Origin of the sequence: Streptomyces sp. NPDC048142 (assembly GCF_043202835.1) — a bacterium.
GTDB lineage: Bacteria > Actinomycetota > Actinomycetes > Streptomycetales > Streptomycetaceae > Streptomyces.
In genome coordinates, this window is the sequence record NZ_JBIDBC010000009.1 from 222054 (window position 1) to 269854 (window position 47801).

Below are 47801 nucleotides of genomic sequence, written 5' to 3' on the forward strand. Positions count from 1 at the left end.
ACACCGAGATTCCTGCGGCAGCACGGGAAACCGCGACTCCTGCGGCAGCACAGGAAACCGCAGCTCCTGCGGCAGCACAGGACACCCCGCTCCTACAGCAGCAGGAACACCACGACCACGGCGAACGTCACCACCAGCACCCCGTAGAGGCCGGTCTTCCATTTCGGGATCTCATACGTCTCACCGACCCGGGCCGCTGCCCTGATCTTCTCCAGCTCCGGCCTGATGGCCACGAAGAACAGAGCCACAGAGAGGAGGGAGGCGGAGAACATGATCAGCGCCTCCACTTCCGAGTGGCCGCGTGCACTGCTGGCACCCAGGACGCTGATCCCTCCGGCGGCGGGCGCGATCAAGGAGTAGAGCGTGGCCTTGCCGTTCCTCAAGGTGAAGTGGACCGCCCCGAGGAACACCGCCGAGGTGGCCAGGGCCACGATCCACCACTGGCCTGCCGTCAAAGTCTCTGCCTGCACGCTACTTCTCCCACCCTGTTTCGGTACCCGGGGCGGGTGGTCGGCACCGCGTTCGGCGCCGCCGCCCACCCGCTGGAGTCATCGCCCGGTCAACTCCAGTTCAGCCAGCCGATGGCCGCTGTCGAAGTGTCCTCCAGGAAGCCGGACACCTTCATGCCGACCTCGTCCGCGATGCCCGACAGGCTGCCCCCGACCTTCTTGGACACCGCCGCCACCGCTCGGCCCTTGCCGAAGAACAGGGCGCTCACCGCGAACGTGCCCAGATTCTTCTTGAAGTCGTCCGTCCCCCAGCTCGCGATGACGTTCACGCCACCCGCCAGCAGGGATACCCCTCCTGCGGCAAGAGAGAGAACGCCGAGACCCGCAGCCAGGCCCTGACCGACGACCGGGATCCAGCCGACCGCCAGCGCCGCTCCGCCGGCGACGGCCGAGACCGTACCGGCGATGGTGCTGACACGGCCCGAGTAGGTGATCCACTCGTCCTGGGTCAGGCCGAGGAACTCACCGTCCTCCTGGGCCTTGTTCTTGTCGTTGTCAGCGTCCTCGGCGGGGTTGGCGCCGTTCTGGGCGTCTTCCCTCGCCTTGCGTTCCGCTTCGGCCGCCGCGGCGGCGATCTCCTGCTGCCGCTTCTCCCGCGAGATGCGCTGGGCGTCGGAGGCGACCGCCGCGGCCTCCGAGGCGTCCTTGCCCGCCTGCTCGGCGGAGGCGCGGGCGCTCGCCGCGGACCGGGCGGCGGAGGCGGCGGACGCCTGGGCCCGGCCGGCGGAGGCGTAGGCCTGGTTCATGGAGTAGTTCGCGGCCCGCGAGGCGGACCGTGCCACCACGGCGGCGCTCTCGGCCCGCTGTGCGGAGGCGGCGGCCCTGGCGGCCGAGGCGTCCGCCGCCTCGGCGTTGTCACGGGCCTTGGTGGCCGCGTCCTCCGCGGCCTTGGCGTAGCCCTTGGCCTTGTCCGCCCAGTCCGCCGCGTCGTCGGCCGCCTGCCGTGCGTCCGCCGCAGCCTTGGAGGCGCGAGCGGCGTCCTCCAGGGCCCGCTGCGCGATCTGGGCGGCGTGGGCGATGGCGGCCCGGATCGCGGCGACGTGGGACTCGGCGTCGTGATCGAGGCGGGCGACGTTGAACTGGTCGTGCGCGACGAACGACCGCCGCATGAGGGCGGACCCCTCCAGCACGACCTTCGCGGCCGACCGGAGGTAGGCCCCGCCCTCGTTGAGGATCTTGAAGACCTCGACGGTGTCGTCTTCCTTGACCGCCTCGACGTACTCCGTGCTCAGGAAGCGGAACAGCGCCGTCGGACTGCCGTCGGCGAGGGCCGCCTCCGCCTTCGCCCTGACCGCAGGGCCGGGCTTCTGGCCGAGGATCGTGAAGACCTTGACGCGGTTCTCCTCGGCGGACGTGTCGGTCACGCCCTGCTGGAGGAACTGGCTCGCCGCGTCGGGATCCTCGCTCTTCAGCGCCACATGAGCGCCTGCCGCGACGTCCGGCGCCGCCATCTCGGCCAGGGCCAGAACCGTCTCGCGGTCGTCCTGCCGCTGGGCCGCCGGGTGGTCGACGTCGATCCAGTTGAGGATCTCGTAGTCGCCGGCGGCGAGGGCGAACTCCGCCGCCTGGCGCGTCCACGTCCCGTGGCTGCCGAGGAGCTTGACCGCCGCCTCGCGCCCCGAGGACACGGCCGCTGCCTCGTTCCCGGCGGTGAGGGCCTCCTTCGCCCGCGCGACGAGGTCGCGGATCTCCTGCGCCGTCTGGTCGCTCTGGGTGCGCTGGGTGGCGATCCGCTCCAGGGCCTCCTGCTCCTGGGCGGCCTTGAGCCGGGCCACGATGATGCCGACCTCGGTGTCCTGCTCGATGCGGGTGGTCTCGGCCTCCCGGGCCGCCGCCTCGACGTCCGTCGCCTCCTTGACGGCGTCGGCGGCGGTGTTGGCGGCCTTCACGGCCTCCTCGGCGAAGATCCGGGAGCGCTTCGCGAACTCGATCGCCTCTCCGGCGTGCTTGGCCGCGTCCTCGGCTGCGTCGGCGGCCTTCTCGGCGTGCGCGGCGGCGGAGTTGGCCGCCTTGTGCGCGGCGGAGGCGGCTGCGGCGGCCTTGCCCGCCAGTTGCCGGGAGAGGTTGGCCGCACTGGTGGCACGGGCTGCCTGCGCGCCGGCGTCGGCGGCGGCCTCACGGGCCTTGCGGGCCTCGGCGGTAGCGGCGCCGGCGGCGTTGGCCGCGTCGGCGGAGGCGTTGGCGGCGGCTGCGGCGTTGCCGGCCGCGGAGGCCGCGGCGGCACCCGCGGCGGAGGCCTGCGTGGACGCGACGGAGGCCTGGTCGGCCGCCTTCGCGGCGGTACGCGCCTTTGCGGCGGCGTCGCGGGCGCCCTTGGCCGCCGAGAGCGCGGCGGAGGCCTTGGAGGCGTCGCCGGAGGCGGCGATGGCCGCGTTGTAGGCACGGGAGGCGGCCCGGCCGGCCACCGCCGCGGCCGCCGCGGCGGCCTGTGCGGCGTTCGCCGCCCGCTGCGAGGCGGACTGCGCGGCCCGCGAGGCGCTGATCGCGGTCTGCGCCGCACGGGCCGCACCGCGTGCCGCTTCGGACGCCTTGTTGGCGGCCGCCGCCGACTTGCGTACGTCGTTCTGCGCGGCCTTGGCCTCCTTGGCTGCCGTGAGAGCGGCTTCCTTGGCCTGGAGCGCCGCCTCCTTCGCCTGCTCGGAAGCGGCGACGGCCTTGTCCGTCTTGAGCCGTGCCTGCTTGCCCTCGCGTTCGACGATCGACACGAGCTGGTCGATCGTGGCCGTTTCCTCGTCACGGGCGCGGGCGATGTGCTGACCGGTGTTGAGGAACCACTGGATCGCCTTCGCGGACCCGTCCTGGAGCGCGCGCTCCGCGTACTCCTTCACCTGGGGCGAGGCGGAGGAGAGGATCTTGAAGACCTCGACCTGCTCGTCCTCCTCCTGGCCGTCGAAGCGACTGTCCAGGAGGAAGTTCTCCAACGCCTCCTGGGTGTCCGCGTCCAGGGCGGTGTTCGCACGGCGGCGAAGGCCCGGTCCGCCGCTCTCCATGGCACGGAAGACCTCGGCCCGGAGATCGGTCTTGAGCGGCGCCAGATACCCGTCCTTGAGGTACGCGGCGATGGCGTCGTCGCCGCCGGACAGTGCCCGGCTCGCCGCGGTCTGGACGGACCTGCCCGCCCAGGCGAGGCCCTGGAACACGGCCACTCGGTTGTCCTCGGCCCTGGCCGGGGCGAGTTCGCCGGACAGGAACGCCGACACCTGGGCGTCGCTGCCGACCAGTGCGGCGGCGGCTGCCGCCCGTACGGAACGGCCACCGGTCAGGTAGGCCCACAGGACCTGGCCGCGGTCGGTGTCCGGGACCCCGCCCGGCGGCTCGGTGTTGCCGTCCGCGGCCCACGCCGGGGTCCCGGAGAGAACGAGCGATCCGGGCACGGCGGCGACGGCGGTCATCGCGGACAGGGTGGTGAGGATGCGGCGTCTGCTCCACATGGTGGGTGGCACGACGGAATTCCTTTCGGTTCGGTGTGAGAACGCTGGATGCGCTCCGCGGTGCGAAAGCTGGATGCGCTGCGCGGTGCGAAGGCTGGATGCGCTGCGCGGTGCGAAGGCTGGATGCGCTCCGCGGTGCGAAGGCTGGATGCGCTCCGCGGTGCGAAGGCTGGATGCGCTCCGCGGTGAGAACGCCGGGTGCGCTGCGCGGTGCGAATGCTCGGAGGGCCGCTGCGCGGAAGTCGCTGTTCGGGGGCGGCTGCTTGGAGGTCGCTACCGGGAGGCTGCTGTTCGGGCCGCTACTCGGAGGTGACGATCTCCACGCGTACGTGCTCGCGGCCCTCCGGGTCGGCCGTCTCGCCCACCGAGGCCCAGGAGTCGGCCGCCACGTCGTGCTGGGCGAAATCCTCCACGGCGTGGCCCGGACCCTCGTCCGCCACCGGACGGAGCGTCAACTCCTGCTGTGCCGGAGCCGTTCGTCCCGTCACCAGCGGCGCTGCCACGACGACGCCGGGACAGTGCACCCGCCGCCGGCACGGACTTCAGTACGCGCTTTCCCAAGGCCCCTCCTCCACCTCGCCGTGGAAGGCGCCCCGAGCCTCCTGCTCGTACCCCGCTGCCGCCTTCCAGGAAGGCTCAGCCCAACAGGTGCCGTAGCTGAAGGCAAGCAAGTTACGTACGGCATGGGCGACATGAGAAATAGGGGAGCGTGAGCTTCGCCACAACATCGAAAAGGTTGTATGAAGATCGGCGTCGATCGCGTCACGAAGTTCTCAAGAGGCCCGGAATCCGCCTTCCGGCCTTAGGGTGCCGCTATGTGCGGAATCGTGGGTTATGTCGGTGGGCAGTCGGCGCAGGACGTCGTCGTCGCAGGACTCAAGCGCCTCGAATACCGGGGCTACGACTCGGCGGGCGTCGCCGTGCTCGCGGACGGCGGGCTCGCCGCCGCGAAGAAGGCGGGCAAGCTCGTCAACCTGGAGAAGGAGCTGGGGGACCGGCCGCTGCCGGCCGGGCGGACCGGCATCGGGCACACCCGCTGGGCGACGCACGGGGCGCCCAACGACGTGAACGCCCATCCCCACCTGGACAACGCGGGCCGGGTCGCCGTCGTGCACAACGGGATCATCGAGAACTTCGCGGCCCTGCGCCGCGAACTGACCGGGCGCGGGCACGCCCTGGAGTCGGAGACGGACACCGAGGTCGTCGCGCATCTGCTGGCCGAGGCGTTCTCGGCGGGCGGGGACCTCGCGGACGCGATGCGGCAGGTGTGCCGGCGGCTGGAGGGGGCGTTCACCCTCGTCGCCGTGCACGCGGACCAGCCGGACGTGGTGGTCGGCGCCCGGCGCAACTCACCGCTCGTCGTGGGCGTGGGGCAGGACGAGTGGTTCCTCGCCTCCGATGTCGCCGCGTTCATCGCGCACACCCGGTCCGCCGTCGAGCTGGGTCAGGACCAGGTCGTCGAGCTGAGCCGGGAGGGCGTCACCGTCACCGGGTTCGACGGGGAACTCGCCGAGGTGCGCGCGTACCACGTCGACTGGGACGCGTCCGCCGCCGAGAAGGGCGGGTACGCCTCCTTCATGCTCAAGGAGATCGCCGACCAGCCCCAGGCCGTCGCCGACACCCTCCTCGGCCGGATCGACGGGGAGGGCGCGCTCCACCTCGACGAGGTGCGCATCCCGGACACCGAACTGCGGGAGGTCGACAAGGTCGTCATCGTCGCCTGCGGAACCGCGTTCCACGCCGGGATGATCGCCAAGTACGCCATCGAGCACTGGACCCGGCTGCCCTGCGAGACGGAACTGGCCAGCGAGTTCCGCTACCGGGACCCGATCCTGGACCAGCGCACCCTCGTCGTCGCCATCTCGCAGTCCGGCGAGACCATGGACACCCTGATGGCACTGCGGCACGCCCGCGAGCAGGGCGCGAAGGTGCTGGCCATCTGCAACACGAACGGCTCGACGATCCCGCGCGAGTCCGACGCCGTCCTCTACACGCACGCCGGGCCCGAGGTCGCCGTCGCCTCCACCAAGGCCTTCCTCACCCAGCTCGTCGCCTGCTACCTCGTGGCGCTCTACCTCGGCCAGGTGCGCGGCACCAAATGGGGCGACGAGATCCGTACGGTGGTGCGCCAGCTCTCCGCCGTCTCCGGCGCGGTCGACCGCGTCCTGGCGACGATGGAGCCCGTGCGCGAACTGGCCCGGTCCCTCGCCCACCACGACACCGTGCTGTTCGTCGGCCGGCACGTGGGCTACCCGGTCGCCCTCGAAGGTGCGCTCAAGCTCAAGGAACTCGCCTACATGCACGCCGAGGGCTTCGCGGCCGGCGAGCTGAAGCACGGGCCGATCGCGCTCATCGAGGAGGGCCTGCCGGTCGTCGTCATCGTCCCCTCGCCGCGCGGGCGTTCCGTCCTCCACGACAAGATCGTGTCCAACATCCAGGAGATCCGGGCCCGGGGCGCGCGCACCATCGTCGTCGCCGAGGAGGGCGACGAGGCCGTCGTCCCGTACGCCGACCACCTCATCACGGTCCCCGCAACGCCTACGCTGCTTCAGCCGCTGGTCTCCACCGTGCCGCTCCAGGTCTTCGCCTGCGAGCTCGCGACGGCCCGCGGCAACGAAGTGGACCAGCCGCGCAATCTGGCGAAGTCCGTGACCGTGGAGTGAGTGAGCGACCCCGGCGTCCTGGGGCGCGAGGACGACAGGAACAGCGAGGGTGGGGCCGTGATCATTGGGGTCGGCATCGATGTGGCCGAGATCGAGCGGTTCGGGGCGGCGCTGGAGCGTACGCCCCAGTTGGCCGACCGGCTCTTCGTCGGCAGCGAGCTGACACTGCCCAGCGGCGAGCGGCGCGGCACCGCCTCGCTCGCCGCCCGGTTCGCCGCGAAGGAGGCCCTCGCCAAGGCGCTCGGCGCACCCGGCGGGCTGCTCTGGAGCGACGCGGAGGTCTGGGTCGAGGAGAGCGGCCAGCCCCGGCTGCGGGTACGCGGCACGGTCGCCGCCCGCGCCGCCGAACTGGGCGTGCGCGGCTGGCACGTCTCGCTCAGCCATGACGCGGGGGTGGCGTCGGCGGTGGTCATCGCGGAGGGGTGAGTACCGGGGCTGCGGGGTGGTCTTCGTGGAGGGGCGAGTTCCCGGGGGCTGTGGGCCGGACTTCGTGGAGGAGTGAGCGACGGGGGCCGTGGGGTGGTGGTCTTCGTGGAGGGGCGAGTTCCCGGGGGCTGTGGGGTGGCCTCCGCGGAAGAGTGAATGCCGGGGGCCGCTCGGTGGACGTACGCGGGTGTGGGCGTACGGGGGTGGCGTCGGTCCGCTTGATCGCGGAGGGTTGGACCCATGCGACGTGCCTACAGCGTGGAGACCGTACGGGCCGCCGAGGCCGCCCTCATGCAGCGGCTGCCGGAGGGCGCCCTGATGCAGCGCGCCGCCGCCGGGCTCGCCGTGGCCTGCGGCGATCTGCTGCGGCGCAACGGCCGGGTGTACGGGGCCCGGGTCCTGCTTCTGGTCGGCAGCGGCGACAACGGCGGCGACGCGCTGTACGCGGGCGCCCGGCTGGCCCGCCGGGGCGCCGGTGTGCGGGCCCTGCTGCTCGCCCCCGACCGGGCCCACCCCGGCGGCCTCGCCGCGCTGCTGACGGCCGGGGGACAGGTCGTCGACGGGCCGGACGGGCTCGGCGTCCTCGACCTCGTCGTGGACGGCATCACCGGCATCGGCGGGCGCGGCGGGCTCCGCGAGGACGCCATCGAGCTGCTGCACACGGTGACCCGGGACCGTACCCCGGTCATCTCCGTCGACCTGCCGAGCGGGGTGGAGGCCGACACCGGGGAGGTGCGCGGCGACGCGGTCCGGGCGGACGCGACGGTCACCTTCGGCGCCTACAAGCCCGGCCTCCTCGTCGACCCGGCCGCCGAACACGCCGGGGCCCTGCGGCTGGTGGACATCGGGCTCGGCCCGGAGCTGCCCGAACCGCCGGACCTGGAGGCGCTCCAGTACGCGGACGTCGCGGCCCTGCTGCCGGTGCCCGGCGCGGAGAGCGACAAATACCGGCGCGGGGTCGTCGGCGTCGTCGCCGGATCCGAGCGCTACCCGGGCGCCGCCGTCCTCGCCGTCGCGGGCGCGCTGCGCGGCGGGGCCGGGGCCGTGCGGTACGTCGGACCGGGCGCGGACGCGGTGATCGCCCGCTACCCCGAGACGCTGGTGCACGCCGGGCCGCCCTCGAAGGCCGGGCGGGTGCAGGCCTGGGTGGTCGGCCCCGGGCTCGGCGACGGCCGGAACGCGGCGGCGGCCGTCGCCGACGTGCTGGCCGCCGACGTCCCCGTACTCGTCGACGCGGACGGGCTGCGGTTGCTGGACGCGGAGACCGTGCGGACCCGGACGGCCCCGACCGTCCTCACCCCGCACGCGGGGGAGGCCGCCGCCCTGCTCGGCACGGCCCGCGAGGACGTCGAGGCCGGGCGGCTCGCCGCGGCGCGCGAACTGGCCACCCGCTACCGCGCCACCGTGCTCCTCAAGGGCTCCACGACCCTGATCGCGGAGGCCCGCGACACCCCCGTGCGGGTCAACCCGACCGGGACGTCCTGGCTCGCCACGGCGGGCAGCGGCGACGTTCTCTCCGGCCTTGCGGGGTCCCTGCTCGCGGCCGGGCTCGCCCCGCGCGACGCCGCGTCCGTGGGCGCGTACCTGCACGGGCTCGCCGCCCGGCGCGGCTCGGACGGCGCCCCGGTCTCCGCGCAGGACGTCGCGGACGGCATCCCGGCGGCCTGGCGCGACGTGCGGGCCGGCTGAGCCGGGGAGACGGTGGAGGCCTGGGAGCGGAAGGGCGGTCGGCAGAGGTGAGCGGCAGCGAACCCGTACGCGTACGCAGGGTCTACGACCCGCCGGAGGACGGCGACGGCACCCGCGTCCTCGTCGACCGGCTCTGGCCCCGGGGCGTCCCCAAGGAGCGGGCCGCGATCGACGTATGGCTGAAAGACGTCACGCCCTCGGACGAACTGCGCTCCTGGTACCACCAGGACCGCTCCGGCGCACGCCACGACACGTTCGTCGAGCGCTACCGCACCGAGCTCGACGACTCCGCCCACACGGAGGCCGTCGAGCGGCTCGTCGGTCTCGTGCGTGCGGGCGGTCCCGTCACGCTGATCACCGCCGTCAAGGACGTGGCCGACAGCCATGTCCCGGTCCTGGCCGACCACCTGAAGCATGTGATGAACCGTACATAAGCTCATATACCGGCGTGCACTGCCGGGGAGGTGGCCGACGCCTCTGAGAGACTGGGCGCGATGAACGAGACAGCGTCCCTGAGAGCCCGTGCCGAGATCGACCTCGCCGCGCTGCGCGCCAATGTGCGCGTCCTGCGTGAGCGTGCGGCCGGTGCGCAGCTCATGGCCGTGGTGAAGTCCGACGCTTACGGGCACGGGGCCGTGCCCTGCGCGCGCGCCGCCCGCGAGGCCGGGGCGACCTGGCTGGGCACCGCGACCCCGCACGAGGCCCTCGCCCTGCGTGCGGCCGGTCTCGACGGCCGGATCATGTGCTGGCTGTGGACGCCCGGGGGGCCCTGGCGCGAGGCGATCGAGGCCGACATCGACGTGTCGGTCAGCGGCATGTGGGCGCTGCGCGAGGCCGTCGCGGCCGCCGCCGAGGCCGGCCGCCCGGCCAGGATCCAGCTCAAGGCCGACACCGGCCTGGGCCGGGGCGGCTGCCGGCCCGCCGACTGGCCCGAACTGGTCACCGAGGCCCTCGCCGCCGAGCGGACCGGGCGCGTCCGGATCACCGGCCTGTGGTCCCACTTCGCCTGCGCCGACGAGCCCGGCCACCCCTCGATCGCCGCCCAGCTCGGCGTCTACCGCTACCTGGTCGCGTACGCCGAGAAGGAGGGCGTGCACCCCGAGGTGCGGCACATGGCCAACTCCCCGGCCACGCTCACGATCCCCGAGGCGCACTTCGACCTCGTCCGGACCGGCATCGCGATGTACGGCATCTCGCCCGCCCCCGAGCTGGGCACGCCCGCCGACTTCGGACTGCGCCCGGTGATGACGCTCGCCGCGTCCCTCGCCCTGGTCAAGGACGCCCCGGCCGGACACGGCGTCAGCTACGGCCACCACTACACGACGTCCACGGATACGACCCTCGGCCTGATCCCCGTCGGCTACGCGGACGGTATCCCGCGCCACGCGTCGGGCCGGGGCCCCGTCCTGGTCGGCGGGAGGACGCGCACGGTCGCGGGCCGCGTCGCCATGGACCAGTTCGTCGTCGACCTCGACGGCGACCGGCCGGAGGCGGGCGCGGAAGCGGTGCTGTTCGGGCCGGGCGACCGGGGCGAGCCGACCGCGCAGGACTGGGCGGAGGCCGCCGACACCATCGCGTACGAGATCGTCACCCGCATCGGGGCCCGGGTGCCCAGGGTGTACGTGAACGGGACGGCCGGTGCGGGCAGTGCGGCTGGTGCGACCGACGTGGCTGGTGGGGCCGACACGGCTGGTGGGGCCGGTGCGGCCGACGCGGTCGGTCCGAGCGGTGCGGCCCGTCCGGCCGGGGGTGTGCCGCGGTGAGCGGGAGCGGCGCGGGGGGCGTGGTGGCCGCGACCGCCGCCACGGCGGCCGGCTGGCGCCGGGCGGGGATCGCCGGAGCCGCGATAGGGGTGCTCGCCGCGGGCGCGGCGGCCGGGGTCGCCGTCGAGCGGCTCACCGTCGGGCGCGGCATGCGAAAGAAGGCGCGCCTCGCACTGGACGCCACCGGGCCCTACGGCTCGCTGCGCGGCACACCGGGCCGGGCCGTCGCCGACGACGGCACCGAGCTGTACTACGAGATCGACGAGGTGGAGACCGAGGCACCCGACGTTTCCGATGGAAACGCCACCGGCACCCGCCCCCGTCGCCTCTTCGGGCGCAAGGCCCCCGTCCCGGTCACCGTCGTCTTCAGTCACGGCTACTGCCTCGGCCAGGACTCCTGGCACTTCCAGCGGGCCGCCCTGCGCGGCCTCGTCCGCGCCGTCTACTGGGACCAGCGCAGCCACGGCCGCTCCGGGCGGGGCCGGGCCCAGGCGGACGGGGTGCCGGTCGGCATCGACCAGCTGGGCCGTGACCTGAAGGCGGTCATCGACGCGGCGGCCCCCGAGGGCCCGCTGGTGCTGGCCGGGCACTCCATGGGCGGCATGACGATGATGGCGCTGGCCGACCAGTACCCGGCCCTGATCCGCGACCGGGTCGCCGCCGTCGCGCTGGTCGGCACCTCCGGCGGCAGGCTCGGCGAGGTGAACTTCGGGCTGCCGGTGGCGGGCGTGAACGCGGTGCGCCGGGTGCTGCCCGGTGTGCTGAAGGCGCTCGGTTCGCAGGCGGAGCTGGTGGAGAAGGGGCGGCGGGCCACGGCGGACCTCTTCGCCGGGCTGATCAAGCGGTATTCGTTCGGCTCCCGGGACGTGGACCCGGCGGTCTCCCGGTTCGCGGAACGGCTGATCGAATCCACCCCGATCGATGTGGTCGCCGAGTTCTACCCGGCCTTCACCGAACACGACAAGAGCGGCGCGCTGCCCGCGTTCCGGGACGTGCCCGTGCTGATCCTGGCCGGGGAAAAGGACCTGGTCACGCCCAGCTCGCACAGCGAGGCCATCGCGGACGTCCTGCCCGACGCCGAGCTGGTGATCGTGCCGGACGCCGGGCACCTGGTGATGCTGGAACACCCGGAGACGGTCACCGACCGGCTGGCCGACCTGCTCGTACGCAGCGGCACGGTGCCGGCCGCTAACGTTGACGGACATGGAAGCACCGCACAACAGCCCGGCCACTGAGGCCGCTCCCGAGTCCGTGGGGACGACCGCTCCGGAGTCCGCCGGGGCCGTTCCCGTACCTGGATCCGTACCCGTAACCGCGCCCGTACCCGCACCTGTGTCCGTACCCGAAGCCGTCACGGTCACGCTCACCGTCACCTCCCCCGAACAGATGCAGGACCTGGGCCGCCGCCTCGCCCGGGTCCTGGCCCCCGGTGACCTGGTGATGCTCACGGGCGAGCTGGGCGCCGGGAAGACGACCCTGACCCGGGGCCTCGGCGAGGGCCTCGGCGTGCGCGGCGCGGTCACCTCGCCCACCTTCGTCATCGCCCGTGTCCACCCCTCGCTGGTCGGGGGCCCGGCGCTCGTCCACGTCGACGCGTACCGCCTGGGCGGCGGGCTCGACGAGATGGAGGACCTGGACCTCGATGTGTCGCTGCCGGAGTCGGTGGTGGTCGTGGAGTGGGGGGACGGCAAGGTCGAGGAGCTGGCCGACGACCGGCTGCGGGTCCTCATCGACCGTGCGACCGGCGACACCGACGACGAGCGGCGCGAGGTGACCCTGGTCGGCATCGGGGCGCGCTGGGCGGGGCTGCGGGCGGACCTGGCGTAGCGCGGCGGCCTCTTCCCGACAGGATGTCGGTACATTGTTGCGCGGGGGACCGTGGTCGTGGTCACATGGATACGAGACGTGGTTAGGTCTACCTAACCACGCCCTCCACCGGAGCACCCAGGAGGCATCCATGCCGACGCCCGAGCGCGCAGCGCGGCCGCAGCCGCGACCGACTCCGTCCGCCCTGTCGATGAAAGACCTGCTGGCCGCGTGCGCCGCGGCCACCGCGGTCTCCACCCCGCCGAGCGACGCGGCGGACGAGCCGGAGGAAGCGGAGGGCGGCGGCGCCCGCGGCGCCGTTCCCCCGCCGGCCAGGCGCGACGCCGCGTAGATAAAGACGTGGTTCAGGCGCGACGCCGCGTAGATGAAGACGTCGTTCAGGCGCGACGCCGCGCGGGAAGACGGGCGGGCCCTACGGGACGCCGCGCAGAAGGACGACCGGGTCCTACGGGACGCCGACGGCCTCCGCGTCCTACGGGACGCCGACGATCTTCGCTTCCTACGGCATGACGACGATCTTCGCGCCGACCGTCGCGAAGGTCCACATCGCGTTGCCGTCCGCGCGCTTCATCCGGATGCCGCCGGTCTTCGACGTCGGGTCCGGGCTGGCCATCGAGCCGTCCTGCGCCGCGCTGAAGCCGATCGTCACCTCGTTCACGCTCGCGAAGCGGACCACGTGCTCGATCGGGATGCCGTCCGAACCCTGGACCGTGCCCGAGCGCGAGGTGACCCGGTGGACCCCGGGGAGCGGGCTGACGGGGCTCGGCATCACGGTGAAGGTACGGATCGCCTCGTTGTCCTCGTCGACCAGCCACACCCGGCGGTCCTTCAGCGCGTACACGACCCGCTCGCCCTTGCCGGAAGCGGCCGGGACCGCCAGCGGGTCGGCCGTGGGCTCCGGCTTGGCGGAGGGCTGCGCCGAGGCCGAGGCGGACGTCTTCGGGCCGGGCGTGGACGCCACCGAGGCGGGGGCGTTCGCCGAGGCCTGGTAAGCGAGGAAGGCGACCGCGGCGACCGCCGCCGCAGTGAGCCCGGCCACGATTCCCGAGCTGCTCCTTGCCACCGTGAACTCCCCTTTCGGCGCCGCCTGCCGCATGTCGTACAAGCGTTTACGTCGTACCCGCGGATACCCGGTGACGGTAGCAGCAGGGAGTGTGCGGACCGGGACGCCGTACGGACGCCGTAACGCCGTCGGCGGAGCCGTAGGCTGTTTGCGTGCTCTTGCTCGCCATGGATACCGCCACGCCCGCCGTCACCGTCGCCCTGCACGACGGTACGTCCGTCATCGCCTCCTGGGGACAGGTCGACGCCCGCAGGCACGGGGAGCTGCTGCTCCCCGCCGTCGACCGGGTCCTGGCCGAGGCCGGGACGAAGCTCGACGCCGTGACGGACGTGGTCGTGGGCGTCGGCCCCGGCCCCTACACCGGCCTGCGGGTCGGCCTGGTCACCGCCGCCACCTTCGGCTCCGCCCTCTCCGTACCGGTCCACGGACTGTGCACCCTGGACGGTCTCGCGTACGCCGCCGGTCTGGAGGGCCTGGAAGGGCCGTTCGCGGTGGCGACGGACGCGCGCCGCAAGGAGGTCTACTGGGCGCGGTACGAGGACGCCCGCACCCGTACGGGCGAACCCGCCGTCGACCGGCCCGCCGACATCGCCGGGGCGCTCGCCGGACTGCCGGTGGTCGGCGCGGGCGCGGTGCTCTACCCGGACGCCTTCCCCGACGCGCGCGGCCCCGAACACGTCGCTGCCGGGGCGCTCGCCGCGCTCGCCGCCGAACGCCTCGCCGCCGGACCGGAGCTCCTGGAGCCGCAGCCGCTCTACCTGCGCAGACCCGACGCGCAGGTCCCGAAGAACTACAAGGTGGTCACCCCCGAGTGAGCGCCACCGCCGCCGTACTGCGCGAGATGCGCTGGTGGGACATCGCACCGGTGCTGGAGCTCGAACACGCGCTGTTCCCGGACGACGCCTGGTCGCCCGGCATGTTCTGGTCCGAGCTGGCCCACGCCCGTGGCCCCGGGGCCACCCGCCGCTACGTCGTCGCCGAGGACCCCGCCACCGGGCGGATCGTCGGCTACGCCGGGCTCGCCGCCCTCGGTGACCTGGCCGACGTCCAGACGATCGCGGTCAGCCGCGAGGCGTGGGGCACCGGCCTCGGCTCCGAACTCCTCACCGATCTGCTGAAGCACGCCACCGCCTTCGAATGCGCCACCGTGCTTCTTGAGGTCCGGGTCGACAACGCCCGCGCGCAGAAGCTCTACGAGCGCTTCGGTTTCGAACCGATCGGCTTCCGGCGCGGCTACTACCAGCCGGGGAACATCGACGCGCTCGTCATGCGCCTCACCGTGCAGGAGCCGGCAGCGGACGGGACCGCCCCGGAGCACGAACCGGAAACCGCACCAGAGACCGCACCAGAAACCGCACCAGAGACCGCACCAGAAACCGCACCAGAGACCGGGACTGAATGATGGCTGCCGACGAACCCCTCGTACTCGGCATCGAGACCTCCTGCGACGAGACCGGCGTCGGCATCGTGCGCGGGACGACCCTGCTCGCGGACGCCGTCGCCTCCAGTGTCGACACCCACGCCCGCTTCGGCGGCGTCGTCCCGGAGATCGCCTCCCGCGCCCACCTGGAGGCGATGGTCCCCACCATCGAACGCGCCCTGAAGGAGGCGGGCGTCAGCGCCCGCGACCTCGACGGGATCGCCGTCACCTCGGGCCCCGGGCTCGCCGGAGCCCTGCTCGTCGGCGTCTCGGCCGCTAAGGCGTACGCGTACGCGCTCGGCAAGCCGCTCTACGGCGTCAACCACCTCGCCTCGCACATCTGCGTCGACCAGCTGGAGCACGGCCCGCTGCCCGAGCCGACGATGGCCCTGCTGGTCAGCGGCGGCCACTCCTCGCTGCTGCTGGCCCCCGACATCACCAGCGACGTCCGTCCGCTCGGCGCGACGATCGACGACGCGGCGGGCGAGGCGTTCGACAAGATCGCCCGCGTCCTGAACCTCGGCTTCCCCGGCGGCCCGGTCATCGACCGCCTCGCGAAGGAGGGCGACCCGAAGTCGATCGCGTTCCCGCGCGGACTGACCGGCCCGCGCGACGCCCCGTACGACTTCTCCTTCTCCGGCCTGAAGACGTCGGTGGCGCGCTGGATCGAGGCGAAGAGCGCTGCGGGCGAGGAGGTGCCCGTACGGGATGTGGCGGCGTCCTTCCAGGAGGCCGTGGTGGACGTGCTCACCCGAAAGGCCGTCCGGGCCTGCAAGGACGAGGGCGTCGACCACCTGATGATCGGCGGAGGCGTCGCGGCCAACTCCCGGCTGCGTGCCCTGGCCGAGGAGCGCTGCGAGCGCGCGGGCATCCGGCTGCGGGTGCCGCGCCCCGGGCTCTGCACCGACAACGGCGCGATGGTCGCGGCGCTCGGCGCGGAGATGGTCGCCCGCAACCGCCGCCCCTCCGATCTGGAGCTGTCGGCGGACTCGTCGCTGCCGGTGACGGAGACGCACGTGCCGGGGGCGCAGCACGAGCACCCGCACGATCACGGCCACTCCCACGAACACGGCCACTCCCATGATCACGATCATGTGCACGAGATCAGCAAGGACAACCTGTACTCATGAGCGGCGCGACCATCGTCCTGATGTGGGAGGCCCGCGCCGCCGAAGGGCGTGGCGGCGAACTCCTGGAGTGGGCGCGGGCGCGGGCCGCCGAGCTGGCCAGTGAACCGCACCGCCGTGAACTGCTGCGCGCCCCGCAGGACCGGGTCCTGGTGATGACGTGGTGGCAGGACGCCTCGTACGCCGACGACCTCCCCGAACTCCCGGAGCCCGACACGGCCCTGATCACCCGCCCGGTGCACCGCTGGCGCTTCGAGGCCGTGGGCTGAGCGGCGGAGCCCGCCGGGGGCTCAGGCTCCCGCGTCCCGCGTCCCGCGCCGGATGAGGCCGTCCACGATCGCTTCCAGCTCCTCGACGGTCTCGTAGTCGGCGGAGTACTCCCGCCAGCGGTCCTTGATCCCGGCGAGCCGGGGCAGCTCCGCCGCGTCCTCCTCGGTGACCATCTCCGGGAAGAACTTCCGGCGCGAGGGGTTCTCCGCCCGGCGGGCCGCCGCCCTGCGGACGACCAGGTCCCCGTAGACGTAACTCCAGACCGTCCGGTACGCCCGCACCGAGCGGGCCGGGGAGAGGCCGCAGGCGAGCGCGCAGTCGATGATCTCCTCCACCATCCACAGGGCGTTGCGGTCGGTCAGCTCGCCCAGCGCCAGGACGTCCAGCACCCAGGGGATCCGGCCGATGATGTCGTGCATGTGCGCGGCCACCGCCACCAGGCGCTCGCGCGGGTCCTCGGGCAGCTCCGGGCGCGGGAACGCCGCCGCCGTGCCGGACAGGGTGAGCATCAGCAGCTCGTCCTTGTCCTGCACGTAGTGGTAGAGCGCCATGGGCGTGCTGCCCAGCTCCTTCGCCACCCGCCGCATGGACAGGGCGGCCACGCCCTCCTCCTCGATGATGCGGCGCGCGGTGGCGACCATCCTGTCCGGGTCCAGCCGACGGGGACGCCCCACGGGCCGCCCGGCGGCCGTGCCTGGTTTGCGGCCCGTCGCCGGGTCTTCCGGCTTCTTCGTTTTCTTCGTCTCTTCGGTCTTCTCGGTCTTCTCGGTGCCTGACACCTGGGCATTCTCTCCTTCCGGGGCTCGCTCCGGTCCGCTGCGGGGTCCTCCCGGCGCTTCGGTGTTTATTTTCTATACGTGTATGGTAATTCTCGGTCGAGGGAAGCGTGAAGGGGAAGGGGGGCGTCATGGGCGGCGAGGGGAAGAGCGGCACGGCGAGAGGGCCCGAGGGCGGGCCGGGGAGCGGGACGGGCAATGGGGCGGGGGACGGGGCGGGCACAGGGGAGCGGCATGCGCGGTGGCTGCTGGTGGTGGCGCTCACCGTGCAGTTCCTGGTGTCGCTGGACATGTCCGTGGTGAACGTCGCGCTGCCCGACATCCGCAGCGACCTCGGCTTCGGCGGGGACGGGCTGCTGTGGGTCGTGAACGCCTACGCCCTCGCCTTCGGCGGGCTCCTCATGCTCGGCGGCCGGCTCGCCGACCTGGCAGGACCCCGCCGCGTCCTGACGGCGGGTCTGGTGCTCTCCGGCCTGGCCAGCCTGGCCGGGGGGCTCGCCTGGTCGCCCGGGTCGCTGGTGGCCGCGCGGGCCGTCCAGGGCGTCGGCGCGGCGGCCCTCGCCCCGGTGGCGTTCGCCCTGATCACCCTCGCCTTCCCGGCCGGGCCCGCCCGGTCCCGGGCGCTCGGGCTGTGGGGCATGGCGGGCGCGGCGGGCGGCGCGGTCGGGGTGCTGGCCGGCGGGGTGCTCACCGACGCGACGGGCTGGCGGTCCGTGATGCTGGTCAACGTGCCGATCGTCGCCTTCGCGCTGGCCGCCGCCGCGCGCACCGGACCGGTCGGCGGCGGGCGGCGGACCGGGGCCCGGCTGGACGTGGCCGGGGCGCTGCTGGTCACGGCCGGGACGACGCTGCTGGTCCTCGGCCTTGTGCGGACCTCGGACCACGGCTGGTCCTCGGCGACCACGCTCGCCTCCCTCGGCGCTGCGGTGATCCTGCTGGCCGCCTTCGTCGCGGTCGAACGGCGGACCGCCTCCCCGCTGCTCCGCCCCGGCCTCCTGAAGGGGCGGCCGGTGCTGACCGCGAACCTGTTCTGCCTGCTGCTGGCCTCGGCCCAGTTCGGCGCGTTCTACTTCGTCTCGCTCTACATGCAGCTGGTCCTCGGGTTCGGCCCGACCGCCGCCGGGTTCGCGTTCCTGCCCTTCTGCGTGGGCGTCGTCGCGGGCGCGGTCCTCGCCACCCGCGCGGTCGCCGCGCTCGGCATCCGGCGGCTGATGACGCTGGGCGCGACGCTGGCGGCGCTCGGGATGGGCTGGTTCGCGGCGACGGCCACGGTCGACGGCAGCTTCCTCGTCTCCATCCTCGGCCCGTCGCTGCTCTGCTCCTTCGGCATCGGGCTGTGCTTCGTCCCGCTCGGCACGGCCGCGACGACCGATGTGGCCCCCGGCGAGACCGGCATGGCCTCGGGGCTGCTCAACAGCTCGCGGCAGGTCGGCGGATCGCTCGGCCTGGCGGTCCTGGTCACCGTCGCCGCCCAGGTCACCGGTGGCGGCACCGGGCTCAGTGAGCTGTCCTCGGGGTACGCGACCGCGTTCTGGGCCGCGGCGGGCCTCCTGGCGGCGGCCGCGCTGGCGGCGTACGTACTGCTGCCGGCGGAGGGCCGGGCGGGCGGTACGGGCCCGGTGGCCGTGGAGCAGGAGAGGGGGGCGGCCTCCCGGTGAGGCCGCCCGCGCATGGGTGACGCCTGGGGGCCCGGGGCGTGTCCGATGAGTCCGGGCTGCGGGTCCGGTCTACCTTCCACGACGTCCGGACCGGCCGGCCCGGACGCGTGGACGGCCCGACGAGGAGAAGACCATGCAGAAGATCACCCCCTGTCTCTGGTACGACGGTCAGGCGAAGGAGGCGGCCGAGCACTACGTAGCGATCTTCGGCGGTGACTCCCGCATCCGGGACATCACCTACTACGGCGAAGGGGCGCCCGGCGGCGCGGCGGGTTCCGTGCTCACCGTCGACTTCCGGCTCGCGGGCCAGGACTACATCGGGCTCAACGGAGGCCCGCAGTTCCCGTTCACCGAGGCGATCTCGCTCTCCGTCGACTGTGCCGACCAGGCCGAGGTGGACCGGTTCTGGGCCGCGCTCTCCGAGGGCGGCGAGGAGGGCCGGTGCGGCTGGCTCAAGGACAAGTTCGGGGTCTCCTGGCAGATCGTGCCGAACGAGCTGCCGCGACTGCTGGCCGACCCGGACCCGGCGAAGGCGGACCGGACCATGAAGGCGATGCTCGGCATGGGCAAGCTGGACATCCAGGCGCTGCGGGACGCCTGAAGGGGCGCGGTCCGGGGCCTGAACGGGCGTGATTCGGGGGCCTGAACGGGCGTGGTCCCGAGGTGCCCGGCACCCGCGCAGTCCCAGGCGCCAGGTACCCGCGTGGACCCAGGCGCCAGGCACTCGCGAGCTCCCGAGGTCCCCTGACACCCCGCGCCGTCCCGTGGCCCGAACGGGCGCGCGTCCCTTCGGGGCCGGATCGGTAGTGTTCTGCGCATGCCACGCCGTGCCCCGCTCCCGCCCCCTCCGCCGCCCGCCGAGATCCGCTCCTGGCCCGACCGCGAGGCGATGCTCGCCGACCGGGCCGTGGTCCTGGGTGAGCTGGTGCGGATGCATGTGGGGCCGGGGCGGCTCGGGCTGCTGTGGATGTGGGCGGCGCTCGCCGCGATCGGCTGGAGCCTGGTGGGCTCCGGGATCGTCATCGTCGAGCAGTCCGCCGACTTCTTCAGCGGCATCGCCGGACTGGTCAGCCTGGTCATCGGCGCGGCGGTCCTGGTCCCCGCCGTCGCCTTCGTCTGCCTCGGTGTCTCCCGGGACCGGAAGGTCCGCTCGCTGCTCACCGCCTGGGGTGCGCTGGACCGCGACCCGGAGCGCGACCGGCGGCTGCGGATGCCCGGGGCGAGCCTCGCCTGGCTGCTGCTGTCGTTCGCCCTGGGCGCGGTGGGGCTCGCTCTCTGCGTGCTCGGGCCCGCGAGCGCGCGGCCGGGCCGGGAGACGTACGGGCTCGTCGCCCTGGTGATGGGCGTCGGCATGGTCGCCTGGCTGACCGCGCTGATCGGCGGGGTCACGGCCCTGGCGCACCGCCGCTGGGTGGTGGGCGTCCTGATGGGGGCCGGTACGGGTGCCGGGTCCGGTACGGGCGCGGAGACCGGGGCGGTACTGTCCCCGGCCGCGACCCGGGAGGCCGATTCCGCCCGCCCGCCCTTCACCCGCGCCGGCGGCCCCGGCCACCGATGAGACGCTCCGGAGGCCGGCCCCGCCCCCCTCCGAGACGCTTCCGCGCCCCGGGGTGAGACGTTTCCGCCCCCGGCTTCCGCGCCCCGGCTTCCGCGCCCCGGCTTCCGCGCCCCGGCTTCCGCGCCCCGGCTTCCGCCCCCGGCTTCCGCCCCCGGCTTCCGCCCCCGGCTTCCCGGTTTCAACTCAGCGGATGGCCGATCAGCATCGTCGGAGCCCCCGCCACCCGGGTCAGGAACACCGTCGCCGCGTGCGGTCCGCTCAGCTTCATCCGGCGGCGCAGCTCCTCCGGTTCGACCGCCGAGCCGCGCTTCTTGACGGTCAGTACGCCGACCTTCCGCTCCCGCAGCAGCGCCTTCAGCTTCTTCATGTTGAAGGGCAGCTGATCGGTGATCTCATAGCCCGAGGTGTACGGGGAGGAGTACCGCGCATCGCTCGTGACGTACGCGATCGTCTCGTCCACCAGCCGCCCGCCGCACCGCTCCACGATGTCGGCGACCAGATGGGCCCGGATCACCGCGCCGTCCGGCTCGTACAGATAGCGCCCGACCGGGCCCACGGGCGGGGCGGGCAGCGGGGCCGGGGCGGTCAGGGTCGCCCCGGCGGGCAGCAGCGTGGCCCGGAACGCACCGGCCGCGAAGCCCTCCCCGTACCAGAGCACCGCCTCCTTCACATCGCCGCCGTCCGAGATCCACTCCGCCTCCGCCTCCGGGCCGATCGCCTCGTGCGGGATGCCCGGGGCGATCTTCAGCGCCGCCCTGGGGGCCTTCAGCGCGGCGGCCGTCGCCCAGGACAGCGGCGGTGAATAGGCCTCCGGGTCGAAGATCCTGCCCCTGCCTCCCCGCCGCGCCGGGTCCACGAAGACCGCGTCGTACGGGGCGGTGTCGATCTCCGTGACATCGGCGCACCGCACCTCGATCAGCCCGTCCAGGCCGAGCGCCTCGGCGTTCGCGCGGGCCACCTCGGCGGTCAGCGGGTCGCGGTCCACGGCCAGGACGGAGATCCCGGCACGGGCCAGCGCGAGGGCGTCGCCGCCGATGCCGCAGCACAGGTCGGCCACGCTCCGCACGCCGAGCCCGGCGAACCGGGCGGCGCGGTGGCCGGCGACCGAGGTGCGGGTGGCCTGCTCGACGCCGTTGGGCGTGAAGTACATCCGGTACGCGTCCTCGGCCCCGAACTTCGCCACCGCCCGCTGCCGCAGCCGGGCCTGGCCCAGGGCCGCCGACACCAGCTCCGCCGGGTGCGTGCGGCGCAGCCGGGTCGCGGTGGCCAGCTCGTCGGCGGGGTCGTGGTCGCGCAGCTCGGCCAGCAACTGCTCGCCCTCGGGGGTACGCAGCGCGGCGAAGGCGGCGCGGGCGGGGTCGTCGGACGGGGCGTCGGGGGTCGTTGCGTTCACCCGGTCCATTGTGGCCGGTGCGCCGGAGTGGGCCGGCCGGGGGACGGGGCGGGGCCGCTCGCGGTGTCGAAAGGGTGCGGGGGCCGACGGCTGGCAGGATGCGGCGCCATGCAGCTAGTACGACAAAAAGAAAAATCAGCCATGAAGCGGAACAGGTCGGGCGTCGTCGTGCTGGCGGCCCTGCTGGCCGCCGCCGTCGCCTCCGGATGCGCGGCGGAGGCGGGCGGCAGCGGCGCGGGAGCCCCCGGCGGGCCCGCCGCCGGGGGAGGGGGGAAGGCCGGGCCGCAGGCCGGACCGGCCCGCACTCTCGACACGTACGCCGAGGAACTCAAGAAGAAGCAGGCCGCACGCGCCGTCGCCGCGAAGAAGTGGAAGCTCGACAAGACCCCGCTCGCGGCCCCCGAGCCGCCGAGGACGAAGCCGCGCATCACCACCCGTAAGGGGTTCGAGGTCCGGGACGACGCCGGGCTGCCGCCCGTCTTCACCACCGTTCCGACCAAGGAGAAGATCGTCTTCCTGACGATCGACGACGGGGCGGAGAAGGACCCCGAGCTGCTGCGGATGATGACCGAACTGGACATCCCGTACAGCGCGTTCCTCAGCGACTACGTCACCAACGACGACTACGGCTACTTCAAGAAGATGCAGAAGCGCGGAGTGGTCATCAGCAACCACACGCTCAACCACCGCTATCTGCCCGGACTGTCGTACGCCGAACAGAAGCGGGAGATCTGCGGCCAGCAGGAGAAGATCCTCAAGCACTACGGGAAGCGGCCCACCCTCTTCCGCCCGCCCTACGGCAACTACAACCGCGACACCCTCGTCGTCGCCAAGTCCTGCGGGATCACCGCCGTACCCCTGTGGTCCTCCGAGGCCTTCCCCGACCACATGGAATGGCGCGAGTGGGACCGCGACCTGCACCCCGGCGACATCGTCCTCACCCACTTCCGGGGCAAGGAGGACTGGAAGGGCTCGATGCCCGACATGATCCGCCGGGTCATGAAGACCATCACGGACAAGGGGTACGCGGTGGCGAAGCTGGAGGACTACGTCTGACCGGTTGATCCGGCCGGTCCGGTTGATCCGGCCGGTCGGAGGGTCCGGTCGGAGGACCCGATCGGGGGCGGCGCGAGGATGTGAATTGGCACTCCGCTTGACCGAGTGCTAACCGCGGTCATAGTCTCAGGTCTGGCACTCCCCCCTGGAGAGTGCCAGCACCACCTTGTGCGACAGGACAGATCCGGCACCCGCGACGACGGATCGGTCTGGTCGCCGACCACAGACTGTTAAACCCCGTGAGATCTCCGAAGGGGGAGACCGGATCGTGTCGACCACCAGCTCCAAGGTTGCGATCAAGCCGCTCGAGGACCGCATTGTGGTCCAGCCGCTCGACGCCGAGCAGACCACGGCTTCCGGCCTGGTCATTCCGGACACCGCGAAGGAGAAGCCCCAGGAGGGCGTCGTCCTTGCTGTCGGTCCGGGCCGCTTCGAGAACGGCGAGCGGCTTCCGCTCGACGTCAAGACCGGCGACGTCGTCCTGTACAGCAAGTACGGCGGCACCGAGGTGAAGTACAACGGCGAGGAGTACCTCGTCCTCTCGGCCCGCGACGTTCTCGCGATCGTCGAGAAGTAACTCACCCACGTTTGCCTGTGTTCTGCGCCCCTGGCCCCCTGCGAAATAACTAGCCGGGCGGCGAGGGGCGCAGTTCATTTTGAGAGGGAACACAGCCCATGGCGAAGATTCTGAAGTTCGACGAGGACGCCCGTCGCGCCCTTGAGCGCGGCGTCAACAAGCTTGCCGACACGGTCAAGGTGACGATCGGCCCCAAGGGCCGCAACGTCGTCATCGACAAGAAGTTCGGCGCTCCCACCATCACCAACGACGGTGTCACCATCGCGCGTGAGGTCGAGCTCGACGACCCGTACGAGAACCTCGGCGCCCAGCTCGTCAAGGAGGTGGCGACCAAGACCAACGACGTAGCGGGTGACGGCACCACCACCGCGACCGTCCTGGCCCAGGCGCTCGTCCGCGAGGGCCTGCGCAACGTCGCCGCCGGCGCCTCCCCGGCCGCCCTGAAGAAGGGCATCGACGCCGCGGTCAAGGCCGTGTCCGAGGAGCTCCTCGCGACCGCCCGCCCGATCGACGACAAGTCCGACATCGCCGCCGTGGCCGCGCTCTCCGCGCAGGACACCCAGGTCGGCGAGCTCATCGCGGACGCGATGGACAAGGTCGGCAAGGACGGTGTCATCACCGTCGAGGAGTCCAACACCTTCGGTCTGGACCTGGAGTTCACCGAGGGCATGGCCTTCGACAAGGGCTACCTGTCCCCGTACATGGTGTCCGACCAGGAGCGTATGGAGGCCGTCCTCGACGACCCGTACATCCTGATCCACCAGGGCAAGATCGGCTCCATCCAGGAGCTGCTCCCGCTCCTGGAGAAGGTCATCCAGGCCGGCGCCTCCAAGCCGCTCCTGATCATCGCCGAGGACGTCGAGGGCGAGGCGCTCTCCACCCTCGTCGTCAACAAGATCCGCGGCACCTTCAACGCCGTCGCGGTGAAGGCCCCGGGCTTCGGCGACCGCCGCAAGGCCATGCTCGGTGACATCGCCACCCTCACCGGTGCGACCGTCATCGCGGAAGAGGTCGGCCTCAAGCTCGACGGCGCCGGTCTCGACGTGCTGGGCACCGCCCGCCGCGTCACCGTCTCCAAGGACGACACGACCATCGTCGACGGCGGGGGCAACTCCGACGACGTCAAGGGCCGCGTCAACCAGATCAAGGCCGAGATCGAGTCCACGGACTCCGACTGGGACCGCGAGAAGCTCCAGGAGCGCCTCGCGAAGCTGGCCGGCGGCGTGTGCGTCATCCGCGTCGGCGCCGCCACCGAGGTGGAGCTCAAGGAGAAGAAGCACCGCCTCGAGGACGCCATCTCCGCGACCCGCGCCGCTGTCGAGGAGGGCATCGTCTCCGGCGGTGGCTCCGCCCTCGTCCACGCCGTGAAGGTCCTGGAGGGCAACCTCGGCAAGACCGGCGACGAGGCCACCGGTGTCGCGGTCGTCCGCCGCGCCGCCGTCGAGCCGCTGCGCTGGATCGCCGAGAACGCCGGCCTGGAGGGTTACGTCATCACCTCCAAGGTCTCCGAGCTCGACAAGGGCCAGGGCTTCAACGCCGCCACCGGCGAGTACGGCGACCTGGTCAAGGCCGGCGTCATCGACCCGGTCAAGGTCACCCGCTCCGCCCTGGAGAACGCCGCGTCCATCGCGTCGCTGCTGCTCACGACCGAGACCCTGGTCGTCGAGAAGCCGGCCGAGGAAGAGGCCGACGCCGGTCACGGCGGCCACGGCCACTCCCACTAGTACACGCGGTACCTTTCGGTACGCATGAGGCCCGGCACCCCCGTCGCGGGGGCGCCGGGCCTCGGTGCGTTCCGGCTCACGCAGGGACGGGACGGTACGGGACCGACCGCGGCTCATGGCATGGCTGCCCGTACGAGCTGGGCGGCCGGACACGGGAGAGGCGGAGCCACCCCCGTATCGAGCCGACCCCGTACCAAGCACCCCCGTACCGAGCCGACCCCGTACCAAGCACCCCCGTACCCAGCACCCCCGTACCGCGCACCGCCGTACCGCATCCCCGTGCCGCCGCACCCCCCGTATCACCGCACCTGGCACGGCGAACCGGCTACTGCGGGCCGTACTTGCGCCCCGTCCGCGAGGTGACCCCGCCGAGCAGGCCCCGCGGGGCGACCTTGACCAGGCCCATCAGCGCCTTGTAGCGCGGGTCCGGGATCGACAGCGTCTTCCCCCGGGCCAGATCCGTCAGCGCCGCGGACACCAGCTTGTCCGCGTCGAGCCACAGCCAGCCCGGGATGTTGTCCGTGCCCATCCCGGCCCGCTCGTGGAACTCCGTCCGCACGAACCCGGGGCACAGCGCCATCAGCCGCACCCCCGACCCGCCCAGATCCCGCGCCGCGCCCTGGGTGAACTGCACGACCCACGCCTTGGACGCCCCGTACGTACCGCGCGGCACGAACGCCGCGACGGACGCCACGTTGACCACCGCGCCCCGGCCCCGCTCCTTCATTCCGGTGGTGGCCGCCGAGGTCAGCCGCAGCACGGCCTCGCAGTGCACCTTCAGCATGGTCAGCTCATCGGCCATGGACACCTCCAGGAAGCGCCCCTTGTTGCCGAACCCGGCGTTGTTGACCAGCAGATCGACCGGGTGTCTGCGCTCCGCGAGCCGCTTCTCGACCGACTCGATCCCGTCGTCCGTGGACAGGTCGGCGCTCAGCACCTCGGCCTCGATGCCGTGCCGGTCGTGCAGTTCGGTGGCCTGCTCGCGCAGCCGTGCGGTGTCCCGCGCCACCAGCACCAGGTTGTGTCCCTGGGCCGCGAGCCGCCGCGCGAACGCGGCCCCGATACCCGCCGTCGCGCCTGTGATCAGTGCAGTCGTCATACGCGGCACGTTAGTGCCCCGCGTGGTCCGGCGGCTCACCCGCCCGCTGCCCCTTCTCCACGACCACGACCACGACCAGGAACCCGCCCGTCATCCCGTCAGGGCGCGTCCCGTCAGGTCCCGTCACGGCGCCTCGGGGGCGAAGGACAGCATGCGGGCCTCGCGCACGGGCTGGTGGTTCTCGTCGCCGCTCACGTGCGTCGACGTCAGGACGAGCCGCCCGTCGACATAGGCCGTGTGCGCCGCGAACATTTCGTATTCGTACGGGGCGGTCGCCACCGGGTGCTTCACGACGTCCGTCTCCGTGCCCGCGCCGCGCGGACCCATGACGAAGGTCCGGCCGGGGCGGCGTGAGGTGGCCGCCTCGTAAACGCGCATGGCCTTGCCGTCCTCCGCGCGGAGCGGATACAGCATGCGCAGCTCATCGGACTTGACCCCCCACAGGAACTTCCCGGTCTTCACGTCGTACGCGCCCACCTGGTCGGTGCCGCCCAGCATGATGAGGCCCTTGCCGACCCCGGTGCCCCGGCAGGGCTGGATGTTTCCGCCCGACCCGTCTCCGGCGCACTCCTCGAAACCCTTGTCCCGGGCGTCGAAGGTGACGCGGTGTTCGCCCCCGGGGTCCAGGACCGTGATCCGCCAGTCGCTCGCGCTGTCCTCGTTGTTGTAGGTGGTGAAGACGACCGGGTCCATGGAGATCAGGCTGCCGAAGCTCCAGCCGGTCTTCATCCGGTAGCGCCACAGGACCTTGCCGGTGCGCGGGTCGAGCTCGCGCACCTGGCCGTAGTTCTTGCTCCGGTCGATGGCGATCATGCAGTTGGAGCTGACCAGCAGCCGGGCGACGCCGCCCGCCACGTCGCGGGGGACGCACTTGCCCTTGTGTTCCCGGGGGACCTCGTAGAGCTTGCTCCCGTCGTCCATCCGGTAGGTGATGGCCTGCATGTTCCGGGCGACGGCCAGGGTGTCGCCGCTGATGGCGCTGTAGACGATGAACGTGTTGTCCCGGTCACCGGGTTCGTCGAGCTCCTTGTGCCACCCCTGCTCCCCGGTCTTCAGGTCGATCATCCGCATCTGGTTGCACTGGTTGCCCCGCTCGTTGTCCGGCCTCTCGTGATGGAAGACCACGACCCTGCCGTCGGGCGTCGGGTTGGCCGGGGTCTCGCACACGGCGGAGGGCAGCGTCACGTTCCAGACCTCGGCGCCGTCCGAGAGGCGGTAGGCCGTGACCTTCCGGTGCAGGGCCTGGACGGCGGTGTCACCGACGATCCACAGGTCGTGCACCCGGTTGATCTGCTTGGGCAGGTCGGTCCTGTCGTCGACGATCCACGCCGCCGCCTCGCCCGGCTTCCGCGCCGCCCGGACCTCCTCCGTCGTCGGGATGTGGCTCAGCTCCGGGCCGCCCGCCGCGGGGGTACCGGACGGGGACGCGGACCCGGAGGGGCCGGGCGACTCCTTCGCCACGGGCTTCGCGGGCCCGTCCCGCCACCGGTCGGTGAGGGCGTACACCCCTCCTGCCACGACCACCAGCACCAGCGCGACGACCGCGGCGACGACCGGGGCCCGGCCGAAGCGCCGGCGACGCGGCGGCGGCGGTGGCGGTGGCGGCGGCGGCGGTCCGTAGCCGCCACCGGAGGCGTACGGGTTGCCGGGAACGGGCTGCTGCGGCGGGCCCGGGGTGTACCAGGGCTGCTGCGGGTCGGGCATGGTCTTCCCCCTGAGACGTGCCACTCGGCTCGAAGACTGCTCATCGGGCGCAGGTCACTGGTGGTGGACGCACCGCGCACCGGTCCAGTTCCCGTCAGCCCTGGCGCGCGACGTACTCCCGTGCCGTGCGCAGCGCCTCGGGGTGCAGCGCCTCCCCGGCGGCCAGCAGTGCGGGCAGCAGGGTGCGTTCGGTCGTCACGGCCCGGAACTGCAGGGCGGCGGTGACCTCGTGGTCCGGCCGGTGCACGATCTCGATCGTGTCCCCGGCGCGGACCGTGCCCGGCTCGATCACCCGCAGATACGCGCCGGTGGCGCCCTGCCGGGTGAACCGCCGGACCCACCCCGCCTCCCCGAGATGGTGGGCGAAGGTCCGGCACGGAATGCGTCCCGAGGTCACCTCCAGCACCAGGTCCGCCCCCACCCGCCAGCGCTCGCCGATCCGCGCGCCGCTGACGTCGAGGCCCAGCGTCGTGAAGTTCTCGCCGAACACCCCGTTGGCCAGCTTCCGGCCGCCCAGCTCCCGCTCCCAGACGTCCAGCTCCTCCCGGGCGAAGGCGTACACCGCCTGGTCGCTGCCGCCGTGATGACGCAGGTCGCACACCGTGTCCCCGGCCAGCCCGCTGCCGCCGACGCCCTTGGGGCCGGGGTCGAGGACCGCCACGGGCGACTCCACCGGTCGCTTGTCGATCCCGGTGAGGCCACCGGGGCCGTCGGTCCGCGGGGAGTGGCCGGGTCGGCCGATGTTCACGGTCAGCAGCTTCATACGGTCACGCTAACCGGCTGCCCCCGCTCCCGCCGCCCTCAAAGTGGCATGCGATTAATTCGCCTGGCATCCAAGAATTTCTTATAGTGGAGGAGTGATCGAAGCCCGCCACCTCCGTGTCCTGCGCGCCGTGTCCACCACCGGCTCGTTCTCCGCCGCCGCCCGCGAACTCGGCTGCACCCAGCCCGCCGTCAGCCAGCAGATGAAGGCCCTGGAAGCCTCCGCGGGCACCACGCTGCTGATCCGCACCGGCCGCGAGATGCGCCTCACCCAGGCCGGCGAGGCGCTGGTGCGGCACGCGTCCGGCATCCTCGCGGGGCTGACCGCCGCGGAGGAGGAGGTCGCCGCCATCGCCGGACTGCGGGCCGGCCGGGTCCGGCTGGTCTCCTTCCCCAGCGGCAGCTCCACTCTGGTCCCGGGGGCACTGGCCGCGCTGCGCGCCGAACACCCCGGCACCCGGGTGTCACTCGTCGAGGCCGAGCCGCCGCGCTCGGTGGACCTGCTGCGCGAGGGCGACTGCGACATCGCGCTGGCCTTCCGTTACGGGGCGACCGGCGGTGAATGGGACGACCTGGTGGTCCGGCCGCTGCTCACCGACCGGCTGATCGGTCTGGTCCCGGAGGGGCACCGGCTGGCCGGGGCGTCGAGCCTGTCCATCGGCGAGCTGGCCGAGGAGTCGTGGATCGCGGGCTGCCCGCGCTGCCGCCGGCAGCTGGTCGAGGTCTGCGAGGAGTCCGGCTTCACCCCCCGCATCGACTTCGCCACCGACGACTACCCGGCGGTGATGGGCCTCGTCGGGGCCGATCTCGGGGTGGCGGTGCTGCCGGAGCTGGCCGTCGAGTCGGTACGCCCCAAGGGGGCCAGGGCCGTGCCGGTCGAGCCCGCGATCGAGCGGGAGATCGTTGCCCTGACCCTGCCGGACCTGGCCCGGGTCCCGGCGGTGGCGGCCACCCTGGACCAGCTGTCGCGAACGGCCGCCCGCTGAGAGACCGCGCGGGGCCGCGGCGCCCGCCGGGCCCCGCGGCCCACGGGCGGTGAGGGGTCCGGTCCCGCTGCGGCCGGTCGCGGGCCGGATGGCTGAAGTTGTCGAAGAAACGTTTCTGCGTTCAGGTGTGGCGTACGGGTGTCAGGTGGCGCCGGGGCCGGTGGCGGGGGCTCCGGAGGGCGCCGCGCCGATCAGCCGGGTTCGGGCCCGGCCCATCAGCTCTTCGCGCTCGTCCTCCGTCAGGCCGCCCCACACTCCGTAGGGCTCCCGTACGGCCAGGGCGTGCGCCGCGCACTCGGCCCGTACCGGGCAGCGCATGCACACCTCCTTGGCGGAGGCCTCGCGGGCGCTCCGGGCCGCGCCGCGCTCACCCTCCGGGTGGAAGAACAGGGAGCTGTCCACGCCTCGGCAGGCGGCGAGCAGCTGCCAGTCCCACAGGTCTGCGTTGGGTCCGGGAAGGCGGGAGAAATCTGCCATTGCTTGTCCCCTCGGAGCTGTGCTGAGTCGGAAGCGGCATCCTCGACCGTCTGTGACCGACGGTCTGCAGACCGTCTGTGATCGACGGCCTGCTGTGATCGGACCGTCTGTGATCGGTGTGACCGAAGTCTCGACCGTACATCTACGGTGCTAGTAGATGTAAATATGACTGATTGCGAATCTAGCCACAGACACCCTCAAAAGGGAAGAAATAGTGCTGAACAGGGCACGCCAACGGGTGAAGATCCGGTTGACGGGTGAATCACCCGTGCCGTTCTTCTCCGTGCACGGCCCCTCACGTAGAGTGCCGAACCCGGCCGCCCGACCCGTAACTCTTTCGAGTGACCGTCGTTAAGGGAACGGATGCGGTTGACGGATATCCGGCTCGGGCGCATGTCCGAGGGGGTCAACCGCACAGGTGACGACTTGTATCAGCCTGGAGGCTCAAGGTGACGCGCATCAGCTGCGGAGGACGGTCATGACATCCGTCCTCGTCTGCGACGACTCCCCGCTTGCCCGAGAAGCGCTCCGCCGTGCGGTGGCCACCGTGCCCGGCGTCGAGCGCGTGACGACGGCGGCCAACGGCGAGGAAGTCCTCCGCCGCTGGGGTGCCGATCGTTCGGATCTGATTCTGATGGACGTACGCATGCCCGGTCTGGGAGGTGTGGAGACCGTCCGGCGGCTGCTCTCCGCCGACCCCGGGGCCCGGATCATCATGCTGACCGTCGCCGAGGACCTGGACGGCGTCGCGCTCGCGGTCGCCGCCGGGGCCCGCGGCTATCTGCACAAGGACGCCTCGCGCGCCGAGCTGCGGGCCACCGTCACCCAGGCGCTGGCCGACCCGACGTGGCGGCTCGCCCCGCGCCGGCTGCGGTCCGCCGAGATGGGGGCGGCCCCCACGCTCACCGCGCGGGAGATCCAGGTGCTCGAAGGCATGAGCCACGGCCGTTCCAACGCGGAGATCGGCCGTGAGCTGTTCCTCTCCGAGGACACGGTCAAGACCCACGCACGGCGCCTGTTCAAGAAGCTCGGGGCCTCGGACCGCGCCCATGCGGTGGCCCTCGGATTCCGCTGGGGCCTGGTCCGCTGACGACCGGACCGGGCCGCGCCCCGTCCGCAGACCGGCGGACGGGGACACGGAGCGGGCCACCGGCCACACCCCGTATCCGGGCGCCGCTCAGCGGTGCCATGTGACGCTTCCCGGCCGATGACGCATCCTTGAGTCGTGGAGTTCCTCAGGAACGATTCGGTCGAGCGGAAGGGGAGGGCGCAGGACATGACATCCGGCGCACCCGCTCATAACGCTTCGGTGCACAACTCGGGACGCGGTGGAGCGGACCGGACGGCAGCAGGGCACCATGGTCCGATGCGCGACGACGAAACCACGGTGATCGGTGCCCTCGTGCACCGGGCCGTCGACGGCGACGCGCAGGCCACCCATGATCTGCTGGCCCACGTCCACCCCCTTGCCCTGCGCTATTGCCGCTCCCGGCTGAACCGGCTCCCCGGTGATGCTCGCCACTTCGTGGAGGACCTGGCGCAGGAGGTCTGCGTCGCGGTGCTGATGGCGCTGCCGCGCTACAAGGACACCGGCCGGCCCTTCGAGGCCTTCGTCTTCGCGATCGCCGGCCACAAGGTCGCCGACCTCCAGCGCGCCGCGATGCGCCATCCGGGGTCGACCGCCGTCCCCTCCGACGAGATGCCGGAACGGCCCGACGACTCCCTCGGCCCGGAGGAGCGCGCCCTGCTCAGCAGCGATGCCGCCTGGGCGAAGAAGCTCCTGGCCAACCTCCCGGACAACCAGCGCGAGCTGCTCGTCCTGCGGGTCGCGGTCGGGCTGACCGCGGAGGAGACCGGCCAGATGCTCGGGATGTCCCCGGGGGCGGTCCGGGTCGCCCAGCACCGCGCGCTCAGCAGGCTCCGGGCACTCGCCGAGCAGTAGGCACACCCGCGCCGGCCCGGTCGGAAGCTCTGCCGGAGGCCCTGTGGGAAGCTACAGAACAGCCAAGTGATCTTGATCGTGGAATGAGACACCCGTGGAGCCCGTTAGCATGGACATCCGCACCGATCAAGGCCATTTGGGGAAGGTGTCATGACTGCAAACGTCGACGGAGTGCCCGAGAAGTTCGCGACGCTCGGGCTGACCTACGACGACGTGCTGCTGTTGCCCGGCGCGTCCGAGGTTCTGCCCAACATGGTCGACACCTCGTCGCTCATCTCGCGCAACGTACGGGTGAACATCCCCCTGCTGTCCGCCGCCATGGACAAGGTGACCGAGGCCCGGATGGCCATCGCCATGGCCCGCCAGGGCGGCGTCGGCGTGCTGCACCGCAATCTCTCGGTCGAGGACCAGGTCAACCAGGTCGACCTGGTCAAGCGCTCCGAGTCCGGCATGGTCACCGACCCGATCACCGTGCACCCCGACGCCACGCTCGGCGAGGCGGACGCGCTCTGCGCGAAGTTCCGCATCAGCGGCGTACCGGTCACCGACCCCGCGGGCAAGCTGCTGGGCATCGTCACCAACCGTGACATGGCCTTCGAGTCGGACCGCTCGCGCCAGGTGCGCGAGGTCATGACGCCGATGCCGCTGGTCACCGGGAGGGTCGGGATCTCCGGCGTGGAGGCCATGGAGCTGCTGCGCCGCCACAAGATCGAGAAGCTGCCGCTGGTCGACGAGGCCGGCATCCTCAAGGGCCTCATCACGGTCAAGGACTTCAAGAAGGCCGAGCAGTACCCGAACGCCGCCAAGGACCACGAAGGCCGTCTCCTGGTCGGCGCGGCCGTCGGCGCGAGCCCCGAGGCGCTGGACCGTGCGCAGGCACTCGCGTCCGCCGGGGTCGACTTCCTGATCGTCGACACCTCCCACGGACACAACAGCAACGCCCTCGACTGGATGGCGAAGATCAAGTCGAGCGTCGGCGTGGACGTCATCGGCGGCAACGTCGCCACCCGCGACGGCGCCCAGGCGCTGATCGACGCCGGTGTCGACGGCGTGAAGGTCGGCGTCGGACCCGGCTCGATCTGCACCACCCGCGTGGTCGCCGGCATCGGCGTCCCGCAGGTCACCGCGATCTACGAGGCCGCGCTCGCCGCGCGTGCCGCGGGCGTCCCGGTCATCGGCGACGGCGGCCTCCAGTACAGCGGTGACATCGGCAAGGCGCTTGCCGCGGGCGCGGACAGCGTGATGCTGGGCAGCCTCCTCGCGGGCTGCGAGGAGTCCCCGGGCGAGCTGATGTTCATCAACGGCAAGCAGTTCAAGTCGTACCGCGGCATGGGCTCGCTGGGCGCGATGCAGTCCCGCGGACAGGGCCGGTCCTACTCCAAGGACCGCTACTTCCAGGCCGAGGTGTCCTCGGACGACAAGCTCGTCCCCGAGGGCATCGAGGGCCAGGTGCCCTACCGCGGCCCGCTGGCCAACGTCCTCCACCAGCTCGTCGGCGGCCTCCGCCAGACCATGGGCTACGTCGGCGCCGCGTCCGTCGACCAGATGGAGAGCAAGGGCCGCTTCGTCCGGATCACCTCGGCGGGCCTCAAGGAGAGCCACCCGCACGACATCCAGATGACGGTCGAAGCGCCGAACTACAGCAGGAAGTAACGCATCGGCGCAGGTGAGGGGCGGACCGGAGTTCCCGGTACCGCCCCCAGGGCGTGTCCGGCGGATCCTGACCGGGCCCGCGGCGTCTGGCACTTCCCCAAGCTCTCGGCTTTGCTCGAGCAGGGGAGGCCCCATCCCTCGCGGCGTTGCCGAAACACCCGAATCGCTCCGCGATGAGGATGCTCCGGCGCCTTGCGATGCACCGCACCAGACGCCGCGGCCTGTCCGGTCCTGATCCGCCGGACACGCCCTCCCCGCGTGTCGGGGATACTGGTCAGCGCAGACGTAGAGGGAAAGGCCACACATCGTGACTGAGATCGAGATCGGGCGCGGCAAGCGCGGCCGCCGGGCTTACGCATTCGACGACATCGCTGTCGTTCCGAGCCGCCGCACCCGGGACCCGAAGGAGGTCTCGATCGCCTGGCAGATCGACGCCTACCGTTTCGAGCTGCCGTTCCTGGCCGCTCCCATGGACTCCGTGGTCTCGCCGCAGCACGCCATCCGGATCGGCGAGCTCGGCGGCCTGGGCGTGCTGAACCTGGAAGGCCTGTGGACCCGGCACGCCGACCCGCAGCCGCTGCTGGACGAGATCGCCGAGATGCCGGTCGAGTCCGCGACCCGCCGGCTCCAGGAGATCTACTCGGCCCCCATCCAGGAGGAGCTGATCGGGCAGCGCATCAAGGAGGTGCGCGACTCCGGTGTCATCACCGCCGCCGCGCTCTCCCCGCAGCGCACCGCCCAGTTCTCCAAGGCGGTCGTCGACGCGGGCGTCGACATCTTCGTCATCCGCGGCACGACGGTCTCCGCCGAGCACGTCTCGGGCGCGGCCGAGCCGCTGAACCTGAAGCAGTTCATCTACGAGCTGGACGTCCCGGTCATCGTCGGCGGCTGCGCCACGTACACCGCCGCCCTGCACCTGATGCGGACCGGCGCGGCCGGTGTCCTCGTCGGCTTCGGCGGCGGCGCCGCGCACACCACGCGCAACGTCTTCGGCATCCAGGTCCCGATGGCCACCGCCGTCGCGGACGTCGCCGGGGCCCGCCGCGACTACATGGACGAGTCCGGCGGCCGGTACGTCCACGTCATCGCCGACGGCGGCGTCGGCTGGTCCGGCGACCTGCCGAAGGCCATCGCCTGTGGTGCGGACGCCGTGATGATGGGCTCCCCGCTGGCCCGTGCGACGGACGCGCCGGGCCGCGGCCGCCACTGGGGCATGGAGGCCGTCCACGAGGACGTGCCGCGCGGCAAGCTGGTCGACCTCGGCTCGGTCGGGACGACGGAGGAGGTCCTCACCGGTCCTTCGCACACCCCGGACGGCTCGATGAACATCTTCGGGGCCCTGCGCCGCGCGATGGCCACCACCGGCTACAGCGACCTCAAGGAGTTCCAGCGCGTCGAGGTGACGGTGGCGGACTCGCAGCACCGCCGCTGACCGGATACGTACGCGAAAGGGCCCGGACCGTGTCGTCGTGACGGTCCGGGCCCTTCCGTATGGTTCCGCGGGCGTCAGCCGGCCTTCTTGGCGCCACCGACGGCGGCGGCCGCGGCGAGGGCGAGGAAGAGGTAGGTCATGAAGTCGGCCTCTTGCGACCAGGCCTCCGTCACGGTGCCGAAGTGGTCGCCGACGACCTCGGAGAAGGGGATCTGCGCCAGGTCGGAGAGCACCATCGAGATGCCGATGAGCTGGCCGAGGTAGACGGCGCCGATCGAGAAGACCGCCGACGCCGCGATGACCGCCGGGCTGGAGCCGCCGAGCTTGCTCGCCGCGAAGCCGACCAGGAAGCCGACGCCGACCGCCGCGTAGCCGACCTCGCGCTCGATGGAGCCCGCGATCACGCCGTACAGGATGCCCGCGACGACGGCCGCGCCCAGGGCGACCAGCACGCCGAGCAGGATGTTGTTGCGGGCCGGGGGCGCCGGGGCGAAGGGCGCGCCGCCGCCGAACGGGGCGCCCTGGCCCGGCTGCTGGCCCCCGAACGGGTTGCCGGTCGGCGCCGGAGGCTGCTGGCCGTACGGGGCGCCGCCCGGGGCGGGAGGCTGCTGGCCGTAGGGGGCACCGCCCGGGGCCGGGGGCTGCTGGCCGTACGGGTTGCCGCCCGGGGCCGGGGGCTGCTGGCCCGGCTGGCCGGCGTACGGGTTGCCGTCGACAGGCTGGCCGCCGTACGGCTGCTGGGGCTGGTTCGGCGGCTGCACGGGCTGACTCACGGTGGGGCTCCCCCTGGGACGGGCTGCGCACGACTGTGCGAGATCGCACGACTGTGCGCTCTGTGACGCCGCAGAGTAGCAGGACCCTCCGTGAACGGTCACCGACAATCTTTCGACGCCCCGTCACGTCTCAGAGCCGGTGCGCGGCCCCCGCCGGAGTGGCCCCCCGGGTGTCCAGGAGCAGTTGGGCCTTCACCGCGAGGCCCTGGAGGTCGTAGGTGCGGTGTTGCTGGAGCAGTACGGTCAGGTCGGCGGCGGCCGCCGCCTCGTACAGCGAGTCGGCGCGCGGGACGGGGCGTTCGCGCACCCGCCAGTCCAGGACGTGCGGGTCGTGGTAGCCGATCTGGGCGCCCATGTCCATCAGCCGGGTGGCGATCTCCCGGGCGGGGGCGGCCTCCTGGTCGGCGCTGTCCGGCTTGTAGGTGACGCCGAGCAGCAGCACGCGCGCGCCCCGGACGGACTTGCCGTGCTCGTTCAGGAGGGTGGCGCAGCGCTGGATGACGTAACTGGGCATCCGGTCGTTGATCTCCTGCGCCAGCGAGACCATCCGCAGCGGGTGTCCGGGGGTGCGGGTGCTGTAGGGCAGGCAGCCCGGGTCCACCGGGACGCCGTGTCCGCCGACGCCGGGTCCCGGGCGGAAGGGCTGGAATCCGAACGGCTTGGTCTCGGCGCACCGGATGACGTCCCAGAGGTCGACGCCGAGGTCGTGGCAGAGCACCGCCATCTCGTTGACCAGCGCGATGTTGACGTGCCGGAAGTTGGTCTCCAGGACCTTCGTCATCTCCGCCTCGCGCGGCCCGCGGGCCCGTACGACCTTGTCGGTGAGACGTCCGTAGAAGGCGGCGGCCGACTCGGTGCAGGCGGGGGTGAGGCCGCCGATGACCTTGGGTGTGTTGGCCAGGACGTGGGTGCGGTTGCCGGGGTCGAGCCGGCTCGGGGAGCAGGCGAGGTGGAAGTCGCGTCCGGCGACGAGCCCCGAGCCCTCTTCGAGCAGGGGGCGCAGGACGTTCTCGGTGGTGCCGGGCGGCACGGCGGATTCCAGCAGCACGGTGGTGTGCGGGCGGAGCCGGGCCGCCAGCGCGCGGGCGGCGTCGCCGAGCGCGGTGAGGTCGACCGACCGGTCGGGGCCGAGCGGGGTGGGGGAGCAGATCACGGCGGTACGGACCCGGCCCAGCTCGGCGGCGTTGGTGGTGGGCCGGAAGCCGCCGGAGAGCATACGGCGGATCTCGGACGCTGTGAGGGTGCCCTCGACGGGGCTGCGGCCCGCTCCGAGCTCCGCGTAGGGGCGTGGGTCCGGGTCGTAGCCGACGGTGTCGATTCCGGCGGTCACGGCGGCCTGGGCGAGGGGCAGGCCGAGGTGACCGAGTCCGATGACGGCGAGGTCTGCGGGCATACAGAAGCCCCCCTAAGAGCGGAGAGAGAAGATCGCAACTGCTGTGGACAGTGCAATGTCAGACTAGGCGTAAATATGACCTATATGTCGCATTGCGTGGCTCCGGTCGCCCGGGTGTTGTCCACAGGCGGTGGCTGAACTCGGGGAGCGCGGACAGAATCGAGGGGTGGACACGGGCGGCCGGCCCCTCGGCCGGCTGGCACTCCCGTGTCCGACCACCCCGATCCACCGGGAGGCAGCAGTGAGGACAGCGACACTGGGACCCGCCGAGCGCACCGTCGCGCTCGCCGCCATGGCCGAGCGCGAACTGGACGTGCTGGTCGTGGGGGCGGGCGTGGTCGGCGCGGGCACGGCGCTGGACGCCGCCACCAGGGGCCTCTCGACCGGGCTGGTCGAGGCGCGCGACTGGGCGTCCGGCACATCGAGCAGGTCGAGCAAGCTGATCCACGGCGGCCTGCGCTATCTGGAGATGCTCGACTTCGCCCTGGTCCGGGAGGCGCTCAAGGAGCGCGGGCTGCTCCTGGAACGGCTCGCCCCGCACCTGGTGAAGCCCGTGCCCTTCCTCTACCCCTTGCAGCACAAGGGCTGGGAGCGGCTCTACGCCGGTTCCGGCGTCGCGCTGTACGACGCGATGTCGGTCTCCTCCGGCCACGGCCGCGGTCTCCCCGTCCACCGCCACCTCTCCCGCAAGCACGCCCTGCGGGTCGCCCCCGCGCTGAAGAAGGACGCCCTGGTCGGCGCCCTCCAGTACTACGACGCCCAGATGGACGACGCCCGCTTCGTCACCGAGCTGGTGCGCACCGCCGCGTCCTACGGGGCTCAGGTGGCGAACCGGGCCCGGGTGACCGGCTTCCTCCGCGAGGGCGAGCGGGTCGTGGGCGCGCTCGTCAGGGACGTCGAGGGCGGCGCGGAGTACGAGGTCCGGGCCAAGCAGGTGGTCAACGCGACCGGTGTGTGGACCGACGACACCCAGGGGCTCATCGGCGAGCGCGGGCAGTTCCACGTCCGGGCCTCCAAGGGCATCCACCTGGTCGTCCCCAAGGACCGCATCCACTCCTCGACCGGCCTCATCCTGCGCACCGAGAAGTCCGTCCTCTTCGTCATCCCCTGGGGCCGGCACTGGATCATCGGCACCACGGACACCGACTGGGACCTGGACAAGGCCCACCCGGCCGCCTCCAGCGCCGATATCGACTATCTCCTCCAGCACGTCAACTCCGTCCTGAGCACCCCGCTGACCAGGGACGACGTCCAGGGCGTCTACGCCGGACTGCGACCGCTGCTGGCCGGCGAGTCGGACGCCACGAGCAAGCTGTCGCGCGAGCACACGGTGGCCCATCCCGCCCCCGGCCTGGTTGTCGTGGCGGGCGGCAAGTACACGACGTACCGGGTCATGGCCAAGGACGCGGTGGACGAGGCGGTGCACGGACTCGACCAGCGGGTCGCCGCCTGCGTCACCGAGGACACCCCGCTGCTGGGGGCCGAGGGATACAAGGCCCTGTGGAACGCGCGCGCCCGGATCGCGGCGCGGGCCGGACTCCATGTCGCCCGGGTGGAGCATCTGCTCAACCGGTACGGCTCAATGACGGAGGAAATTCTGGAACTGATCCTCGCCGACCCCACCCTGGGCGAACCCCTGCCCGCCGCCGACGACTATCTGCGCGCCGAGATCGTCTACGCGGCCTCCCACGAGGGCGCCCGCCATCTGGACGACGTGCTGACCCGGCGCACCCGGATCTCCATCGAGACCTTCGACCGGGGCACCCGCAGCGCCCGGCTCTGCGCGGAGCTGATGGCGCCGGTGCTGGGCTGGGACGAGGGGCGGATCGACCGGGAGGTCCAGCACTACGAGAAGCGGGTGGAGGCCGAACGCGAATCGCAGCGGCAGCCCGACGACCTCACGGCGGACGCGGCGCGGCTCGGCGCACCGGACATCGTGCCGAACTAAGGGCTGTCCCGTCATGTGCCCCGAGCGGCGGGCACCGCCTGTTCGCCCCGGGCCAGTTGGGCTCCGCCGGCCCGGGGGAGCGGCGGGGGCCGCCCGGACCGGCCTGGACGGGAGGCCGGGTTGGTAGGAGGCTGTGGGGGCTTCCCTCTTCGGACCGCGGCGCGGCGGACCCCGGACCCGGCACCAGGACCGGTCCCGGGGTGAGGGACAATGAACGCTCTGCCAGGGCGGGTTGATCGCAGAGGGGACGCATGTCGGAGGCGGAGCAGGCACGGGAGCCCCAACGGGACACGAACGGTCGTCTCCTCGCGGGGCGCTACCGGCTCGGCGAGGTGCTCGGCCGGGGCGGCATGGGTACGGTCTGGCGCGCCGACGACGAGACGCTCGGCCGCACGGTCGCGGTCAAGGAACTGCGGTTCCCCTCGGCGATCGACGAGGACGAGAAGCGCCGGCTGATCACGCGCACCCTGCGTGAGGCCAAGGCGATCGCACGGATCCGCAACAACAGCGCGGTGACCGTCTACGACGTGGTCGACGAGGACGACCGTCCGTGGATCGTCATGGAGCTGATCGAGGGCAAGTCCCTCGCCGAGGCGATCCGTGAGGACGGCACGCTGACGCCGAAGCGGGCGGCCGAGGTCGGGCTCGCCATCCTCGACGTGCTGCGCTCGGCGCACCGCGAGGGCATCCTGCACCGCGACGTGAAGCCGTCCAACGTGCTGATCGCCGAGGACGGGCGCGTCGTGCTCACCGACTTCGGCATCGCCCAGGTCGAGGGCGACCCGTCGGTCACCTCCACCGGCATGCTCGTCGGCGCCCCCTCGTACATCTCGCCGGAGCGGGCCCGTGGTCACAAGCCGGGCCCGCCCGCCGACCTGTGGTCGCTCGGCGGACTGCTGTACGCGAGCGTCGAGGGCAGCCCGCCCTACGACAAGGGCTCGGCCATCGCCACCCTGACGGCCGTGATGACCGAACCGCTCGACCCGCCGAAGAACGCCGGTCCACTCGCCGAGGTCATCTACGGGCTGCTCGTCCGGGACCCCGAACAGCGCCTCGACGACGCCGGGGCGCGGGCGTTGCTCAACGACGTCATCAGCGCCCCCGACGTACCCGAGCCGGCCCCCGCGGACTCCACCCGGATCATGGCGCTGCCGCCGACGCCCGCCGCCGACCCCCTCGCCAAGCGGACGCCGAAGCAGCCCAGGACTCCGAAGCCGCCGAAGCCGCCGAAGCAGTCCACCGGTTCGGGCGAGTCCGGCGAGGGCGCCCGCGACCGGCTGCGCGGAGCCCTGCGCTCCGTGCGCAACGCGAAGACCCCGGCCCTGGCGGCGGGAGTCGCCGCAGGCGCGGCCGCGGCGGCGAGCTCTCCGGCCGCCGCTGCCACCGGCTCGCCCGCCGCCCCGCCCAAGCCGCCGTCGCCCCCCGGGGCCTTCGCCCCGGGCGCGAAGTCCGGAGTGGCCGCGGCGTCCGCCCCGGCGACAGCCCCCGCGTCCCCGGCGGCCGCGAAGGGAGCCGCAGCGGCCCCCGTCGGCGCCCCGAAGTCCGCGGCGGCGAGTGCTTCCGTACCTGGGCAGCGCCCGCCGTCCTCGCCCGCGTCCACGCGCGCCTCGATCACCGACGTGGTGCCCCGCCGCACCCTCGCGATCATCGCGGCCGTCGTCGCGCTGGCCATCCTCGGCACGGTCCTCGCACTCACCCTCGGCGGCGGCGACGCGGACCAGGGCGCCAAGGGCGACACCGCCGCGTCGGCCGGAGCCTCGGCAGGCGGCACCGACGACAAGGGCGACGACACGGGCGGCGGTTCGGCCGACGGGCAGGGCGACGGCCAGAAGGAGGGCCAGGGCACGGAGGACGGCCGGGCCTCGGAGGACCCGTCCGGCGACGACGCCGAGGACCCGAAGACCGACGACCCCAAGGGCGACGAGCCGGCCGGGGGCGACGCCCTGCCCGCCGGCTACGAGATGGTCACCGACACCCGGTTCCACTTCACCATGGCGATGCCCGGGGACTTCAAGCGCACGGCCATAGCGGGCGCCAACTCCGGCGGCATCTACAACGCCGGGCGGGGCAGCTTCCCCCGGGTCCAGGTCGACTTCAACAGCTCGCCCAAGGACGACGCGGTCGCCGCCTGGCGCGGGGCCGTCGCGAGCGCCAAGGTCCTCAGCGACGACTACAAGCACGTCAGCATAAAGAAGGTCGAGTACAACGGCTATCCGACCGTCGCGGACTGGACGTTCGAACGCAACCACAACGGCGTCCGGGTCCGGGTGCTCAACCGCGGTTTCAAGGTGGACGCCAAGCGCGGCTACTCCATCATGATCAGCTGCAAGGTGGACGAGTGGGACGGCGACGAGTGCCGGACGCTGCGCGAAACGGCGTTCGCCACCTTCACCCCCACGGACTGAGCAGCGGGCACGCCTACGGTCTGACCAGCGGGCGCGCGCACGGGCTGAGCGGCGGGCACGCCCGTGGACCGGCGGGAGTGAAACGTTTGTGCGGGCCGGGTTGGCACGACCCGGCCCGTCGGCCCGTGTTGCCACGTATCGTAAGAGGCCAGGGACCGTACGCAGCCGGAACAGCAGGTCAATTGCCCATCAAATGACCGTAACTGACGGATACGTGCACTCTGTTGGCCGGGGGAACAGCGCGCTCTGGGGAGGCGTCGTGGACGACTACGCGGGTCGGGTGCTTGCCGACCGCTACCGCCTTCCCCTGCCTCCGTCCGACGGGTACGAACTGGTCGAGACCCGGGCGTTCGACACATACAGCGGTCAGGAAGTCCTGGTCCGCCAGGTGCCGTTGCCGGAGATCGTGGACGCGGAGGTGCTCGACGCCGACGGGCGGCCCTCGGCGTCCGGCCGCGCCACCGGGCGGGCGGTCCGCCGCAGCACGGACCCCGCGGTCCGGCGGGCGATCGAGGCCGCGCAGGCCGCCGCCCAGGTGCCCGACCACCCCCGGCTCGACCAGGTCTTCGACGTGTTCGCCGAGGCGGGTTCGCTGTGGATAGTGAGCGAGTTCGTCGCGGCCCGCCCGCTCGCCGCCCTCCTCGCGGAACGGCCCCTCAACCCCTACCGGGCCGCCGAGATCGGCTCCGACGTGCTCACCGCCCTGCGGGTGCTGCACGCCCACGGCTGGACCCATCGCAACATCACCGTGCGCACGGTCCTGGTGTGCGACGACGGCCGCGTCATGCTCACCGGCCTCGCGGCAGGTGCCGCCGAGGAGGCGCTCTGCGGGTACGCCCCCGAACCGCAGCCCGACACCGATCCGATGGCCGCCCCCACCACGTACGGCATTCCGGCCGTCGATCCCGCGCCGCCGAGGGAGCTCGGCGGCACGTTCCCGCTCCCGCCGGGCAGGAGCGACGCGCACGCGGATGCGGAGTACGCGGCGGTCGAGAGCCACGCGACCATCGAGAGCCACGAGAGCCACGAGAGCCACGAGAGCCACGAGAGCCACGAGAGCGTCGAGAGCGTCGAAGAGTTCGCGGCGGTCGAGAGCTACGCGGCCGTCGAGGAGTACGCGGACGTCCAGGAGGACGTCGGCTACGGGAGGGGCGACAGCGGCGAGGGGCGCGAGAGCCGTGAGGGCTGGGAGATTCCCGTTCCGCCGCTGCCGCAGGGGTACGCGCCGCGCCGGGACGACGACCGGTACGACCGGCCGCCGGGCCGGGAGGCCGAATCCGTCCCGGGGCCCCGGGACGACGGCCAGGAGATCGTCCCGCGCCCCGCCGCCCCCGCCGTCCCGTACACCGCCGTACCGCCCCCCGCCGAGCCGGGCGCCGCGAGCGCCGCCCAGCTGCGGACCGCCCGCGCCGGAGCCATCGCCGCCTACCGGGCGGGCGCGCGGGCCGCCGCCCGGGTCACCGAGGACCAGCAGCAGGCCGACCGCACTCCGGCCGACCTCACGAAGTCGCCGCCGGAAGGCCGGGGAGCCGCCCCGTACACCGACACCGGCACGGACGTCGACACCACGGGCACGGGCACGGGCGCAGGCACCAACGGCCCTCTCCCCGCAGCCGGAACCGGCACCGACGTCGGCAGCAACGCCGACGCGGACGCCGAAACCGGTGTCCTCCCCTTCCAGCGCCCGGCCCCCCTCGCCCCCGCCCCGGACGCCCCCGTGGCCCCCCGGCTGACCGCTCCCTGGGGCAGCCCCGCCGAGGACCCCTACGACGACGAGGACGACGAGGACGACGAGGACGACGAAGAGGGCCCCCGTCCGCCCGGTCGCCGCGTCCACCTCGCGGGGACCTGGGACGACGGGCCCGGTGCGGGGCGGCCCGTCTCCGCGGGCGGCTCCGGCGAGGACGCGCTGCGCGCCGATTCCCGGCGGCCCGGCCCGCCGGTCCCCGCGCCCGGGCAGCTCGCCCGCACCGCGCCGCCCCCGGACGGGCGGGCCGCCTCCCGGGCCTGGGAGGACGCCGTGGCGGGCGGCGGCGAACCCGCCGTCTACCGCGGCCCCGCCACCCCGCTCGCCGCCGAACGCGCCCGCCAGGCCCGGATCGTCGTCGTCGGAGCCGTCACCGAGCGCTGGGCCCCCGAGCAGGCGGGCCCGGTCCACGACAACTGGCAGCTCGCGCCCCCGATCGGCCCCTCCACCGACCTGTGGGCGCTCGGCGCGCTGCTCTACCGCGCCGTCCAGGGCCACGCCCCCTACCCCGAGGAGAACGCGGCCGAGCTCGTCCAGATGGTGTGCGGCGAGCCGCCCGCCTTCGCGGAGGAGTGCGGCCCGCTGCGGCCCGTCGTCGAGTCGCTGCTGCGCCAGGACCCCACGGAGCGGCCGGACTTCGAGGAGCTGCGCGGCTGGCTGCGCTCGTTGGTGCGCTCCGCGCCGGAGCCGGAGGCGGGCGCCGATGTCGTGACGCTGCCCGCGCCCGACGCCACCCGGCTCCCCGTCGTACGCCGCAGGGGCGAGCTGGTCCGCCGGCGTTGGGGCCGTTTCGGCTCCGGCACGGCGCACGGCCGGCACCGCCAGGGGAAGCGTCAGCAGCCGCCGAAGCAACGCGGCGGCAGCTCGCGGGACCGGCAGGAGTCACTGCTGCCGCCCGACCGGTCCGTGCGGATGCCCGTGGAGGCCTGGGAATCGGATCGCCCGGTCCGCGCACCGCGTGCGCCCAAGGGCCCCCGGGTGCTGCGGGAACCGCAGCGCCGGAGCGAGGGATCGTCCTCCCCGCGCAGTCTGGGCCGGCTGCTGCTCATCCTCATCCTGTTGCTGATGGCCGCCGCCGTCGCGTACGCGGTGATGTTCCTGCCGAAGCAGGAGCCGGGCGGGGACAGCGGCGCGCAGGGTTCGCCCGCCGGTTCCGCCGCACCGCCCGCGGCCTCGGGGGAGCCCACGCCGTCCGCCTCGGCGGACGGGTCCGCCGGGCCCGGGTCCCAGCAGCCGCAGACCAGCCGGTCCGCCGTCGCGCTCGCCCCCGGCTACGCGCTCCGCAAGGACGCGGAGGGCTTCGAGGTCGGCGTACCGAAGGACTGGCAGCGCAGCCCCGCCAACGCGGACCGTCAGATCCGCTACGGCAGCGACGGGTTCACCCTGCTCGTGGTGCCCGGCCGGGACACGGTGGAGGCGGGCGGCAGCGATCCACTGGACTACCAGCGGGACAAGGAGCCCGAGCTCCAGCCGTTCCGGGACTCCAGCTGGTCCTCCTCGTCCGGGCTGCGCCGGGTCGACGTCGGCCGGCAGGCCATGGCCGAGGGGCAGTTCACCTGGCAGGAGAGCGGTGGCCGCGAGGTGTTCGTCCGTAATCTCGCCATGATCGTCGACGGCAGGTACCACGTCATCCAGGTCATCGGGCCCGAGAGCGACCGGGACCGGGTGACCGAGATCTACGAGCAGGCCATCGCCTCCTACCGGGTCGACGCCTGACCCTCCGGCCCCCTCCCGGGCAGGGCTGACCGCACGTCATCGCGATCGTCCCGCACCGGGCGTTGTGCGGTGTGGACAACCATCACAGTGCGGTCTCGTGGGCGATCCCCGGTTCCGCCTTCCCGCTCCGCCTCCGTAATCTGGCTGAGGGCTGTCCCGTCATCCCTGGCGGATCAGCGCGCGGCGTCGGATGCGGTGCATCGCGAGGCGGAGGGACGTCCGCGTACTGGATGTATTCGGGCGTTCCGACAACGCGGCGAGGTGCCGCAGCTGTCGTCGTGCGCCCGCCGGGGATTGCGGGACAGCCCTTGGCCGAGGAACGGGGCGGGGACATCACGTGGATCGATCACAGGGCGCGGACGCGGGACTGGTGCTGGCGGGGCGCTACCGGCTGGGCGACGTCCTCGGCCGGGGCGGCATGGGCAAGGTCTGGCGCGCCCACGACGAAGTGCTGCACCGCACCGTCGCCGTCAAGGAGTTGACCGCCGGGCTGTACGTCGCCGAGGCCGACCGGCTCGTCCTGCACGCCCGGACGCAGAAGGAGGCGCGGGCGGCGGCCCGCATCACCCACCCCGGCGTCGTCACCGTCCACGACGTGATCGAGTACGACCACCGCCCCTGGATCGTCATGCAGTACGTCGACGGGCCCTCGCTCGCCGACGCCGCCAAGGAGAGCGGAGAGATCGCCCCGCGCGAGGCGGCCCGCATCGGGCTGCACGTGCTGAGCGCCCTGCGCGCCGCCCACAAGGCCGGGGTGCTGCACCGTGACGTCAAGCCCGGCAACGTCCTGCTGGCGCGCGACGGGCAGGTGCTCCTGACCGACTTCGGGATCGCCGCGATCGAGGGCGACTCCACCATCACCCGTACCGGCGAACTGGTCGGCTCCATCGACTACCTGGCGCCGGAACGGGTACGCGGCGGCGACCCGGGACCGGCCTCCGACCTCTGGTCGCTGGGCGCGACGCTGTACACGGCGGTCGAGGGGACCTCCCCGTTCCGCCGTACGTCCCCGATCTCCACCATGCAGGCCGTCGTCACCGAGGAGCCGCCCGCCCCGGTCAACGCCGGTCCGCTCGGCGCCGTGATCACCGCGCTGCTCCGCAAGGACCCGGCCGACCGGCCCACGGCCGCCGAGGCCGAGCAGATGCTGCTGGCCGCCATGGAGGGCCGCGAACCCCGTGCGGCCCAGGCGCACGTGCCGACCCAGCGCCTCCCCGAGGACGCCCGGTACGCCTACCAGGACGCGAACGGCCCCGGTGGTGCGAACGGATTCAACGGCTCCGACGGTGCCACCGCCCGGCTGCCCGGAACGGCCCCGGACACGACCGCGCCGCCCGCCCCCGGCCCGGACGGCACCGCCCCGGTCACCGGCCCCGCCTCCGCCCCGGTGACCCGGCGCGCCGGATCCCGGTGGCGCACGGTGCTCGTCGTGGTCGTCGCCGCGGCCGTCCTCGGGGGCGCGGCCGGGCTGTTCGCGATGAAGTACGGGGACGGCTCGGACGCCCCCGGCGGCACGAGCGGCGGCAGGGCCGCGGGCAGCACGCCGTCCGCGACACCGACCACCCCGGATGCCGTCGTCCCCGCGCAGGGGATGACGGAGATACCCGACGGCTGGCACCGGGTCGAGGACCCGGCGGGGTTCAGCCTGGTCGTGCCGAAGGACTGGGCACGGCGGACAGAGGACGGCCAGATCGACTACACACCGGACGGCGGGGTCCACCGGATACGCATCAGCGTCGACCCGGACCCGGACTTCGACCATCCGTATCTGCACATGCGGAACATGGAGAGGCAGCTCTCCGAGCGGCTGCCGGGCTATCAGCGGATCGGGATGGAGAAGAACACCTTCCGCGACCGGCCGGGCGCCCTCTGGGAGTTCACCTGGAACGAGACCAACAACCACGCGGGGCCCCGGCACGGGATCGACCAGATGTACTACGGCGGGCCCGGTGGCCCCGAGTACGCCCTGTATCTGACCGCCCCGCAGGACGGCTGGGAGGCCAGCCGGGAGAAGTTCGCCATCATGCTGCGCAGTTGGAGCGCCCCGAAGACGCAGTAGTGAGCGTCCCGAGGGCACGGCAGGAAGCATCCCGAAGACGCCGTGGGGGTGCGCCGTCCGGCGAGCGCCCCGGACGGCAAGCCGTGGACCGTCATGGAGCTGCTGCGCGGCCCGTCGCTCGGCGGCCGACTCCAGGAGGGCGCCCTGGACCCGCGCGAGGCGGCCAGGATCGGCCTCGTGGTCCTCGACGCCCTGATGGCCGCCCACGCGATCGGCATCCTGCACCGGGACGTCAAGCCGGACAACGTCATGCTCGGCACCGGCGACCGGGTCGTCCTCACCGACTTCGGGATCGCCCAGGTCGAGGGCGAGCAGCAGCTCACCGAGACCGGCGCGTTCGGCGGCCCGCCCGAGTACATCTCGCCGGAGCGGGTCCTCGGGCAGCGCCCCGGACCCGAGTCGGATCTGTGGTCGCTGGGCGTCCTGCTGAGCACCGAATACACCTCCTACGCCTCGTCCGGCGACGATCCGGTGCGCTACCGCTTCCGGGAACTGCTGATTCCCGGTGAGGAGAAGAGCGGCCCCTGCTGGCATGCGCGGGTGCGGATGCCCGCGAAGGCGCAGGCATCGAAGGACGGTGACGTGATCTTCACCGAGGTCACCGGGGGGCTGAAGATCCACGGTTCCTGAGCTTAAAATTTAACCTTTGTGAGCTTTCAGGTGATTACGTTCGGTGATGCTCTCGGGGCGTTTGGTCGTCTTGCCCACGTTGTGACGGGTGGCGGGGTGGCGGTTCTTCGAGCCAACTGGGCGACCTGGTCCCGGTGTTGAGTGT

The 47801-nt window shown here is 72.8% G+C and carries 39 protein-coding genes and 1 pseudogene; 28 read left to right on the forward strand and 12 right to left on the reverse strand.

Annotated features, from left to right (window positions below):
* Window positions 1-92: 92 nt before the first annotated feature.
* The 3 genes from ACGF2Y_RS15120 to ACGF2Y_RS15130 form a co-directional block, all read right to left on the reverse strand.
* Window positions 93-470, reverse strand: a complete 378-nt coding sequence (locus tag ACGF2Y_RS15120; protein ID WP_392946682.1) for a hypothetical protein — start codon at window positions 468-470, stop codon at window positions 93-95.
* A gap of 89 nt (window positions 471-559) precedes the next feature.
* Entirely contained in the window at window positions 560-3952 is a 3393-nt protein-coding gene (locus ACGF2Y_RS15125) for a hypothetical protein (protein ID WP_392946684.1), read from the reverse strand.
* Window positions 3953-4239: 287 nt separating this feature from the next.
* Window positions 4240-4380, reverse strand: coding sequence for a hypothetical protein (locus ACGF2Y_RS15130; RefSeq protein WP_392946686.1), 141 nt, complete (start codon window positions 4378-4380; stop codon window positions 4240-4242).
* Window positions 4381-4755: 375 nt separating this feature from the next.
* Between ACGF2Y_RS15130 and glmS the strand changes: the two genes are divergently transcribed.
* The 8 genes from glmS to ACGF2Y_RS15170 all read left to right on the forward strand — a co-directional run bounded on the left by glmS (window position 4756) and on the right by ACGF2Y_RS15170 (window position 12639).
* The gene (gene glmS / locus ACGF2Y_RS15135; protein ID WP_392946689.1) at window positions 4756-6603 is read left to right on the forward strand and encodes a glutamine--fructose-6-phosphate transaminase (isomerizing); all 1848 of its coding nucleotides are present in this window, start codon (window positions 4756-4758) and stop codon (window positions 6601-6603) included.
* Window positions 6604-6660: 57 nt separating this feature from the next.
* Window positions 6661-7029: a holo-ACP synthase gene (locus tag ACGF2Y_RS15140; protein WP_392946790.1), complete on the forward strand. Its 369-nt coding sequence runs from the start codon at window positions 6661-6663 to the stop codon at window positions 7027-7029.
* 240 nt (window positions 7030-7269) lie between these two features.
* Window positions 7270-8718, forward strand: a complete 1449-nt coding sequence (locus ACGF2Y_RS15145) for an NAD(P)H-hydrate dehydratase (protein ID WP_392946691.1) — start codon at window positions 7270-7272, stop codon at window positions 8716-8718.
* Between the two features lie 47 nt (window positions 8719-8765).
* Window positions 8766-9152, forward strand: coding sequence for a DUF488 domain-containing protein (locus ACGF2Y_RS15150; protein ID WP_392946693.1), 387 nt, complete (start codon window positions 8766-8768; stop codon window positions 9150-9152).
* Window positions 9153-9212: 60 nt separating this feature from the next.
* Entirely contained in the window at window positions 9213-10481 is a 1269-nt protein-coding gene (gene alr / locus ACGF2Y_RS15155; protein ID WP_392946696.1) for an alanine racemase, read from the forward strand.
* Complete coding sequence (locus ACGF2Y_RS15160) at window positions 10478-11716, forward strand: alpha/beta fold hydrolase (protein ID WP_392946699.1); 1239 nt, start codon at window positions 10478-10480, stop codon at window positions 11714-11716. The genes alr and ACGF2Y_RS15160 overlap by 4 nt, the downstream gene beginning before the upstream one ends.
* Entirely contained in the window at window positions 11685-12308 is a 624-nt protein-coding gene (gene tsaE, locus ACGF2Y_RS15165; protein WP_392946701.1) for a tRNA (adenosine(37)-N6)-threonylcarbamoyltransferase complex ATPase subunit type 1 TsaE, read from the forward strand. The genes ACGF2Y_RS15160 and tsaE overlap by 32 nt, the downstream gene beginning before the upstream one ends.
* A gap of 130 nt (window positions 12309-12438) precedes the next feature.
* Window positions 12439-12639 carry a hypothetical protein gene (locus ACGF2Y_RS15170; RefSeq protein WP_392946703.1) on the forward strand — a complete coding sequence of 67 codons (201 nt, stop codon included), beginning with the start codon at window positions 12439-12441 and terminating at the stop codon, window positions 12637-12639.
* A gap of 168 nt (window positions 12640-12807) precedes the next feature.
* Here ACGF2Y_RS15170 and ACGF2Y_RS15175 read toward each other — a convergent pair whose 3' ends face one another.
* Entirely contained in the window at window positions 12808-13404 is a 597-nt protein-coding gene (locus tag ACGF2Y_RS15175) for a hypothetical protein (RefSeq protein ID WP_392946705.1), read from the reverse strand.
* Window positions 13405-13538: 134 nt separating this feature from the next.
* Here ACGF2Y_RS15175 and tsaB point away from each other — a divergent pair, with 134 nt between their 5' ends.
* From tsaB to ACGF2Y_RS15195, 4 genes are read left to right on the forward strand one after another with little or no spacing between them, the layout of a single operon-like run.
* Window positions 13539-14186 (forward strand): tRNA (adenosine(37)-N6)-threonylcarbamoyltransferase complex dimerization subunit type 1 TsaB, encoded by a 648-nt coding sequence (tsaB, locus tag ACGF2Y_RS15180; RefSeq protein WP_392946792.1) that lies wholly within the window; start codon window positions 13539-13541, stop codon window positions 14184-14186.
* A complete protein-coding gene (rimI, locus tag ACGF2Y_RS15185; protein ID WP_392946707.1) occupies window positions 14183-14773 on the forward strand; it encodes a ribosomal protein S18-alanine N-acetyltransferase in 591 nt (196 codons plus the stop codon). The genes tsaB and rimI overlap by 4 nt, the downstream gene beginning before the upstream one ends.
* On the forward strand, window positions 14773-15921 hold the full coding sequence (gene tsaD / locus ACGF2Y_RS15190) for a tRNA (adenosine(37)-N6)-threonylcarbamoyltransferase complex transferase subunit TsaD (protein WP_392946710.1): 1149 nt from the start codon (window positions 14773-14775) through the stop codon (window positions 15919-15921). Before rimI ends, tsaD begins: the two co-directional genes overlap by 1 nt.
* Window positions 15918-16187 carry a hypothetical protein gene (locus ACGF2Y_RS15195; protein ID WP_392946713.1) on the forward strand — a complete coding sequence of 90 codons (270 nt, stop codon included), beginning with the start codon at window positions 15918-15920 and terminating at the stop codon, window positions 16185-16187. Before tsaD ends, ACGF2Y_RS15195 begins: the two co-directional genes overlap by 4 nt.
* A 21-nt stretch (window positions 16188-16208) precedes the next feature.
* Here the strand turns inward: ACGF2Y_RS15195 and ACGF2Y_RS15200 are convergent, their stop codons facing one another.
* Complete coding sequence (locus tag ACGF2Y_RS15200) at window positions 16209-16967, reverse strand: TetR/AcrR family transcriptional regulator (protein WP_392946715.1); 759 nt, start codon at window positions 16965-16967, stop codon at window positions 16209-16211.
* Between the two features lie 128 nt (window positions 16968-17095).
* Here ACGF2Y_RS15200 and ACGF2Y_RS15205 point away from each other — a divergent pair, with 128 nt between their 5' ends.
* The 3 genes from ACGF2Y_RS15205 (at window position 17096) to ACGF2Y_RS15215 (ending at window position 20180) form a co-directional block, all read left to right on the forward strand.
* A complete protein-coding gene (locus tag ACGF2Y_RS15205; RefSeq protein ID WP_392946717.1) occupies window positions 17096-18622 on the forward strand; it encodes an MFS transporter in 1527 nt (508 codons plus the stop codon).
* A gap of 133 nt (window positions 18623-18755) precedes the next feature.
* A complete protein-coding gene (locus tag ACGF2Y_RS15210; protein ID WP_392946718.1) occupies window positions 18756-19223 on the forward strand; it encodes a VOC family protein in 468 nt (155 codons plus the stop codon).
* 216 nt (window positions 19224-19439) lie between these two features.
* A complete protein-coding gene (locus ACGF2Y_RS15215; RefSeq protein WP_392946721.1) occupies window positions 19440-20180 on the forward strand; it encodes a hypothetical protein in 741 nt (246 codons plus the stop codon).
* Window positions 20181-20358: 178 nt separating this feature from the next.
* Here ACGF2Y_RS15215 and ACGF2Y_RS15220 read toward each other — a convergent pair whose 3' ends face one another.
* Complete coding sequence (locus ACGF2Y_RS15220) at window positions 20359-21582, reverse strand: methyltransferase domain-containing protein (protein WP_392946723.1); 1224 nt, start codon at window positions 21580-21582, stop codon at window positions 20359-20361.
* 132 nt (window positions 21583-21714) lie between these two features.
* Here ACGF2Y_RS15220 and ACGF2Y_RS15225 point away from each other — a divergent pair, with 132 nt between their 5' ends.
* The 3 genes from ACGF2Y_RS15225 to groL all read left to right on the forward strand — a co-directional run bounded on the left by ACGF2Y_RS15225 (window position 21715) and on the right by groL (window position 24930).
* The gene (locus ACGF2Y_RS15225) at window positions 21715-22629 is read left to right on the forward strand and encodes a polysaccharide deacetylase family protein (protein ID WP_392946726.1); all 915 of its coding nucleotides are present in this window, start codon (window positions 21715-21717) and stop codon (window positions 22627-22629) included.
* Window positions 22630-22897: 268 nt separating this feature from the next.
* Window positions 22898-23206, forward strand: coding sequence for a co-chaperone GroES (groES, locus tag ACGF2Y_RS15230; RefSeq protein WP_003966899.1), 309 nt, complete (start codon window positions 22898-22900; stop codon window positions 23204-23206).
* Between the two features lie 98 nt (window positions 23207-23304).
* Window positions 23305-24930 (forward strand): chaperonin GroEL, encoded by a 1626-nt coding sequence (groL, locus tag ACGF2Y_RS15235; protein ID WP_327220105.1) that lies wholly within the window; start codon window positions 23305-23307, stop codon window positions 24928-24930.
* Between the two features lie 325 nt (window positions 24931-25255).
* On the opposite strand, the gene ACGF2Y_RS15240 is transcribed toward groL, so the two are convergent.
* The 3 genes from ACGF2Y_RS15240 to ACGF2Y_RS15250 form a co-directional block, all read right to left on the reverse strand.
* Complete coding sequence (locus ACGF2Y_RS15240; protein WP_392946729.1) at window positions 25256-26029, reverse strand: SDR family NAD(P)-dependent oxidoreductase; 774 nt, start codon at window positions 26027-26029, stop codon at window positions 25256-25258.
* A 123-nt stretch (window positions 26030-26152) separates the two neighbouring features.
* The gene (locus ACGF2Y_RS15245; protein ID WP_392946732.1) at window positions 26153-27733 is read right to left on the reverse strand and encodes a PQQ-binding-like beta-propeller repeat protein; all 1581 of its coding nucleotides are present in this window, start codon (window positions 27731-27733) and stop codon (window positions 26153-26155) included.
* 94 nt (window positions 27734-27827) lie between these two features.
* Window positions 27828-28496 (reverse strand): MOSC domain-containing protein, encoded by a 669-nt coding sequence (locus ACGF2Y_RS15250; protein ID WP_392946734.1) that lies wholly within the window; start codon window positions 28494-28496, stop codon window positions 27828-27830.
* 94 nt (window positions 28497-28590) lie between these two features.
* On the opposite strand from ACGF2Y_RS15250, the gene ACGF2Y_RS15255 reads away from it, so the two are divergent.
* Complete coding sequence (locus tag ACGF2Y_RS15255) at window positions 28591-29481, forward strand: LysR family transcriptional regulator (RefSeq protein WP_392946737.1); 891 nt, start codon at window positions 28591-28593, stop codon at window positions 29479-29481.
* 141 nt (window positions 29482-29622) lie between these two features.
* Here ACGF2Y_RS15255 and ACGF2Y_RS15260 read toward each other — a convergent pair whose 3' ends face one another.
* Entirely contained in the window at window positions 29623-29958 is a 336-nt protein-coding gene (locus ACGF2Y_RS15260) for a WhiB family transcriptional regulator (protein WP_392946738.1), read from the reverse strand.
* A 478-nt stretch (window positions 29959-30436) separates the two neighbouring features.
* On the opposite strand from ACGF2Y_RS15260, the gene ACGF2Y_RS15265 reads away from it, so the two are divergent.
* The 4 genes from ACGF2Y_RS15265 (at window position 30437) to ACGF2Y_RS15280 (ending at window position 34985) form a co-directional block, all read left to right on the forward strand.
* Window positions 30437-31048, forward strand: a complete 612-nt coding sequence (locus tag ACGF2Y_RS15265) for a response regulator transcription factor (RefSeq protein WP_003948568.1) — start codon at window positions 30437-30439, stop codon at window positions 31046-31048.
* A 276-nt stretch (window positions 31049-31324) separates the two neighbouring features.
* The gene (locus ACGF2Y_RS15270) at window positions 31325-31900 is read left to right on the forward strand and encodes a sigma-70 family RNA polymerase sigma factor (RefSeq protein ID WP_018960265.1); all 576 of its coding nucleotides are present in this window, start codon (window positions 31325-31327) and stop codon (window positions 31898-31900) included.
* 150 nt (window positions 31901-32050) lie between these two features.
* Window positions 32051-33553, forward strand: coding sequence for an IMP dehydrogenase (guaB, locus tag ACGF2Y_RS15275; RefSeq protein ID WP_392946741.1), 1503 nt, complete (start codon window positions 32051-32053; stop codon window positions 33551-33553).
* 307 nt (window positions 33554-33860) lie between these two features.
* Window positions 33861-34985 (forward strand): GuaB3 family IMP dehydrogenase-related protein, encoded by a 1125-nt coding sequence (locus tag ACGF2Y_RS15280; protein WP_392946744.1) that lies wholly within the window; start codon window positions 33861-33863, stop codon window positions 34983-34985.
* Window positions 34986-35059: 74 nt separating this feature from the next.
* Here the strand turns inward: ACGF2Y_RS15280 and ACGF2Y_RS15285 are convergent, their stop codons facing one another.
* Entirely contained in the window at window positions 35060-35758 is a 699-nt protein-coding gene (locus ACGF2Y_RS15285) for a hypothetical protein (RefSeq protein ID WP_392946747.1), read from the reverse strand.
* Window positions 35759-35888: 130 nt separating this feature from the next.
* Complete coding sequence (locus ACGF2Y_RS15290; RefSeq protein WP_392946748.1) at window positions 35889-37151, reverse strand: nucleotide sugar dehydrogenase; 1263 nt, start codon at window positions 37149-37151, stop codon at window positions 35889-35891.
* 241 nt (window positions 37152-37392) lie between these two features.
* Here ACGF2Y_RS15290 and ACGF2Y_RS15295 point away from each other — a divergent pair, with 241 nt between their 5' ends.
* From ACGF2Y_RS15295 to ACGF2Y_RS15315, 5 genes and pseudogenes are all read left to right on the forward strand, one after another.
* A complete protein-coding gene (locus tag ACGF2Y_RS15295; RefSeq protein ID WP_392946750.1) occupies window positions 37393-39099 on the forward strand; it encodes a glycerol-3-phosphate dehydrogenase/oxidase in 1707 nt (568 codons plus the stop codon).
* Window positions 39100-39350: 251 nt separating this feature from the next.
* Window positions 39351-41504: a serine/threonine-protein kinase gene (locus ACGF2Y_RS15300; RefSeq protein ID WP_392946753.1), complete on the forward strand. Its 2154-nt coding sequence runs from the start codon at window positions 39351-39353 to the stop codon at window positions 41502-41504.
* Window positions 41505-41763: 259 nt separating this feature from the next.
* Window positions 41764-44967 carry a protein kinase gene (locus tag ACGF2Y_RS15305; RefSeq protein ID WP_392946754.1) on the forward strand — a complete coding sequence of 1068 codons (3204 nt, stop codon included), beginning with the start codon at window positions 41764-41766 and terminating at the stop codon, window positions 44965-44967.
* A 337-nt stretch (window positions 44968-45304) separates the two neighbouring features.
* Window positions 45305-47026 carry a protein kinase gene (locus ACGF2Y_RS15310; protein ID WP_392946756.1) on the forward strand — a complete coding sequence of 574 codons (1722 nt, stop codon included), beginning with the start codon at window positions 45305-45307 and terminating at the stop codon, window positions 47024-47026.
* 72 nt (window positions 47027-47098) lie between these two features.
* Window positions 47099-47455 (forward strand): annotated as a pseudogene (locus ACGF2Y_RS15315) (serine/threonine-protein kinase); the annotation flags it as partial.
* Window positions 47456-47801: the final 346 nt, after the last annotated feature.

What these genes read in the sequence shown, in the direction of transcription:
- glmS (WP_392946689.1), top strand. Translation starts at nt 4,756, where the DNA reads ATGTGCGGAATCGTGGGTTATGTCGGTGGGCAGTCGGCGCAGGACGTC.
- ACGF2Y_RS15145 (WP_392946691.1), top strand. Translation starts at nt 7,270, where the DNA reads ATGCGACGTGCCTACAGCGTGGAGACCGTACGGGCCGCCGAGGCCGCC.
- alr (WP_392946696.1), top strand. Translation starts at nt 9,213, where the DNA reads ATGAACGAGACAGCGTCCCTGAGAGCCCGTGCCGAGATCGACCTCGCC.
- tsaE (WP_392946701.1), top strand. Translation starts at nt 11,685, where the DNA reads ATGGAAGCACCGCACAACAGCCCGGCCACTGAGGCCGCTCCCGAGTCC.
- ACGF2Y_RS15170 (WP_392946703.1), top strand. Translation starts at nt 12,439, where the DNA reads ATGCCGACGCCCGAGCGCGCAGCGCGGCCGCAGCCGCGACCGACTCCG.
- ACGF2Y_RS15175 (WP_392946705.1), bottom strand. Translation starts at nt 13,404, where the DNA reads ATGCGGCAGGCGGCGCCGAAAGGGGAGTTCACGGTGGCAAGGAGCAGC.
- tsaB (WP_392946792.1), top strand. Translation starts at nt 13,539, where the DNA reads ATGGATACCGCCACGCCCGCCGTCACCGTCGCCCTGCACGACGGTACG.
- tsaD (WP_392946710.1), top strand. Translation starts at nt 14,773, where the DNA reads ATGGCTGCCGACGAACCCCTCGTACTCGGCATCGAGACCTCCTGCGAC.
- ACGF2Y_RS15195 (WP_392946713.1), top strand. Translation starts at nt 15,918, where the DNA reads ATGAGCGGCGCGACCATCGTCCTGATGTGGGAGGCCCGCGCCGCCGAA.
- ACGF2Y_RS15205 (WP_392946717.1), top strand. Translation starts at nt 17,096, where the DNA reads ATGGGCGGCGAGGGGAAGAGCGGCACGGCGAGAGGGCCCGAGGGCGGG.
- ACGF2Y_RS15210 (WP_392946718.1), top strand. Translation starts at nt 18,756, where the DNA reads ATGCAGAAGATCACCCCCTGTCTCTGGTACGACGGTCAGGCGAAGGAG.
- ACGF2Y_RS15215 (WP_392946721.1), top strand. Translation starts at nt 19,440, where the DNA reads ATGCCACGCCGTGCCCCGCTCCCGCCCCCTCCGCCGCCCGCCGAGATC.
- ACGF2Y_RS15220 (WP_392946723.1), bottom strand. Translation starts at nt 21,582, where the DNA reads ATGGACCGGGTGAACGCAACGACCCCCGACGCCCCGTCCGACGACCCC.
- ACGF2Y_RS15225 (WP_392946726.1), top strand. Translation starts at nt 21,715, where the DNA reads ATGAAGCGGAACAGGTCGGGCGTCGTCGTGCTGGCGGCCCTGCTGGCC.
- groL (WP_327220105.1), top strand. Translation starts at nt 23,305, where the DNA reads ATGGCGAAGATTCTGAAGTTCGACGAGGACGCCCGTCGCGCCCTTGAG.
- ACGF2Y_RS15240 (WP_392946729.1), bottom strand. Translation starts at nt 26,029, where the DNA reads ATGACGACTGCACTGATCACAGGCGCGACGGCGGGTATCGGGGCCGCG.
- ACGF2Y_RS15245 (WP_392946732.1), bottom strand. Translation starts at nt 27,733, where the DNA reads ATGCCCGACCCGCAGCAGCCCTGGTACACCCCGGGCCCGCCGCAGCAG.
- ACGF2Y_RS15250 (WP_392946734.1), bottom strand. Translation starts at nt 28,496, where the DNA reads ATGAAGCTGCTGACCGTGAACATCGGCCGACCCGGCCACTCCCCGCGG.
- ACGF2Y_RS15260 (WP_392946738.1), bottom strand. Translation starts at nt 29,958, where the DNA reads ATGGCAGATTTCTCCCGCCTTCCCGGACCCAACGCAGACCTGTGGGAC.
- ACGF2Y_RS15265 (WP_003948568.1), top strand. Translation starts at nt 30,437, where the DNA reads ATGACATCCGTCCTCGTCTGCGACGACTCCCCGCTTGCCCGAGAAGCG.
- ACGF2Y_RS15270 (WP_018960265.1), top strand. Translation starts at nt 31,325, where the DNA reads ATGCGCGACGACGAAACCACGGTGATCGGTGCCCTCGTGCACCGGGCC.
- guaB (WP_392946741.1), top strand. Translation starts at nt 32,051, where the DNA reads ATGACTGCAAACGTCGACGGAGTGCCCGAGAAGTTCGCGACGCTCGGG.
- ACGF2Y_RS15290 (WP_392946748.1), bottom strand. Translation starts at nt 37,151, where the DNA reads ATGCCCGCAGACCTCGCCGTCATCGGACTCGGTCACCTCGGCCTGCCC.
- ACGF2Y_RS15300 (WP_392946753.1), top strand. Translation starts at nt 39,351, where the DNA reads ATGTCGGAGGCGGAGCAGGCACGGGAGCCCCAACGGGACACGAACGGT.